This window comes from Streptomyces sp. NPDC030165 (assembly GCF_055573595.1).
The window spans coordinates 218,370-274,008 of record NZ_JBVIBD010000002.1 but is presented as its reverse complement, the minus strand read 5'-3'; the positions used below and the strand labels follow the sequence as shown (position 1 = coordinate 274,008).

General features: G+C 72.4%; 53 protein-coding genes and 1 tRNA gene (2 of these 54 only partly in view). 28 read left to right on the top strand and 26 right to left on the bottom strand.

Translation table 11 applies throughout. From position 1 onward, the window contains the following. A protein-coding gene (locus ACZ4Z1_RS04430; RefSeq protein WP_468485075.1) for a MerR family transcriptional regulator crosses the window boundary here: on the bottom strand, nt 1-848 show its 5' portion. 7 nt of this gene lie to the left of the window's left edge; the window shows 848 of its 855 coding nt (coding positions 1-848); it begins with the start codon at nt 846-848; its stop codon lies off the left edge, out of view. A 62-nt stretch (nt 849-910) separates the two neighbouring features. Beyond that, entirely contained in the window at nt 911-1,486 is a 576-nt protein-coding gene (locus tag ACZ4Z1_RS04425) for a TetR/AcrR family transcriptional regulator (protein WP_468485074.1), read from the bottom strand. 70 nt (nt 1,487-1,556) lie between these two features. Between ACZ4Z1_RS04425 and ACZ4Z1_RS04420 the strand changes: the two genes are divergently transcribed. The 3 genes from ACZ4Z1_RS04420 (at nt 1,557) to ACZ4Z1_RS04410 (ending at nt 2,988) form a co-directional block, all read left to right on the top strand. Then, nucleotides 1,557-2,150 carry a dihydrofolate reductase family protein gene (locus ACZ4Z1_RS04420; RefSeq protein WP_468485073.1) on the top strand — a complete coding sequence of 198 codons (594 nt, stop codon included), beginning with the start codon at nt 1,557-1,559 and terminating at the stop codon, nt 2,148-2,150. A gap of 221 nt (nt 2,151-2,371) precedes the next feature. Beyond that, complete coding sequence (locus ACZ4Z1_RS04415; RefSeq protein WP_468485072.1) at nt 2,372-2,686, top strand: PP2C family protein-serine/threonine phosphatase; 315 nt, start codon at nt 2,372-2,374, stop codon at nt 2,684-2,686. A 95-nt stretch (nt 2,687-2,781) separates the two neighbouring features. Next, nucleotides 2,782-2,988, top strand: a complete 207-nt coding sequence (locus tag ACZ4Z1_RS04410; RefSeq protein WP_468485071.1) for a hypothetical protein — start codon at nt 2,782-2,784, stop codon at nt 2,986-2,988. On the opposite strand, the gene ACZ4Z1_RS04405 is transcribed toward ACZ4Z1_RS04410, so the two are convergent. The 3 genes from ACZ4Z1_RS04405 to ACZ4Z1_RS04395 form a co-directional block, all read right to left on the bottom strand. Further along, nucleotides 2,972-4,177, bottom strand: coding sequence for an NAD(P)/FAD-dependent oxidoreductase (locus ACZ4Z1_RS04405; protein ID WP_468485070.1), 1,206 nt, complete (start codon nt 4,175-4,177; stop codon nt 2,972-2,974). The genes ACZ4Z1_RS04410 and ACZ4Z1_RS04405 overlap by 17 nt on opposite strands. Before the next feature lie 65 nt (nt 4,178-4,242). After that, a complete protein-coding gene (locus tag ACZ4Z1_RS04400; protein WP_468485069.1) occupies nt 4,243-5,076 on the bottom strand; it encodes a sulfite exporter TauE/SafE family protein in 834 nt (277 codons plus the stop codon). A gap of 58 nt (nt 5,077-5,134) precedes the next feature. Next, nucleotides 5,135-5,920, bottom strand: coding sequence for a GntR family transcriptional regulator (locus tag ACZ4Z1_RS04395; RefSeq protein WP_468485068.1), 786 nt, complete (start codon nt 5,918-5,920; stop codon nt 5,135-5,137). Nucleotides 5,921-6,216: 296 nt separating this feature from the next. Between ACZ4Z1_RS04395 and ACZ4Z1_RS04390 the strand changes: the two genes are divergently transcribed. Further along, nucleotides 6,217-7,632, top strand: coding sequence for a rhodanese-like domain-containing protein (locus ACZ4Z1_RS04390; RefSeq protein WP_468485067.1), 1,416 nt, complete (start codon nt 6,217-6,219; stop codon nt 7,630-7,632). On the opposite strand, the gene ACZ4Z1_RS04385 is transcribed toward ACZ4Z1_RS04390, so the two are convergent. Further along, nucleotides 7,592-9,094 (bottom strand): MFS transporter, encoded by a 1,503-nt coding sequence (locus ACZ4Z1_RS04385; RefSeq protein ID WP_468485066.1) that lies wholly within the window; start codon nt 9,092-9,094, stop codon nt 7,592-7,594. The genes ACZ4Z1_RS04390 and ACZ4Z1_RS04385 overlap by 41 nt on opposite strands. A 287-nt stretch (nt 9,095-9,381) precedes the next feature. Between ACZ4Z1_RS04385 and ACZ4Z1_RS04380 the strand changes: the two genes are divergently transcribed. After that, complete coding sequence (locus ACZ4Z1_RS04380; RefSeq protein ID WP_468485065.1) at nt 9,382-9,897, top strand: AMP-binding protein; 516 nt, start codon at nt 9,382-9,384, stop codon at nt 9,895-9,897. Nucleotides 9,898-9,903: 6 nt separating this feature from the next. Here the strand turns inward: ACZ4Z1_RS04380 and ACZ4Z1_RS04375 are convergent, their stop codons facing one another. Next, the gene (locus ACZ4Z1_RS04375) at nt 9,904-10,311 is read right to left on the bottom strand and encodes a recombinase family protein (protein WP_468485064.1); all 408 of its coding nucleotides are present in this window, start codon (nt 10,309-10,311) and stop codon (nt 9,904-9,906) included. Nucleotides 10,312-10,494: 183 nt separating this feature from the next. Further along, on the bottom strand, nt 10,495-11,712 hold the full coding sequence (locus ACZ4Z1_RS04370) for a helix-turn-helix domain-containing protein (protein ID WP_468485063.1): 1,218 nt from the start codon (nt 11,710-11,712) through the stop codon (nt 10,495-10,497). A gap of 130 nt (nt 11,713-11,842) precedes the next feature. Here ACZ4Z1_RS04370 and ACZ4Z1_RS04365 point away from each other — a divergent pair, with 130 nt between their 5' ends. Beyond that, on the top strand, nt 11,843-12,103 hold the full coding sequence (locus tag ACZ4Z1_RS04365) for a hypothetical protein (RefSeq protein ID WP_468485062.1): 261 nt from the start codon (nt 11,843-11,845) through the stop codon (nt 12,101-12,103). Nucleotides 12,104-12,149: 46 nt separating this feature from the next. On the opposite strand, the gene mscL is transcribed toward ACZ4Z1_RS04365, so the two are convergent. The 5 genes from mscL to ACZ4Z1_RS04340 all read right to left on the bottom strand — a co-directional run bounded on the left by mscL (nt 12,150) and on the right by ACZ4Z1_RS04340 (nt 18,155). Further along, entirely contained in the window at nt 12,150-12,668 is a 519-nt protein-coding gene (mscL, locus tag ACZ4Z1_RS04360) for a large conductance mechanosensitive channel protein MscL (RefSeq protein ID WP_468485061.1), read from the bottom strand. 878 nt (nt 12,669-13,546) lie between these two features. Beyond that, the gene (locus ACZ4Z1_RS04355) at nt 13,547-14,380 is read right to left on the bottom strand and encodes an S-methyl-5'-thioadenosine phosphorylase (protein ID WP_468485060.1); all 834 of its coding nucleotides are present in this window, start codon (nt 14,378-14,380) and stop codon (nt 13,547-13,549) included. 188 nt (nt 14,381-14,568) lie between these two features. After that, on the bottom strand, nt 14,569-14,910 hold the full coding sequence (locus ACZ4Z1_RS04350; RefSeq protein ID WP_468485059.1) for an FmdB family zinc ribbon protein: 342 nt from the start codon (nt 14,908-14,910) through the stop codon (nt 14,569-14,571). Nucleotides 14,911-14,979: 69 nt separating this feature from the next. Next, nucleotides 14,980-16,200 carry an MFS transporter gene (locus ACZ4Z1_RS04345; protein WP_468485406.1) on the bottom strand — a complete coding sequence of 407 codons (1,221 nt, stop codon included), beginning with the start codon at nt 16,198-16,200 and terminating at the stop codon, nt 14,980-14,982. Between the two features lie 404 nt (nt 16,201-16,604). Beyond that, nucleotides 16,605-18,155, bottom strand: coding sequence for a potassium/proton antiporter (locus ACZ4Z1_RS04340; RefSeq protein ID WP_468485058.1), 1,551 nt, complete (start codon nt 18,153-18,155; stop codon nt 16,605-16,607). A 273-nt stretch (nt 18,156-18,428) separates the two neighbouring features. Between ACZ4Z1_RS04340 and ACZ4Z1_RS04335 the strand changes: the two genes are divergently transcribed. After that, on the top strand, nt 18,429-21,302 hold the full coding sequence (locus tag ACZ4Z1_RS04335) for a penicillin acylase family protein (protein ID WP_468485057.1): 2,874 nt from the start codon (nt 18,429-18,431) through the stop codon (nt 21,300-21,302). A gap of 198 nt (nt 21,303-21,500) precedes the next feature. Here the strand turns inward: ACZ4Z1_RS04335 and ACZ4Z1_RS04330 are convergent, their stop codons facing one another. Beyond that, the gene (locus ACZ4Z1_RS04330; protein WP_468485056.1) at nt 21,501-22,094 is read right to left on the bottom strand and encodes a 5-formyltetrahydrofolate cyclo-ligase; all 594 of its coding nucleotides are present in this window, start codon (nt 22,092-22,094) and stop codon (nt 21,501-21,503) included. 80 nt (nt 22,095-22,174) lie between these two features. On the opposite strand from ACZ4Z1_RS04330, the gene galU reads away from it, so the two are divergent. From galU to ACZ4Z1_RS04295, 7 genes are all read left to right on the top strand, one after another. After that, nucleotides 22,175-23,077, top strand: coding sequence for a UTP--glucose-1-phosphate uridylyltransferase GalU (galU, locus tag ACZ4Z1_RS04325; protein ID WP_468485055.1), 903 nt, complete (start codon nt 22,175-22,177; stop codon nt 23,075-23,077). A gap of 4 nt (nt 23,078-23,081) precedes the next feature. Further along, nucleotides 23,082-24,398: a molybdotransferase-like divisome protein Glp gene (gene glp / locus ACZ4Z1_RS04320; RefSeq protein WP_468485054.1), complete on the top strand. Its 1,317-nt coding sequence runs from the start codon at nt 23,082-23,084 to the stop codon at nt 24,396-24,398. A gap of 270 nt (nt 24,399-24,668) precedes the next feature. Next, nucleotides 24,669-25,151 carry a cyclic pyranopterin monophosphate synthase MoaC gene (gene moaC / locus ACZ4Z1_RS04315; protein WP_468485053.1) on the top strand — a complete coding sequence of 161 codons (483 nt, stop codon included), beginning with the start codon at nt 24,669-24,671 and terminating at the stop codon, nt 25,149-25,151. A gap of 323 nt (nt 25,152-25,474) precedes the next feature. Next, entirely contained in the window at nt 25,475-26,002 is a 528-nt protein-coding gene (locus tag ACZ4Z1_RS04310) for a MogA/MoaB family molybdenum cofactor biosynthesis protein (protein ID WP_468485405.1), read from the top strand. Beyond that, nucleotides 25,999-26,622, top strand: coding sequence for a GNAT family N-acetyltransferase (locus ACZ4Z1_RS04305; RefSeq protein WP_468485404.1), 624 nt, complete (start codon nt 25,999-26,001; stop codon nt 26,620-26,622). The genes ACZ4Z1_RS04310 and ACZ4Z1_RS04305 overlap by 4 nt, the downstream gene beginning before the upstream one ends. A 151-nt stretch (nt 26,623-26,773) precedes the next feature. Beyond that, nucleotides 26,774-27,919 (top strand): divisome protein SepX/GlpR, encoded by a 1,146-nt coding sequence (gene sepX, locus ACZ4Z1_RS04300; protein WP_468485052.1) that lies wholly within the window; start codon nt 26,774-26,776, stop codon nt 27,917-27,919. A gap of 75 nt (nt 27,920-27,994) precedes the next feature. Continuing rightward, nucleotides 27,995-28,067 (top strand) — tRNA-Ala (locus tag ACZ4Z1_RS04295). 46 nt (nt 28,068-28,113) lie between these two features. On the opposite strand, the gene ACZ4Z1_RS04290 is transcribed toward ACZ4Z1_RS04295, so the two are convergent. Genes ACZ4Z1_RS04290 through ACZ4Z1_RS04275 form a run of 4 tightly spaced genes read right to left on the bottom strand, consistent with a single transcriptional unit; the run spans nt 28,114 to nt 30,428 of the window. Beyond that, nucleotides 28,114-28,818 (bottom strand): SUKH-4 family immunity protein, encoded by a 705-nt coding sequence (locus tag ACZ4Z1_RS04290; protein ID WP_468485051.1) that lies wholly within the window; start codon nt 28,816-28,818, stop codon nt 28,114-28,116. A gap of 52 nt (nt 28,819-28,870) precedes the next feature. Then, entirely contained in the window at nt 28,871-29,320 is a 450-nt protein-coding gene (locus tag ACZ4Z1_RS04285; RefSeq protein WP_468485050.1) for a hypothetical protein, read from the bottom strand. Beyond that, nucleotides 29,317-29,925: a hypothetical protein gene (locus tag ACZ4Z1_RS04280; protein WP_468485049.1), complete on the bottom strand. Its 609-nt coding sequence runs from the start codon at nt 29,923-29,925 to the stop codon at nt 29,317-29,319. The genes ACZ4Z1_RS04285 and ACZ4Z1_RS04280 overlap by 4 nt, the downstream gene beginning before the upstream one ends. Continuing rightward, entirely contained in the window at nt 29,922-30,428 is a 507-nt protein-coding gene (locus tag ACZ4Z1_RS04275) for a hypothetical protein (RefSeq protein WP_468485048.1), read from the bottom strand. Before ACZ4Z1_RS04275 ends, ACZ4Z1_RS04280 begins: the two co-directional genes overlap by 4 nt. Nucleotides 30,429-30,674: 246 nt before the next feature. Here ACZ4Z1_RS04275 and ACZ4Z1_RS04270 point away from each other — a divergent pair, with 246 nt between their 5' ends. Next, on the top strand, nt 30,675-31,502 hold the full coding sequence (locus tag ACZ4Z1_RS04270) for a hypothetical protein (RefSeq protein WP_468485047.1): 828 nt from the start codon (nt 30,675-30,677) through the stop codon (nt 31,500-31,502). A 20-nt stretch (nt 31,503-31,522) separates the two neighbouring features. Here ACZ4Z1_RS04270 and ACZ4Z1_RS04265 read toward each other — a convergent pair whose 3' ends face one another. After that, nucleotides 31,523-32,056, bottom strand: coding sequence for a M23 family metallopeptidase (locus tag ACZ4Z1_RS04265; protein ID WP_468485046.1), 534 nt, complete (start codon nt 32,054-32,056; stop codon nt 31,523-31,525). Nucleotides 32,057-32,198: 142 nt separating this feature from the next. Beyond that, complete coding sequence (locus tag ACZ4Z1_RS04260) at nt 32,199-33,410, bottom strand: LacI family DNA-binding transcriptional regulator (protein ID WP_468485045.1); 1,212 nt, start codon at nt 33,408-33,410, stop codon at nt 32,199-32,201. A 537-nt stretch (nt 33,411-33,947) separates the two neighbouring features. Between ACZ4Z1_RS04260 and ACZ4Z1_RS04255 the strand changes: the two genes are divergently transcribed. The 6 genes from ACZ4Z1_RS04255 (at nt 33,948) to ACZ4Z1_RS04230 (ending at nt 44,179) form a co-directional block, all read left to right on the top strand. Beyond that, nucleotides 33,948-35,414 carry an ABC transporter substrate-binding protein gene (locus ACZ4Z1_RS04255; RefSeq protein WP_468485044.1) on the top strand — a complete coding sequence of 489 codons (1,467 nt, stop codon included), beginning with the start codon at nt 33,948-33,950 and terminating at the stop codon, nt 35,412-35,414. Between the two features lie 240 nt (nt 35,415-35,654). Next, nucleotides 35,655-36,530: a carbohydrate ABC transporter permease gene (locus ACZ4Z1_RS04250; RefSeq protein WP_468485403.1), complete on the top strand. Its 876-nt coding sequence runs from the start codon at nt 35,655-35,657 to the stop codon at nt 36,528-36,530. Then, nucleotides 36,527-37,435 (top strand): carbohydrate ABC transporter permease, encoded by a 909-nt coding sequence (locus tag ACZ4Z1_RS04245; RefSeq protein WP_468485043.1) that lies wholly within the window; start codon nt 36,527-36,529, stop codon nt 37,433-37,435. The genes ACZ4Z1_RS04250 and ACZ4Z1_RS04245 overlap by 4 nt, the downstream gene beginning before the upstream one ends. Before the next feature lie 62 nt (nt 37,436-37,497). After that, complete coding sequence (locus ACZ4Z1_RS04240) at nt 37,498-38,730, top strand: glycoside hydrolase 5 family protein (RefSeq protein WP_468485402.1); 1,233 nt, start codon at nt 37,498-37,500, stop codon at nt 38,728-38,730. 80 nt (nt 38,731-38,810) lie between these two features. Then, nucleotides 38,811-40,955 (top strand): endo-beta-N-acetylglucosaminidase, encoded by a 2,145-nt coding sequence (locus tag ACZ4Z1_RS04235; RefSeq protein WP_468485042.1) that lies wholly within the window; start codon nt 38,811-38,813, stop codon nt 40,953-40,955. 161 nt (nt 40,956-41,116) lie between these two features. After that, the gene (locus tag ACZ4Z1_RS04230; RefSeq protein WP_468485041.1) at nt 41,117-44,179 is read left to right on the top strand and encodes an alpha-mannosidase; all 3,063 of its coding nucleotides are present in this window, start codon (nt 41,117-41,119) and stop codon (nt 44,177-44,179) included. Nucleotides 44,180-44,228: 49 nt separating this feature from the next. Here ACZ4Z1_RS04230 and ACZ4Z1_RS04225 read toward each other — a convergent pair whose 3' ends face one another. Together ACZ4Z1_RS04225 and ACZ4Z1_RS04220 are read right to left on the bottom strand one after the other, a co-directional pair. Then, complete coding sequence (locus ACZ4Z1_RS04225) at nt 44,229-45,503, bottom strand: glycosyltransferase (protein ID WP_468485040.1); 1,275 nt, start codon at nt 45,501-45,503, stop codon at nt 44,229-44,231. Next, entirely contained in the window at nt 45,500-46,345 is an 846-nt protein-coding gene (locus ACZ4Z1_RS04220) for a MerR family transcriptional regulator (protein WP_468485039.1), read from the bottom strand. The genes ACZ4Z1_RS04225 and ACZ4Z1_RS04220 overlap by 4 nt, the downstream gene beginning before the upstream one ends. A 287-nt stretch (nt 46,346-46,632) precedes the next feature. Between ACZ4Z1_RS04220 and ACZ4Z1_RS04215 the strand changes: the two genes are divergently transcribed. The 3 genes from ACZ4Z1_RS04215 to ACZ4Z1_RS04205 all read left to right on the top strand — a co-directional run bounded on the left by ACZ4Z1_RS04215 (nt 46,633) and on the right by ACZ4Z1_RS04205 (nt 49,012). After that, nucleotides 46,633-47,106 carry a hypothetical protein gene (locus tag ACZ4Z1_RS04215; RefSeq protein WP_468485038.1) on the top strand — a complete coding sequence of 158 codons (474 nt, stop codon included), beginning with the start codon at nt 46,633-46,635 and terminating at the stop codon, nt 47,104-47,106. A gap of 6 nt (nt 47,107-47,112) precedes the next feature. After that, nucleotides 47,113-48,405 (top strand): ATP-binding protein, encoded by a 1,293-nt coding sequence (locus ACZ4Z1_RS04210; protein ID WP_468485037.1) that lies wholly within the window; start codon nt 47,113-47,115, stop codon nt 48,403-48,405. Between the two features lie 103 nt (nt 48,406-48,508). Next, a complete protein-coding gene (locus tag ACZ4Z1_RS04205) occupies nt 48,509-49,012 on the top strand; it encodes a DUF1269 domain-containing protein (protein WP_468485036.1) in 504 nt (167 codons plus the stop codon). A gap of 82 nt (nt 49,013-49,094) precedes the next feature. Here ACZ4Z1_RS04205 and ACZ4Z1_RS04200 read toward each other — a convergent pair whose 3' ends face one another. The 4 genes from ACZ4Z1_RS04200 to ACZ4Z1_RS04185 form a co-directional block, all read right to left on the bottom strand. Further along, nucleotides 49,095-49,493 carry a GntR family transcriptional regulator gene (locus ACZ4Z1_RS04200; RefSeq protein ID WP_468485035.1) on the bottom strand — a complete coding sequence of 133 codons (399 nt, stop codon included), beginning with the start codon at nt 49,491-49,493 and terminating at the stop codon, nt 49,095-49,097. Between the two features lie 127 nt (nt 49,494-49,620). After that, nucleotides 49,621-50,628 carry an ABC transporter permease subunit gene (locus tag ACZ4Z1_RS04195; protein ID WP_468485034.1) on the bottom strand — a complete coding sequence of 336 codons (1,008 nt, stop codon included), beginning with the start codon at nt 50,626-50,628 and terminating at the stop codon, nt 49,621-49,623. After that, on the bottom strand, nt 50,625-51,611 hold the full coding sequence (locus ACZ4Z1_RS04190) for an ABC transporter ATP-binding protein (protein ID WP_468485033.1): 987 nt from the start codon (nt 51,609-51,611) through the stop codon (nt 50,625-50,627). Before ACZ4Z1_RS04190 ends, ACZ4Z1_RS04195 begins: the two co-directional genes overlap by 4 nt. 89 nt (nt 51,612-51,700) lie before the next feature. After that, complete coding sequence (locus tag ACZ4Z1_RS04185) at nt 51,701-52,225, bottom strand: GNAT family N-acetyltransferase (protein ID WP_468485032.1); 525 nt, start codon at nt 52,223-52,225, stop codon at nt 51,701-51,703. Nucleotides 52,226-52,443: 218 nt separating this feature from the next. On the opposite strand from ACZ4Z1_RS04185, the gene ACZ4Z1_RS04180 reads away from it, so the two are divergent. The 4 genes from ACZ4Z1_RS04180 to ACZ4Z1_RS04165 all read left to right on the top strand — a co-directional run. After that, on the top strand, nt 52,444-52,764 hold the full coding sequence (locus ACZ4Z1_RS04180; RefSeq protein ID WP_468485031.1) for a hypothetical protein: 321 nt from the start codon (nt 52,444-52,446) through the stop codon (nt 52,762-52,764). 138 nt (nt 52,765-52,902) lie between these two features. Next, nucleotides 52,903-53,709 (top strand): exodeoxyribonuclease III, encoded by an 807-nt coding sequence (locus ACZ4Z1_RS04175; protein ID WP_468485030.1) that lies wholly within the window; start codon nt 52,903-52,905, stop codon nt 53,707-53,709. Between the two features lie 217 nt (nt 53,710-53,926). Continuing rightward, nucleotides 53,927-54,601, top strand: a complete 675-nt coding sequence (locus tag ACZ4Z1_RS04170; protein WP_468485029.1) for a class I SAM-dependent methyltransferase — start codon at nt 53,927-53,929, stop codon at nt 54,599-54,601. Nucleotides 54,602-54,657: 56 nt separating this feature from the next. After that, a protein-coding gene (locus tag ACZ4Z1_RS04165; protein WP_468485028.1) for a cytochrome P450 crosses the window boundary here: on the top strand, nt 54,658-55,639 show its 5' portion. It continues 197 nt past the right edge of the window; only the first 982 of its 1,179 coding nucleotides appear in the window; it begins with the start codon at nt 54,658-54,660; the stop codon falls past the right edge of the window.

Genomic DNA, 55,639 nt, shown 5'->3' with positions numbered 1-55,639 from the left:
CGGTCTCCTGCGGCCTGAGCACCGCTGGCGCTCGCCGCGCGTGCCGCGTCGAGGTAATCCGCCAGCTCCGCCCAGGCGTTCGTCCCGCCGTCCGGGGCCGCGTCCGTACCCGAGTCCGTGCCCGTACCCGGGTCCGTGCCCGTCGTCTCCGTCTCGCCCGCCATCGCCTCCGGATCCGTACGCCAGGCCTGCCGGACCCCGGCGGACACCCCCGTGTCCCCGCCGCTGAACAGCACGCCCAGCTCGTCCATCCGGGCCGCCAGGCGCCGTACCCGCCGATCGGTGGCCGGCACCCCCGCCTCGCGCAGCCGCTCCGCCCGGCGGTACAGCTCCGGCCACTCCACCTCCAGCAGGTAGTGCGCCGCCGGGCCGAGCGCCGCGCCACGGGCCGCGAGCACCTGGAGCTGGTCCGCGTCCAGGTGGCGGCGCAGGGCCTGGTCCGCCGCAGGGCCGGTGCGGCCGGCCGCCTCCAGCGCCGCCAGCAGATCGGGCGTGCCCGGCGCCGTACCCGCCGACAGCGACTCCTCCAGCCGCCGCAGCCGCCCGCGCAGCGCCTCCAGCGCGGTCAGGGACTCCTCGACCTCCGCCAGGTGGTCCCGTACGAGGCGCAGCGGGTCGACGCCCGAGTCCAGGCAGACCGCGATGGTTTCCAGGCTCAGGCCGAGACGGCGCAGGGCCAGTACCTGGTAGAGGCGCGCGGCGTCGTCCTCCGTGTATGCGCGATGGCCGCCCGGGGTGCGGCGGGACGGGCTGAGCAGCCCGATGGTGTCCCAGTGGTGCAGGGTCCGGACGGTCAGCCCGCTCGCCTCGGCGAGCCGGCCGACCTTCCACGTGGTCGCGTCGGTCATGCCTTTACGGTGCGGCATCACGCGGCGTCAGGTTCAAGCCGGGTGAGCCGCGCGGCGGTGGATCAGGGCGCCACGATGCGGTCCACCGCCGCGTCGACCAGCTTGTCCCGTTCGGCCTCCGAGAACACGCCGGGCAGGGTGAGCTGCTCGACGATGAGCCAGTTGAACGCCAGGTACAGCAGCCGGACGGCGGTCGCGTCGCCGGGCAGGCCGGATTCCTCGTGGTAGGCCACGTTGGCGTCGATGTCGGCGCGGACGCGCTCGGTCAGCACCGCGCGCAGTTCGGGGCGGCGGGTGGCTTCGAGGCGCAGTTCGAGCAGTGCCAGGTAGCCGGTACGGAACGAGCTGACCCGGCCGACCAGCTCGCGCATCAGCATCGCGTAGGTCTCCCGGCCCGGTGCGCTCGACCGCTGCCGCGCGATGGTCGCCTCGTCGGGCCGGAGCCGTTCGTAGACCCGGGCGCCCGCCTGGGTGAGGAGATCGTCGCGGTTGGCGAAGTAGTTGGAGGCGGTGCCGGCGGGGACGGCGGCCTCGGTGTCCACCGCGCGGAAGGTCAGCCCCCGTGCGCCCTCCCTGGCCAGGACCTCGATCGCGGCGTCGACGAGAGCGGCCCTCCGCTCGTCGTTCCTGCGGACCATTGACACCACTCCATTCGTAGTACTACGTTCTCACCACTTCACTTAGAGCACTATGGATGGAGTCATCTGTATGCGCAAGCTGGTCTACTACGTGGCAGTCTCCCTGGACGGCCGCATCGCGGGTCCCGGCGGAGAGTTCGACTTCTATCCCGCGGGCGACGAGGAGCAGGCCGCCGCCTACGGGGAGTGGGTCAACGCGCGCCACCCCGACTTCGTCCCCACCGCGATGCGCGCCGCCCACGGCCTCGCCGACACGCCCGCCCAGCGCTTCGACACCGTACTGATGGGACTCGGCAGCTACCGCCCGGCGCTGGACGCGGGCATCACCAGCCCGTACGCGCACCTGCGCCAGTACGTGGTCTCGAGCACGCTCGCGCCCGATGTCGACCCCGCCGTCACCGTGGTCCGCGCGGACCCGACCGCCCTGGTCCGTGAGCTGAAGGGGGAGGAGAAGCAGGAGCAGGACATCTGGCTGTGCGGCGGTGGCCGGCTCGCGGGCGCGCTGCTGCCCGAGATCGACGAGCTGATCATCAAGAGCTACCCGGTGGTCGCGGGGGCGGGGATCCCCGTGTTCGACGGGGAGTTCGATCCGACCGTCTTCGACGTGACCGACCGTGCTTCGTTCGACAACGAAGTGACGGTCACGTACTTCGCGCGGCGGTGAGCGGCGAGCGGTGAGCACGGGCAGGCGGCGGTGGCGGTAGAGCCCGCCGCGCCTCGTCCTTGGCCTTCTGGCCGCCGGCCCGGCCGCCGAGGCGGTCTCGGCGTACTGGGCGCAGGCCGAGGCCGGCACCGCCGCCCGCCGCGAACTGGCGGCCTTCCTCGTCGCCACCTGAAGAGGAAGGGCACGGACATGACGGAGACTTCCTGGTCGAGGTGGGCCGGTTGACCCCGGAGGAAGCCGAGCCGCACCCGCAACGCGCCCTGCTCCGGACGCTGGACGGCAGCGACGGCTTCGAACCGGAGACAGGACTGCGGGAGGCGCGCCCCGGCGACCGCTACCTGCTGTGCTCCGACGGCCTGTCCGCGGTGCTGCCCTCCGACGCCGTACGGGAGGTCCTCGGCGCGGCCCCCGACCCCGGCCGGGCGGTACGGGACCTGGTGGCCCTGGCGTATGACGCGGGGGCGCCGGACAACGTGAGCTGCGTGGTGGCGGACCTGTCCACGGACGCGTCCACGGACGTGTCGGCCACCGCGTAGGCCGGAGGGCCGCCGGTACCGTCCGTCCAGCGACACCCCCGATCGCGTACCTGCCGCCGGAGCCCTCGTGAACGAGCCCCGCGCGCACGAGCCGGATGGGCACGAGCCGGATGGGCCCGGACCGGACCCGCAAGATCCGGACCCGCAAGATCCGGCCACCGACGATCGCCGGGCCGAGGACGGCCTCCGGCGGCGAGCAGGCCCTGCCGGCCGACGAGCCGCCCGCCGCCGAGGAGTCCGAGGCGATGCTGTGGGAACTGCTGCCGGACCCGGGACAGGCGCCCGTCAGGCCAAGCCCTTGAGCATCCCCTTGAAGTACAGCTGCGGCAGCCCGTACCGCTTCAGGAACCACATGTCCGTCCGCTCCTTCGTCGTGTCGATGAACGGGATGGAGGGCGCCGGCTCCAGGTCGTAGTCGAACTCGGCGAGCAGCATCTTGTGGCGGGCGGTGACCAGGGGGCAGGAGGTGTAACCGTCGTAGCGGGCGGCGGCGGGCCGGCCGCGCAGCCCGGCGCGCAGGTTGGCGACGACGACCGGTGCCTGCTTGCGGATCGCGGCGCCCGTCTTGGACGTCGGCAGGTTCGCCACGTCGCCGATCGCGAACACCTCGGGGAAGTCGGGGTGCTGCAGCGTCGCCCGGTCGGCCTTGGCGTAGCCGAAGGGGGAGGCCGGGTCGGCGAGCGGGCTGTCGGCCACCCACTGCGGCGCGCGCTGCGGCGGCACGGCGTGCAGCAGGTCGTAGCGGATGGTCTCCTTCTCGCCCGTCGCGTTGTCGATGATCTCCGCCTCCCGCGCGGCGCCGTCCACCTGCGTCAGCTCCGACTGGAGCCGCACCTCGATGCCGTACCGCCGCGCCGTCTCCTCCAGCGCCCGGTTGAAGACCGGCACCTTGAACATGGTGGACTCGGGCAGCACCAGGATCGTACGGATACGGCCCAGCACCCCGCGCTTGCGCCAGTGGTCGGCGGCCAGGTAGGCGATCTTCTGCGGGGCGCCGCCGCACTTCACCGGCCCGGACGGCATGGTGAACAGCGCCGTACCGCGCTTGGTGCGCCGGATGAAGTCCCAGGTGAGCGGTGCGAGATCGGGGCGGTAGTTGCTGGAGACGCCGCCGTGGCCGAGGGCCTGCGCCAGGCCCGGTATGCCGTTCCAGTCCAGGCTCAGCCCGGGGGCGAGCACCAGCCGGTCGTACGAGACCGTCCGCCCCGAGGCGGTGCCCACCGTACGGGCGGCCGGGTCGACCGAGACGGCGGACTCGCGCAGCCACCGCACACCGGGCGGCATGACCTCCGCCTCCGTGCGCAGCGAGGCCCGCAGCGGCGCCTGGCCGCCGCCGACCAGCGTCCAGAGCGGCTGGTACCAGTGCGTCTCGGAGGGCTCCAGCACCGCGATGTCGCGCAGTCCGGCGCGGCGCAGCCGGGCGGCCACGGTGATGCCGGCGGTGCCGCCGCCGATGATGACGACCTGGTGGTGCGTCGAGGCGGAAGTCATGGTTCTTTCCTCCTGGGGTCGAGGATCGGGGGTCGGGGCAGGGCTCGGAGCCCTGCCCTGAACGGTCATGTGCGGGGGATGCCGGCCACCACCATCGACACGGCGAGCACGGTGACCAGCGAAGCGAACGCCGTGGACAGGGCCTGCGGCCGCAGCCGGGCGGCGAGCCGGTTGCCCAGCCAGCTGCCGAGCGCGGCGCAGGCCGCGAAGGAGGCCAGCAGTGGCCAGTCCAGACCGCCCGCGCCGGCCCGGGTGGCGAACGCCGTACCGGAGTTGACGAGGATGACGAGGAGCGACGTACCGACGGCGACAGGCATCTCCAGACCGAGGACGAGGGTCAGCGCCGGTACGACGACGAAGCCCCCGCCGACACCGAAGAAGCCGGTCAGCAGGCCGACGGCGGTGGCAGTGGCGCTGATGCGCAGGGCGGAGGTGAGGCGGGAGGTGGTTGTGGGGTTCCCGGTGGCTGTGGGGTGCGGGGCGCTGTGCGAGGTGAGTGGGCGGGCGGAGTCCGTGCGCGTCTTCTTCCGTTCGCGCCACGTCCGTACGAGCATCGCCGCCGCCACCGCCAGCATCAGCCCCGCGAACGCCGTCATCAGAACGGCCGGGTCCAGCGACGCGCTCCAGCGCGAGCCCACGAACGTACCCGCGGTGCCCAGCCCGCCGAAGGCCGCGCCCGCCGCCCAGCGGACCCGGCCCGCGCGGGCGTGGCAGGCCAGGCCGGAGGCCGCGCCGATGCCGACGACGACCAGCGCGCCCGCCGTGGCCTCGTGCGGGGACTGGTGCAGCAGGTAGACCAGCGCCGGTACGGCGAGGATCGAACCGCCGCCGCCGAGCGCGCCCAGCAGCAGCCCGATGACCAGCCCGCAGGGGAGTGCCGCGAAGGCTAGGAGCGGCATGGCCGGCGGTGTGTCGTCGCTGGTAGCGGCCGCGTCGCGTACGGGCCTTGAGCCGCCGTCATGACGGACACGAGGCGCGTGGCGCGAGTTCGACCGCACGGCTGTCGCTCGACCACTCGGCGACGAAGGCGAAGCGGTCGCCGCGTACGACCGTCTCGCGCCACTCCACCGGCCGTTCCCCGGAACGCCCCAGCCGCTCGATGGCGAAAGCGGGTTCCCGGTCGGCCAGCCCCAGCAGCCACGCCTGCCGGATGTCGGGCAGGAAAGGGTGGATGCGTTCCCGGCCGCCGGTGACCTTCACGCCGCAGCGCCGCTGCAGCTCGCCGTAGAGCGAAGTGTGCCGGAAGTCCGCGTCGAGCAGCGGCTCGGCCACCTCGGCGGGCAGGTACGTGGTGTCGTGGGCGAGCGGCTCGCCGTCCGCCAGGCGCAGCCGCTCCAGCACGACCAGCGGCGCGTCCGGGACGAGACCGAGCTGGTCGGCGACCGGGCCGTCCGCCGTCCGCTCCAGTCGCAGCACCTCGCTGCGCTGCTCCACACCCTGGCCCTCCAGCTCACGGAAGAGGCTGTAGAGCGAGCCGAGCGGCTGCTGTATGCGCCGGGTGTTCAGCCGGCTGGCGCGGCCGCGTTCGGCGATCACCAGGCCGTCCGCGCGCAGCTTGCGCAGCGCCTCGCGGACGGTGTGCCGGCTGACCTCGTACTCCCCGGTGAGGCGGTGTTCGGCCGGGAACTCGTCGGTGAACTCGTCCGCCTCCATCCGGCGCCGCAGGTCTTCGGAGAGCTGGGCCCACAGGGGCAGCGGCGAGCTCCGGTCCAGGGGACGCGGGCCCGGGGGGAGTTCGGTCATGAAGGCGCCTCCGAGCGGGTACGGGTGGTGCGGGCGGCCGGGTGCCGGTGCCTCCGGGGACCGGTGCCTCCGAAGTCCCGTGCCTCCGGGGGCTGCGTGTCCGGGTGCCGGATGCCGGTACGGGGGTACGGGCGCGCCGCCGTCTTCGGGTGGTCGTCCTCGGCGCCCGCCGCCGAACGGGTCCGAACTTGTCGGCGCCGACGCCGCATGCCTAATGTACGTACATCCGTGCATCCGCACAACACACCCCTCGCGGAGCCCGTGACTGCGGGCCCGCAGGACCACGGAGGTCGACCGTGCACTTCGCGCAGTACTACCTCGACTGCCTCTCCCAGGCGTCGTACCTGATCGGCGACGAGACCACCGGACGCGCCGTCCTCGTCGACCCACGCCGCGACATCGACGACTACCTGCGCGACGCGGAAGCGGCCGGACTGCGCATCGAACTGATCATCGAGACGCACTTCCACGCCGACTTCCTCTCCGGACACCTCGAACTGGCCCGCGCCACCGGCGCCACCATCGCCTTCGGCGAGGCCGCCGAGACCGGCTACCCGATACGGCGGCTGAGGGACGGCGAACGGATATGCCTGGGCGGCGATCAGGGAGAGCGGGCGGGGACGGAAGCGGAACCCGGCGGCGTGACCCTCACCGTCCTCGCCACTCCCGGTCACACCCCGGAGTCCATCTGTCTCGTCGTCCACGAACAGCCGGATGACGAGGCGCCGTACGGTGTCCTGACCGGCGACACCCTCTTCGTCGGCGACGTGGGACGCCCCGACCTGCTCGCCGCGGCCGGGCTGACGCCGCAGGACATGGCGGGCCGCCTCTACCGCTCCCTGCACGGCAAACTGCTCACCCTCCCGGACGCCACCCGCGTCTTCCCGGCCCACGGCGCCGGCTCGGCCTGCGGCCGCAACCTCTCCACCGAGACCACCTCCACCATCGGCGACCAGCGCCGACACAACTACGCGCTCCAGCCCATGCCGGAAGCCGACTTCGTCCGCCTGGTCACGGCCGGGCAGCCCGCCACCCCCGGCTACTTCGCCCACGACGCCGCCCTCAACCGCGACGGCCACCCGCTCCTGGACACCGCGCCGCCCGCCGCCCTCACCCTCGACGAGGCGCTGGCCGCCTGCCGGGACGCCGGCGCGGTCCTCCTGGACAGCCGCCCCCTCGCCGCGTACACCGAGGCGCACTTCACCGGGTCGCTGCACATCAGCCTGGACACCCGGTTCGCGGAGTACGCGGGCAGCGTGGTGGCGCCCGGCACGCCGATCGTCCTCGTCAGCGACCCGGGCACGGAGCGCGAGGCCCGCCTCCGCCTGGCCCGCATCGGCTACGACCACGTCCTCGGGCACGTACCGGACCCGGCCGCCGAACTCGCCCGCCACCCCGAGCTGGTCTCCCGCACCCGCCGCCTGGCGCCCGGCGACCTCCCGGCCGGGAGGTCGCCGGCCGGGGACGTCCAGCTGATCGACGTCCGTAACCCCGCCGAGTACGAGACGGGCGCCCTGCCCGGCGCCCGCAATCTGCCCCTCGCGAACCTCCCCGCCGGCTGCGCGTCCCTGGACCCGGACCGCCCGGTCGTCCTCTACTGCCGTAGCGGCAGCCGCTCCGTGATCGCCGCCGCGCTGCTGGAGGCCCGCGGCTTCCGGGACGTACGGGACGTCATCGGCGGGTACGAGGCGGCCGCGACCGCCTGCGGCTGAGGCGTGTACGGGTGCGGGTGCGGTCGAGGCGTGCGGCCCGCCGGTTCCGGAGGAGAGCGGCACCCCGGTTCCGCAGCAGCAGGGCCAGGCCGGCGGCCGCGCACCCGGCGGCGGCCAGGCGCAGTGCGCCGCCCGGGTCCGTACCGGCCGGCGCGAGGCCCAGCCCGGCCGTCACCGTGATCACGCACTTGGTCAGCCCGGACGCCTGACCCGCACGGTCCGGGCGCACCACGGCCTGAGTGCCTGTCAGGGTCAGGGCACCCGCCACACCCAGCGAGGCAGTGGCGACGGTGACCACCGACAGCAGCACGGCCGTCGCGCCATCGCCATCCGGCACCGCACCGGCCTGCGTCGTTGTTGCTGTTGCTGTCGCTGCCAACGCGGCAGCGGCGAGGCCGAGGCAGGCGGCCATCGCGGGCTCGGCGGCGCCGGCCGGTACGCGTCCGGCCAGCGGTCCGGCCGCCGCCATCGCCACCGCCGGTACGAGAAAGGCGGTCCCCGCACCCAGTACGGACATCCCCGTCACGTCCTGAAGCACGAGCGGGACCACGAAGAGCAGCACCACGGTCGCCGCGTTGGCCACCGCACCGGCCGAAGTGAGCGCGACATACGGCCCGTCACGGAAGAGGGCGAGGTCGAACAGCGGCGCGCGCGACCGGCGCTCGGCCCGAACGAACAACGCACCGAGCACCACTGCGCCCGCCGCCCACCCGCACGCCTGCCACCACACCTGCACGCTCTCGAAGGCCATCGCCAGACAACCAGGCACCCCGGTCCCGACAACCAGCGAACCCCAACGGCCCCCACGCCCGCCCCGGCCTCGGCACTCCGCGCCCCGCGCCCGACGGTCCGTCCCGTCCCGGGCCTCCGGCGCGCGCCGCGCACACAGCATCGCCACCGCGCACAGCGGCACGTTGACCCAGAACACGGCCCGCCACGACAGCGCCTGGGCCAGCGCTCCGCCCACGAACGGGCCGCACGCCGTGGCGAGACCCGCCAGCCCCAGTGCGTACCCCGTCGCGACCCGCGCCCGCCCCGGCGGGAAAGAACGCGTCAGCAGAGCCAGCCCCACCGGCATGACCAGCGCCCCACCCGCCCCTTGCAGCACGCGCAGCACCACGAGCACCGGCAACGAGGGAGCCAGCGCGCACCCCGCCGACGCCCCTCCGAACAGCACGAGCCCGAGGAGCAGCAGCCGCCGCCTCCCGTACAGGTCGCCCAGCCGCCCGGCCGCCGGCATCAAGGACCCGGCCGCCAGCAGATAGCCACTGATCACCCACGGGCCGGCCGCCGCGGACGCGTGCAGGTCCCGGCGGATCACCGGCAGCGCCAGGTTCAGCGCGAAGGCGTCCAACTGCACACAGAACCCGCCGACCGCCACGGCCACCACAGCCCACAACCGGCTCCACACCACCGTTCCGGCATCGCCTGCACGACGCCGCTCGTCACTGCACTCAGGCATCCGACACACCGGTCCACCTCTCGCGCCGCGCGGGTCGGCCCGGCGCACTACGTACGGATGAGGAAGGGGAAAGGCGGGTGGATTGCGTGTGCCGGAGGCGGGGCAGAGACGTGGGGGTGCCGTACGGGCACCTACGGTTTCGTACGAGCACGTCGCTCAGGGGCACGGAAGCGACGCCTCCAGGGGCGCCGCGAACGCGGCAGCTACGGGGCACGGGCCCTGCCGTACAGCGGACGTTCAGCAGTTGTTGATCGCTGATCTTCAGGCTGGTCCGCATGTTGCGCCGTGTGATCTTTGAGCATGAGGAAACGACCCGGGAAGCGCAAGAGCCCCCGGCGTCCCCGCCCCCGATAGCCCTCACCTGGCACGGCGAGCCGGGACGTCACGAGGAGCTGACCCACACCATGCTCATGGGCCAGGCCAAGCGGGCCGCCGCCGTGCTGGCCCGGCTCGGGGTACGGGCCGGCGACCCGGTGGCGGTGCACCTGCCGCTGGTGCCGGAGTCGGTGATCGCCACGCTCGCCTGCGGCCGGCTCGACGCCGTCCGTACGACGCTGCCGGTCTACCTGACCGTTCCGGAACTCGCCGAAGCGGCACGGGACTCCGGCGCCAAGGTGATCATCACGGCGGACGCCGCGTTCTGGGACGGCGCGGTACGCCCGGTCAAGCCCGTACTGGACCGGGCCCTGCGGCGCGGCTGCCCGCAGGTACGGTCCGTCCTCGTCGTGAACCGCACCAGCCGCCCGGTCTCCTGGACAGCGGGCCGCGACCACTGGTGGCACGAAGCCCTCGCCACCCGCTGACCGCCGCTACGTACGGGGCTGCTGCCCCACCCGCGCGGCCGGCACCCGCGCGTACCCGGCCCGCTCGTCGCTCTCGCCGAACGCCGTGGCCGAGTACCCGCCCACCCGCGCGACACGCCGTTGCAGCGCGAGCCGCCCCTCGACGTCATGCGCGAACCGGTTCCAGTGGTGCACGAGACAGAACGCGCGCCGCCCCACCACCACCCGCCCCAACACGCCGACCAGCGCCCCCAACTCAGGCCGCTCACCACCCAACGCCTCATCCCCGAAATCCACCCACCACCCGGCAATCTCCCACCCCTGCCGCTCGGCATAGGTGCGACAACCAGCGATCCGCATCTCCAACACGGCGTGCGACCGCGTCGCACAACGGTCGTAGATGAAGGCGAGCGGGGGTGTGGTGTCACCGGTCATACCTGGCTCCTGGTGGTTCACGGAGCGGTGCCGTCTCCGTCCCCGGCCGGGAACGTACGGGCGCCACGTCATGCGGAGCACGCTAGACAGCGCCGTCACCCCGGCCCAGGGACGCCTTGGCCCACTTGGTGTCAGCGGTAGGGCGGGCAGGGCCGACGCGCTGGAAGGGTGGGACAGGGTGTCCTAGCCCTCGACCCCCAGCCTGCCGGCAAGTCTCAGCACCGGCGCGTCCCTGCGCCCGGCGCTTCCGCACAGCTCCGCGACGAGACGGCGGGACGTCGAGTGGTAGCGCATCCACTCGGGGGCGTCCTGCTCGGCGTGGAACAGTGCGCGTATCGCCGACGCCTCCTCTTCGAGGTCGTGGTGGGCCAAGGCCCGGTCGACGTGGAAGCGGGCCCGCCAGGTGGGCGGGAGGGAGGCGAGGGCGGGGACCCGGCGAGCCTCGCGAACGGCGCGCTCGCTCTGCTCCATCTCCACCAGGAAATTGACCTTGGCGACGCCGGCGTTGGTCGGGCCGAAGGGGATGGCGTAGACGATCCGGTCCTCCCCGACCCGCTCGGCCGCCGCCGAGGCCAGCCGCAGGAGGTCGGTGACCGTGGCATGGCGCTTCTGGCGAACAGCGGCAGTGGCGGCGCGCAGCAGCAGGATGCCCCAGAGCGCTATGTCCTGAGGCGGCGAGCGGAAGCCCGGTTCGATCGCGTCCGCGCGAGCCATCGCCACGCGCTCGGCATCGCCGAGGCGGCCCTGTTTGATGAGCACCCAGCTCAGGGTGGATGCCGAGAGCGTCTCCAGGCGGGGGTCGTCAGAGAGGCGGACGGCCGCCATGGAACGTTCCATGGCGGTGAACGCCGCATCCTCCTTGCCCAGGGCGGCCAGCGTCGTGGCCGCGACCTGATAGGCGACGGCCAGCACGGAGTTGGCGGCGGCCGCCTCCGCGCCCGTGAAGGCGTGGGCGGCCGTCCGCGCGTCACGGATCAGGCTGGGCAGCAGGACACCGATCTCGCCCATCCGCCCCTCGCGCCTGATGCCCTCCGTGGAACGGAGCGCCGCGCGCAACTGGCCGAGGCTGGGCGGGTCCTCATAATCCTCGTCGTCGAGGAGGTCCGAGACCGGTGACACGGCGCGACGCAGGGCCAGGACCGACGGCGCTTCCTCCTGGGCGGGCCGCTGGACCTCGAAGGTCCCGGGCTGGCCGACGAGGTAGGACGGTTCGGTGTCCAAGGCGGCTGCCAGCGCGTTGATGCTGGACAGCCGTGCCGTTCTGCGGCGTCCTTGCTCCAGCTTGCGGACGACGTCCACCGAGAGACGGGCCGCCTCGGCGAGCTGCTCCTGCGTCAGTCCCCGGCGCAGCCGGAGCCGAGCCAGCCGGTCGCCCATCCCTGCTTCGTACGCGGCACTCATGAAGACCCCCGCCAGAAGGTGTTCCAGCAACGGTACGCCCGGGAACCCGGCGCGCCGCAACGTGCGGAGGGTGGGACGGCGCCCGACCCGACCGCCCCGGGCATGTCTTGAGCAGCCGTACCCTGGAGGAGTGAGTACGACCCCTGACCCCCGGCCCGAGGCCGACGCGGAGCCGCAGCAGAGCCCGCAGCGGCCGGAGAGCGCGGCCCGGCCGGAGAGCGCGGAGCGCCCCCGGCAGCCCAAGGCGCACTCGGCGCTGATCTTCGACGATCCGCTCGGCCGGCCGTCGTCGGACGACACCGACCGCGGCTGGGGCGAACGCCCGACCAGTGGCGACAGCGCCGCCGATCTCGCGCGCTTCCTCGACGAGAAGCCGCCCCACCACCTCTGACCGAGGCGCCGGGGCGGCTTCGCCGTACCGGGGTGAGCGAAGTCCCTTACCGCGTCTTCTGCGTGATCACCGAGCCGGCGCCGCCACCGGCGGACGAGCCCGTCGGCGAGCCGGACAGCGAGCCGTTGCGCTGCGCCACGAGCGCGTCGCGGATCTCCTTCAGCAGCTCGACCTCGGTCGGGGCCGCCGGGGCGTTGTCCACCGGCTTCTTGGCCTCCTGGCGGGCCTTCCACTTGTTCATCGGCAGGATCATGAGGAAGTACACGACCGCGGCGGTGATCAGGAACGTCAGGACCGCGCTGAGCACCGACCCCCACAGGATGTAGATCCCGTCGGTGTAGTCGCCCGTCTTCGCGTCCGTGCGGCAGGTGGTGAGGCAGGCCTTGTAGTGGTCGAGGTTCTGCGAGCCCAGGGCACCGACGATCGGGTTGATCACGCCCTTGACCACGGCGTTCACGATGTTGGTGAACGCGGCTCCGACCACGACGGCCACCGCGAGCTCGATCACGTTGCCGCGCATCAGGAATTCCTTGAATCCCGCGAGTACGCCCGTCTTCCCGCTCACCTGAAAGCCTCTTTCCACACTCACTACGAACCGTGCATCGAACAGCACCGCAACCTACGGCAGGGCAGGGCGAGGCTGTCCAATCCCATGACCTGAATCGGTGAGCGGACAGAGCGTCCGTACGGATCGGCGCCGCGTCCCGGCCGGCCGGGGGAGGAACTCCCCCACGGCACGACGGACGCACCCCGCCACGTCGGCCAGTGTCGCGCGCATATCGGGCAAAGGCCACTCGATCTTCGCCCGGCGCGGTCGGCGCCGTCATGACCGCCCCCACCCGGGGTGACCCCCGGGAGCCGGTGCCGCGCAGGCACCCGAGGGGCCCGAAGCGCGCCCCTCGCCGCTCTGATGGGCCGTCGCGGTCAGCGCCGCGGCCGTCATCGCCAGCCCCGCCGTCACGGTCCGCCGCCGGCGCCGTACCGCCCGGCGCAGCCGGTGCCGCCCGCCCCGCGCCCGTACCGGAGCGAAGTGCGCAACGTCACATGGTGGAGGAAGGGGGAGGGGCGAGGCGAGGTCGTCCGGCGACGGGGGAGAGGGAGGAGCAGGTGGAGAGGAGGTGGGTGGAGAGGAGGGAGAGGGAGGGAGGTAGGAGGAGAGCTGGGGCACGGTGACCACCGCCTGCGGTGCCGGAATCGGTGCGGACGAAGACCACCGTGCCGGACTTCGCCGAAGCCCGCTCGGCCCTGTGGACAACGGGCGGCGCCGCTCGCTGGCCGAGGGACGCTACCCGCAGGTTGTGGAAAAACCGGTCACCCTCTCGCGCCGCCCCGGCCCCCTCGGCCACGCACGGCAATCGGGTTTCGGCCCCGCACGGCAACAAGTTCTTCGCAGCCCCTCCAGCCGCAGCCCCTCCAGCCGCAGCCCCTCCCGCCCCCGGCCCCTCACGGCAGCTGGATCCCCAGGTCCCAGCCCGCATGCGCGTCCGCGCACCGGCAGGCCCGCTCCGCCGTCGCCGGCAGCGCCCCCACCGCGTCGAACAGCACCTCGCGCAACCGCCCCACGTTCCGGCCGAAGACCTCCAGCACCTCCTCGTGCGAGACGCCCTGGCCCGTCTCCGTCCCCGCGTCCAGGTCCGTGACCAGCGTCAACGACGTGTAGCAGAGGCCCAGCTCGCGGGCGAGCACGGCTTCGGGGTGGCCGGTCATGCCGACCACCGACCAGCCCTGCGCGGCGTGCCACCGCGACTCCGCGCGGGTCGAGAAGCGCGGTCCCTCGACGACCACGAGCGTGCCGCCGTCCACCGGCTCCCACCCGCGCACCCGGGCCGCCGTCACCGCCGCCTCCCGGCCGACCGCGCAGTACGGGTCGGCGAACGGCACGTGCACCACGTTCGGCACGCTGCCGTCCGGCAGCGGGAGCCCGTCGAAGTACGTCTGCGCCCTGGCCTTCGTACGGTCCACGAGCTGGTCCGGTACGAGCAGCGTCCCCGGCCCGTACTCCGGGCGCAGTCCGCCCACCGCGCACGGGCCGAGCACCTGCCGCACGCCGACCGACCGCAGCGCCCACAGGTTGGCGCGGTAGTTGATGCGGTGCGGCGGCAGGTGGTGCCCGCGGCCGTGCCGGGGCAGGAAGGCGACGGTGCGTCCGGCCACCTCGCCGAGGAAGAGGGAGTCGCTGGGGGCGCCGTAGGGGGTGTCGGCCGTGATCTCTGTCACGTCGTCCAGGAACGAGTAGAAGCCGGACCCGCCGATGACCCCGATTTCCGCGTCAGCCATGCGGTCACATTAGACGCGGAGAGGGGGGTTCGGGGAGGGCGCCTGGAGCGTGGGCGGGCCGTTGGGGAGGGGGCCCGGAAACGCCCGTAGCCCCGCCGTCCGGGACGGTGGGGCTACGGCGAAGAGATGCCGGCCGCGCGGGTGGCCGGGGTGCTGCTGGAGTGCTGCCGGGCGGGCCGCGGCGCCGCTCAGGCGGCCGAGGTCTTCGGCGTCGAGCCGGTGCCCGCACCCGAAGAGCTCGACGAACCGGCGGACGACTTGGACTCGCTGCCCGAGGAGGACCCGGAGTCCGAGGACGACGAGGAACCCGACGACGAGGACGAGCTCGACGCGGGGGTGCTGCTGGACGACGAGCCGCGGCTGTCGTTCCGGTAGAACCCGGAGCCCTTGAACACGATGCCGACCGCGGAGAACACCTTCTTGAGGCGTCCGTCGCAGGCGGGGCACTCGGTGAGCGCGTCGTCGGTGAACTTCTGCACCGCCTCAAGGCCCTCGCCGCACGCGGTGCACTGATACTGGTAGGTCGGCACTGTGACTTCCTCCTGGCACTCTCACTCAATGAGTGCTAACGACGCTCCATAGTGCAGTATTCCGGCCCGTCAGTCCACTGTTGCCGGTGTGCGGTGACCGACCCCACGTCCGACGACCCGTGTTCCGGAGCGCGGCACCAGGTGTCCCCGGAACACCGCCAGCACCACCAGCGCCAGCCCCGTACCGCACAGCGGCACCAGGAATCCGGAGTGCGGACCGAAGTGGTCCGCCAGCAGACCGGCGACCGTCGACGCCGCCGCCTGACCGAGACCGACCGCGCCGGTCAGCCACGTGAACGCCTCCGTACGGGCGGCAGCCGGTACCAGCGAGTCGACCAGCGTGTAGCCGGTGATCAGCGCCGGGGCGATGCACAGGCCCACCAGAAGGCCCGCCGCGCCCATCAGCGGCGCCACGCCGACCGCCCACAGCGGGGTGGTCATCAGCGTCAGCAGCCCGTACCCGACCAGCAGGCGGCGCCGGGGGCCGACCTTCCAGGCGATCGTGCCGCACACGATGCCGGCCAGCATGTTGCCCGCCGCGAAGACCCCGTACAGCAGGCCGTTGATGCCGGGCTGCCCGATGTCCTCGGCGAAGGCCGTCAGGGAGACCTGCATCCCGCCGAAGACGGTGCCGATGCCGAACAGGCCCGCGATCAGGACCCGCAAGCCCGGCACCGACAGCGCGGAGACGTGCTTGACGGAGCTGTCCGCCGACCGGTGCACCGGCGGCTGGCTGCGCCGCTGCGCCGCGAACAGCAGGCCGCCGCCCAGCGTCAGGGCGCCCTCGGCGACCAGGCCGGCCGCCGGGTGGATGCCGGTGCACAGCGCGGTCGCCAGCACCGAGCCGATGACGAAGGTGAACTCGTCGGTCACCGACTCGAAGGCGGTGGACGTCGGCATCAGGGGCGTACCGGTCAGCTTGGCGGCCCACCGGGAGCGCACCATGGGGCCGATCTGCGGCGTCGAGGCGCCGGTCGGTACGGCGATGACCAGCAGCGCCCACAGCGGCGCGTGCGACAGCGCCAGTGTGATCATCGCGGCGACCGCCGCCGCGTGCACCAGTACGCCGGGTACGAGCACCGCACGCTGCCCGAAGCGGTCCGCCAGCTTGCCGCTCTGCGGCGCGAACAGCGCCATCGAGACGCCGGTGACCGCCGAGACGATACCGGCGGTGCCGTACGAGCCGGTGGTGTGCTGGACGAGCAGCAGGATGCTGAACGTCAGCATCGCGAAGGGCTGCCGCGCCAGGAAGCCCGGCAGCAGGAACGCCCAGGCGCCGGGGGTACGCAGCAGCTGCCCGTAACCGGGACGGGCTTCCTTGACCGGAGTCTGCCGGGTGGGGGCGGTCCCGTCCTGGGCTGCCTCGCCCTGGACGCCCTTGCCCGCGTTGTCCTTGACCGCGGATGCCACGGCCGAGCCTTTCTACCGCCTGGTAGCGCGCTGCCCGCGAGATTGTCACGGGGTGTGCGCGCCGAGAGCTGTCCTCTCGCGCAGGACCGAGTGATACCGCGTGGTCCGCACCGGGGAGGTGGCTGCGTATGGCAGGGGACCGCGGCCGCCGAGCGGTCGCGCCAGCTCTGCGTCAGGCAGAGTTGGTTCCTTTGATTGCGATTTCATAGTACAGGCCGATACGGGTGCGGCCCTGGTATCCGGCCAGGGCCGCCCGCGGGATCTTTCGCCGGCCGGGCGCCTTCTCACCGCGCCGGCGTATGCGGTGGCCGCCCTCCGGCTCTTCCTTCCGGCCGCTCGCCGGGGCGTTCCCCGGAGACGTCGCCCGGCCGTACCCCCACCTTCTTGACCGGCTGCCGCCCGCCCGGTGTGCCCGGTGCCAGCCAGCCGGCCAGCTTGCCGTGCTGGGAGACGGCCTGGAGCCGGTTCTCGACCGCGTCCCGTACCGGATCCGTGGCCACGACCAGCAGGTCGTCCCCGCGGCGCAGTACGGTCGTCGGCGACGGTACGAAGCTGGTGCCGTCCCGTACGACGAGGGTGACCGCGGCCCCCGGAGGCAGCCGCAGTTCGCTGATCTCCACGCCGTGCATGCGCGACTTGGCGCCGATCGTGGTGGACAGCAGGTGGCCGCGCAGCCGTTCCAGCGGCGCCGACTCGATCCCCAGGTCGGCGGCCTCCTCGTCGTCCCCCAGGCGCAGCTTCCTGGCCAGCCAGGGCAGCGTCGGGCCCTGGATCAGGGTGTAGACGACGACCAGGATGAAGACGATGTTGAAGACCCGGTCGCTGCCGGGCACGCCGCCCACCATGGGGATGGTGGCCAGCACGATCGGTACGGCGCCGCGCAGCCCGGCCCACGACAGCAGCGCCTTCTCGCGCCAGGGCACCTTGAAGGGCAGCAGTCCGAGGTACACCGACAGCGGCCGGGCCACGATCGTCAGGATCAGGCCGATGATCAGCGCCGGGACCGCGTCGTCGAAGAGCGTGTGCGGGGTGACCAGCAGACCGAGCAGGACGAACATGCCGATCTGGCCGATCCAGCCGAGGCCCTCGGCGAAGCCGCGGGTGGCGGCCGAGTGCGGCAGTTTGGCGTTGCCGAGGATCAGCGCGGCGAGGTAGACCGCGAGGAAGCCGGAGCCGTGCGCCAGCGCGCCGGCCGCGTAGGCGGAGACCGCGATGGCCATCACCGCGATCGGGTACAGGCCGGACGCGGGCAGCGCCACGTGCCGCATCCCGTAGGCGCCCAGCCAGCCGACGGCCAGGCCTATGGCCGCGCCGATCGCCAGCTCCAGGGCGATCTCGCCGATGAGGGTGTACCAGTGCTCCACCGGTCCCGCGGTGGAGAACGCGACGACGAGGATGACCACGGGGGCGTCGTTGAAGCCGGACTCGGCCTCCAGGACGCCGGTCAGCCGGGCGGGCAGCGGAACGTTGCGCAGTACGGAGAAGACCGCCGCGGCGTCCGTCGAGGAGACCACCGCGCCGATGAGGAGCGCCTGCCGCCAGTCCAGGCCGACGAGGTAGTGCGCTCCGGCCGCGGTGACCCCCACGCTCACCGCGACACCGAACGTCGAGAGCACCGCGGCCCTGGGCAGCGCCGGTCTGATCTCTTTCCACTTCGTGCCGAGGCCGCCCTCGGCCAGGATCACGACCAGCGCGGTGTAGCCCAGTATCTGGGTCAGCTCGGCGTTGTCGAAGATGACACCGCCGAATCCGTCCTGCCCTATGGCGATGCCTATTCCCAGGTAGATGAGCAGGCTGGGCAACCCGCTGCGGGAGGAGACGCGTACCGCCGCCACCGCGACGAGCAGGACGAGGGCGCAGATCAGCAGAAGTTCGTTGAGGCGGTCGACAGTCAGGGCTGGTCCTTCCTCGTGGCGGGCCGGTCAGGCACGGGAGCGGGCACAGGGCTTGGAGCGGGCGGGCTTTCCTTACCGTATCTAGTTACTGAGGCTAACAATTTACCATTGCTTGAATCTTGGAGGTGCCGGCGGCTACACCGCGTAGGGCTCGGCGGACCCGTGCGCCTATGGTTGCTCCAGCACTCCCACCCTGCCCCTCGAAGGACAGAGATGCCCGCCAACAAGTCCGCCCCCGCCCCTGACAAGGCTGCAAAGAAGCCGAAGAAGAAGGGGCGGCGCGGCCGCCTCGTCGCGATCACGGTCGTGCTTCTGCTCGTGGCGGGCATCGGCTACGGCGCGTACTGGGGCGTCAGCACCGTCCGCGCCTCGTACCCGCAGACCACCGGCTCCCTGAAGCTGGCCGGCCTGACCGCGCCCGTCGACGTCTCGCGCGACGGCAACGGCATTCCGCAGATCTACGCCGACACCGACGAGGACCTCTTCCGCGCCCAGGGCTTCGTCCAGGCCCAGGACCGCTTCTGGGAGATGGACGTACGCCGCCACATGACGGCCGGCCGCCTCTCGGAGATGTTCGGCCGGAGCCAGGTCGACACCGACGCCTTCCTGCGCACGCTCGGCTGGCACGACGTCGCGCAGCGGGAGTACGACACCAAGCTCTCCCCGCAGACGAAGAAATACCTCCAGGCGTACTCCGACGGCGTCAACGCCTACCTGAAGGACCACGAGGGATCCGCGCTCTCCCTGGAGTACGCGGCGCTCGGCTTCCAGAACGACTACAAGCCCCAGAAGTGGACCCCGGTCGACTCGGTGGCCTGGCTCAAGGCCATGGCCTGGGACCTGCGCGGCAACATGCAGGACGAGATCGACCGCGCCCTGCTGACCAGCCGCTTCAGCCCGACGCAGATCGACCAGCTCTACCCGAAGTACCCGGCTGAGCGGAACAAGCCGATCGTCGAGGGCGGCGCGGTCGACCCGGCCACCAAGGACTTCGACGCCAAGGCCACCCCGAGCGGCGGCCTGCAGAACAACTCGGGCTCGGGCACCGGTACGGGCACGGGGAGCGGTACGGGTACGGGGAGCGGTGCCGGTACGCGTACGGGCTCGGGAACCGGCAGCGGGACCGGCACGGGCGCGGGAACCGGCTCCGGAAACGGAACCAACTCCGCCTCCTCCGCCACCAAGGGCGTCAAGACCCAGCTCTCCTCGGTCTCCAAGTCCCTGGAGAAGATCCCGGCCCTGCTCGGCCCCAACGGCAACGGCATCGGCTCCAACTCCTGGGTCGTCTCCGGCGCCCACACCACCACCGGCAAGCCGCTGCTCGCCAACGACCCGCACCTGGCCCCCCAGATGCCGTCGCTCTGGTACCAGATGGGCCTGCACTGCCGCACCACCAGCGCCAAGTGCAACTACGACGTCTCCGGTTACACCTTCTCCGGGATGCCCGGCGTGGTCATCGGCCACAACCAGGACATCTCCTGGGGCATGACCAACCTCGGCGCCGACGTCACCGACCTGTACCTGGAGAAGATCAACGCCAACGGCTACCTGTCGGGCGACAAGCTCCAGCCATACAAGACCCGCAAGGAGACCATCAAGGTCGCCGGCGGCGCCGACCGCGAGATCACGGTCCGTTCGACCGACAACGGCCCGCTGATCTCCGACCGCGACGACGAGATGGCCAAGGTCGGCAAGCACGCCCCGGTCGGCAACGCCGCACCGGACCGCGGCGACGGTTACGGCATCTCGCTGCGCTGGACCGCCCTGGACCCGGGCCGTTCGATGGACGCGGTCTTCGAGCTGAACCGGGCCAAGAACTGGACGGACTTCCGCAAGGCCGCCGCGCACTTCGAGGTGCCCTCGCAGAACCTGATCTACGCCGACACCAAGGGCAACATCGGCTACCAGGCACCCGGCCGGATCCCGGTCCGCGGCAAGGGCTACGACGGCACCCTGCCCGCCCCCGGGTGGGACCCCAAGGCCCGCTGGGACGGGTACGTGCCCCAGAAGGCCCTGCCCAACGAGTACAACCCGGCGCGCGGCTACATCGTCACCGCCAACCAGGCCGTCGTCGACCCGGACAAGTACCCGTACCTGCTGACCAAGGACTGGGGCTACGGCGCCCGCAGCCAGCGGATCAACGACCTCATCCAGTCGAAGATCAAGGACGGCGGCAAGGTCTCGACGGACGACATGCAGACCATGCAGATGGACAACAGCAGCGAGATCGCCAAGCTGCTGACGCCCTACCTGCTGAAGATCGACGTGGACAACGCGTACGTCCGCGAGGCGCAGAAGCTGCTGGAGGGCTGGGACTACACCCAGGAGCCCGACTCGGCCGCCGCCGCGTACTTCAACGCGGTCTGGCGCAACACCCTCAAACTGGCCTTCGGCAACAAGATGCCCAAGGAGCTGCGGGTCGAGGGCCAGTGCCTCAACGTCCGCCCGGCCGACGACACCGGCCCGGCCGACGACCAGGACAAGCTGGTGCGCGAGTGCGGCGAGCGCGCCCCCGACCAGGCGCAGCCCGACGGCGGCGACCGCTGGTACGAGGTCGTCCGGTCCATCCTGGAGGACCCGAAGAACGACTGGTGGAAGACCGAGTCCCGGCCCGGCCGTGTCCTCGACGCCAACCGCGACCAGCTCCTCGCGCACGCCATGCGGGACGCGCGCTACGAGCTGACCAGCAAGCTGGGCAAGAACGTCGACAACTGGAGCTGGGGCCGCCTGCACCAGATGTTCCTGAAGAACCAGACCCTGGGCACCAGCGGCCCGGGCCTCCTCCAGGGCCTGTTCAACCGCGGCCCCTGGAACCTGGGCGGCGGCGAGGCGGCCGTCAACGCCACCGGCTGGAACGCGGCCGGCGGCTACGGGGTCACCTGGGTGCCGTCGATGCGGATGGTGGTCAACCTGGCCGACTTGGACAAGTCGCGCTGGATCAACCTGACGGGCGCCTCCGGGCACGCGTACAGCGCGCACTACTACGACCAGACGGACAAGTGGGCCAAGGGCGAACTGCTCCCGTGGGCCTTCTCCCAGAAGGCCGTCAAGGCCGCGGCGAAGGACACGCTGACGCTGTCGCCGTGAAAGTCGCCGCGGCGGGCGCCGTGACGGCTGGTGCCGTGACGGCTGGTGCCGTGACGGGGCGCTGACCTCTTAGGCCGGGCGGGTCCGAAGTTCTCGGACCCGCCCGGTGGCGTTTGCGGGGGCGCCAGGTGCGTACGTACCCGTAGCGCTCGTACGCCCCTGTACGCACCCGTGTTGCCCGTACCGCCCGTACCGCACCTAAGGTGCGAACCGCCACACACCCCCCGGCGTCACCGCCACATCCACCGGCCGGTCGTGCTCCTCGGCCGGCACCTCCGCCAGCACCTCCGCGTCGTACAGCAGCACCACCTTGGCCGGCCGCACGCCCGCCTTCTCCAGCCGCTCCAGCACCCGGTCGTACGACCCGCCGCCGCGCCCGAGCCGCATCCCGCGCCGGTCCACCGCCAGCCCCGGCAGCAGCACCGCGTCCGTCTCGGTGACGGCCTGCGGGCCCAGCCGGGGCCCGGCGGGCTCCCGCAGGCCCCGTCCGGCGCGTACGAGGCCCCCGGCGCCGTCGTACGGGGCCCAGTCCAGGTCGTTGTCCGGCAGCAGTACGGGCAGCAGCACCCGCACCCCGGCCGCGCGCAGCTGGTCCAACAGCGCGTGCGTGGACGGCTCGCGCCCCACCGACACGTACGCGGCGACCGTGCCCGCCCCCGCCAGCTCCGGCAGGGCCAGCGCACGGCGCGCCAGCACCGCCCCCGCCGCCCGGATTTCACCGGCCGGCAACTGGGCCCTCACGTCCAGGAGATCGCGCCGCAACCCGCGCTTCCCATCGTCGTAACCGCTCATGATGCGCCGTCGCTCCCGCTCCTGTGACCCGTTCTCAGGACCCCATCTTCCGGCGCAAAGTGCCGGTTATCGTGATCCGCATGACTCCATCGCGTACTCGGATCACCAAGGCTGTCATTCCGGCAGCCGGTCTCGGGACCCGCTTCCTCCCGGCGACCAAGGCCACGCCCAAGGAGATGCTGCCGGTCGTCGACAAACCCGCCATCCAGTACGTCGTGGAGGAGGCCGCAACCGCCGGACTCAGCGATGTCCTGATGGTCACCGGACGCAACAAACGCCCCCTCGAAGACCATTTCGACCGCAATTACGAGCTCGAAGAAGCCCTCGACCGCAAGGGTGACGAATCGCGCCTCGCCCGCGTCCAGGAGTCCAGCGACCTGGCCACCATGCACTACGTCCGCCAGGGTGACCCCAAGGGTCTCGGTCACGCCGTCCTGTGCGCCGCCCCGCACGTAGGCGACCAACCCTTCGCGGTCATGCTCGGTGACGACCTGATCGACCCGCGCGACCCGCTGCTCCAGCGCATGATCGAGGTGCGGGAGCAGCACGGCGGCTCCGTCATCGCCCTCATGGAGGTCGATCCGGCGCAGATCCACATGTACGGATGCGCCGCCGCGGTACCCGACGGCGACAACGACGTCGTGCTCGTCTCCGACCTGGTCGAGAAGCCCGACCCGGCCGACGCGCCCAGCAACCTCGCCATCATCGGCCGGTACGTCCTGGACCCGGCCGTCTTCGAGGTGCTGCGCACCACCAAGCCCGGGCGCGGCGGCGAGATCCAGCTCACCGACGCCCTCCAGGCGCTCGCCGCCGACCCGGGCCTCGGCGGCCCCGTGCACGGCGTGGTCTTCAAGGGGCGCCGCTATGACACCGGCGACCGTGGCGACTACCTCCGCGCCATTGTCAGACTGGCGTGCGAACGTGAGGACCTGGGCCCGGAGTTCCGGACCTGGCTGCGCAGCTTCGTCAGCGAGGAGATGTGACACCGTGAGCGCCACCACCGGCCGGACCACCCACCAGGAACGCGTCTGGTCGGTGGCCGACCACCTCGACGACGTCCTGTCCAAGATCCACCCGCTGGAGCCGATCGACCTCCACCTCCTCGACGCGCAGGGGTGCGTCCTGGTGGAGGACGTCACCGTCCCCGCCGCCCTGCCGCCCTTCGACAACAGCTCCATGGACGGGTACGCGGTCCGCGTCGCCGACGTGGCGGGTGCCACCGAGGAATTCCCCGCCGCCCTGACGGTGGTCGGCGACGTCGCCGCGGGCAGCGCCGAGCCGCCCGCCGTCGGTCCCGGCGAGGCCGCCCGCATCATGACCGGCGCGCCGCTGCCGCCCGGCGCGGAGGCCGTCGTGCCCGTGGAGTGGACCGATGGAGGTACGGGCCGCGGGCCCGCCGAGGCGATGCGCGCGCACAGCGCGGCGCCCGAGGCCGCGGGCGGCGAGGTCCGGGTGTACCGCCCGGTCGACGAGCGGCAGCACGTACGCGCCCGTGGCAGCGACGTCCCGGCGGGCGAACTGGCCCTGAAGGCCGGCACCGTCCTCGGCCCCGCCCAGACCGGCCTGCTCGCCGCCATCGGGCGCGCCACGGTCCGGGTCCGGCCGCGCCCCCGGGTCGTCGTCCTGTCCACCGGCAGCGAACTGGTCCAGCCCGGCGAAGAGTTGGCCCCCGGCCAGATCCACGACTCCAACAGCTTCCAGCTCACCGCCGCCGCCCGCGCGGCCGGCGCCATCGCCTACCGGGTCGGCGCGGTCGCCGACGACGCCGAGACGCTGCGCGCCACCCTGGAGGACCAGCTCATCCGGGCCGACATCCTCGTGACCAGTGGCGGTGTCAGCGTCGGCGCGTACGACGTGGTCAAGGAGACGCTCGCGGACCTCTCCGCCGAGGAGGGCACCGTCGAGTTCCGCAAGCTGGCCATGCAGCCCGGCAAGCCGCAGGGCTTCGGCCTCATCGGCCCGGACCGCATCCCGCTGCTGGCCCTGCCCGGCAATCCGGTCAGTTCGTACGTCTCCTTCGAACTGTTCGTACGCCCCGCCATCCGTACGCTCATGGGCCTGCCCGACGTGCACCGTCACACCTCCCGGGCCACCTGCGGCGCGCCCGTCACCTCCTCGCCCGAGGGCAAGCGGCAGTTCCTGCGCGGCTGGTACGACGCCGACACCACCACCGTCACGCCCGTGGGCGGCGCCGGATCCCACCTGATCAAAGCACTGGCCCAGGCCAACGCCCTGATCGTGGTCCCGGAGGAGACGACGGAGGTCGCGGAGGGGGCGGAGGTGGAGGTGGTGTTGCTGGGGTGAGGGGGAGGAGTGGGGCGGGCGCTGCCCTCACCGGCCGGTGGGCGCTGTTCCCGGCAGGCCGTGCGTGCTGTGCGTGCCGGGTGGGCGGTGCTGTCCGTGCCGGGGCGGGCATGCTGTCCGTGTCGGGTCGGTCGGTGCCGTCCGTATCGGGCCGGGAGCGCTGTCCGTATGGGGGCGTGCGTTGCCGTCCCCACCGGGTAGCCGGGTGACGGCCGACGCCTGCGGGTACGGTGTCGTCGCACAGGCGGCACGGTCCGGACCGGGAGAACGATGAGCAGCGGCCAGCAAGACCTCACCCACCTCGACGCGTCGGGCGCGGCCCGCATGGTCGACGTGTCCGAGAAGGACGTCACCGCGCGCACCGCCCGCGCCAGCGGCCGCGTCCTGGTCGCGCCGCGCGTCGTCGAGCTGCTGCGCGGCGAGGGCGTCCCGAAGGGCGACGCGCTCGCCACCGCCCGGATCGCGGGCATCATGGGCGCCAAGCGCACCCCTGACCTGATCCCGCTGTGCCACCCCCTGGCGGTGTCCGGGGTCGAGGTGGACCTGCGGGTGGCCGACGACGCCGTCGAGATCCTGGCCACGGTCCGCACCACCGACCGCACGGGCGTCGAGATGGAGGCTCTGACAGCCGTCTCGGTCGCCGCCCTGACCGTCGTGGACATGGTCAAGGCGGTCGACAAGGGCGCGGTCGTCACCGACGTACGGGTCGAGGAGAAAACCGGCGGCAAGTCGGGCCACTGGAGCCGGTCATGACCGCTGACCAGGGCCCTGACCAGGGCGTACGTGGCGCGCCTGCCGATCCGGGACCGGCCTCGGGGCCCGACGGCGAGCGCGGAACGACCGCGAACCCGGGCCCGGACACGGCCACCGGCCGCCTCACCACCGGGGCGCCCAACCCCGGCCCGGGCACCGCCACCGGCACACCGGGGGCGGCCACCCCCACCAACCCGGGCCCGAAAGCGACCCAGCACGCGCACCAGCACCAGCAGTCTTCTCCTTCCCCCTCCTCCTCCCCTTCTCCCCCTTCTCCGCCCCGGGCCCTCGTCGTCACCGCGTCCAACCGCGCGGCGGCCGGTGTGTACGCGGACAAGGGCGGGCCGCTGCTCGCCGAGGGCCTGGCCGCGCTGGGCTTCGTGGTCGACGGGCCGCAGGTGGTCCCGGACGGCGACCCCGTCGAGGCCGCCCTGCGCGCCGCCGCCACCGCCGGGTACGACGTCGTCCTGACCACCGGCGGTACGGGCATCTCGCCCACCGACCGCACCCCCGAGGCCACCCGCCGCGTCATCGCCTACGAGGTCCCCGGCATCCCGGAGGCGATCCGCGCCGCGGGCCGCGCGAAGGTGCCCACCGCCGCGCTCTCCCGCGGCCTGGCCGGGGTCGCGGACCGCACGCTGATCATCAACCTGCCCGGCTCCACCGGCGGCGTACGCGACGGCCTGGCCGTCCTCGCCGACCTCCTCCCGCACGCGGTGGACCAGCTGAGGGGCGGCGACCACGCGCCGGCCCACACGGGCGCCACCCCGGCCCCGCCCCCGGACCGGGAGGACTCCGCCCCCGGCCCGCCCCAGGGCCCGGACTCCACCTCCACCGGGAGCGCACACTGAACGCCCCCTGGCCCGTCGTACTGGCGGACGGCGACACCGCCCTCCGCCCCATAAAGGTGCGCGACCAACGGGCCTGGCGCGAGGTCAACCGCCGTAACCGCGACTGGCTGCGCCCCTGGGAGGCGACCATCCCGCCGCCTCCGCCGGGCATCCCCGCGCCACACCGGCCCACGTACCGTCAGATGGTCCGCCACCTGCGGGCCGAGGCGCACGCGGGCCGGATGCTGCCGTTCGTCGTCGAGCACCGCGGCCGGCTGGCCGGGCAGCTGACGGTGGCCGGGATCACCTGGGGCTCGATGTGCTCGGGGCACGTCGGCTACTGGGTCGACGAGGCGGTGGCCGGCCGCGGCGTCATACCGACGGCGGTGGCGCTCGCCGTCGACCACTGCTTCCGCTCGGTGGGCCTGCACCGCATCGAGGTCTGCATTCGGCCGGAGAACCTGCCCAGCCGCCGGGTCGTGGAGAAACTCGGCTTTCGCGAGGAGGGGCTGCGGCCGCGCTATCTGCACATCGACGGGGCCTGGCGCGACCACCTGGTTTTCGCGTTGACCGCGGAGGAGGTGCCGGAGGGGCTGCTGAACCGCTGGCACCGGGAGAAGCCCAGCACACCCCACAAATAAAATAAGTGTTCGAACCGTTTCACCAATTGGCCACAAGCGCATGCGGCTGATCTCAACAATCACAAAAAAAGTTCGAGATATCAGCCAGATCGTGCGACACACCGGCTCAATTGGCGGATGGCCCCCTGCAAACCCCTCTACCGTGTGAGACGTGAGCAGCAGCGGCCTCATCTACGCAGTCATCGTCGGGGCCTGGGCCGCCTACTTGGTGCCGATGTGGCTCCGCAGGCAGGACGAGCTCAATGAAGCCCGGCCGACGGAGCGCTTCAGTACCGCCATCCGGCTCCTGTCCGGACGGGCGGCCATGGAGCGCCGTTACGCCAAGGGGCTGGAAGGGCAGGGCGACCGGCCCACCGACGATGCGGGCGAAGCGCGTGAGCCGGACGCCGCGGCCGAGGAGGCCGACGTCCGGGACTTCGACGCGCCCGCCGACGACGCCCCGCCCGCCGCTCCACGCCACCAGCCGGCGGCCGCGGCCGGCAGCGCGACGCCCGGCGGCCGGCCCGCCTCCGCAGGCGCCGCCGTGTCCGGGGCGGCGCCCCGGCCCGGGAAGAAGCCCGCCTTCGGACGGATCTCCACCGCCGACCGCATGAAGCGCGCCAAGGTGCTGGCCCGCCGTCGGCGCACCACCACCGTCCTCTTCCTCGCCTTCACCGTCGGCACGGTCGTCGCGGCCGTCGGCGGCCTCGCCTTCCTCTGGGCGCCGGCCATCCCCGCCATACTCCTCAGCGCGTACATCGTCTACCTCCGCGCCCAGGAACGGCGCCGCTTCACCTTCACCATGGACCAGCGCCAGGCGGAGGCGGCAGCGCAACGGCTGCGGGAGGGCAGGCCACGCCCTCACCAGGCGTCCCAGCAGCCCCCCGCCGACGAAGCTCCCGCTGAGGACGCCGCCGCCACGCCCCCCGCCCCGGCGCACCCCGCCGCGCCCGCCGCCCGCCCCGAGCCGGCGTCGACGGCCGGCCGCCGCGCCCTGGTGGAGGAGACCGACCACGCGGAGTGGGTGGACCAGCAGCGCGAACGCGAGCGCACCGAGCCCGGCGGCTGGGACCCCGTCCCGGTCCCGCTCCCGACGTACGTCACGGCCCCGGTCGCCCCGCGCGCCACCAGCCACGTCGACCTCGACGCCGACGACGCCTGGAGCTCCGCCCGCTCCGGCCCGGCCACCGAGACCCCCCAGCCGTCCCCGTCCACCGCCTCCCAGCGCCGCCCCGCCCCCGGCCGCCGCACCCGAGGCCGCACCCCCCTCTTCGACCAGTACGCCGACCCCGACCGCCCCCGCGCGGCGAACGAGTGACCCTGCACAGCTGACCAGCAGGGGAAGCGATTTTTGAGCACCCGGACAGGGATGCTAGAGTTTCACTCGTCGCAAGGGCCTGTGGCGCAGCTGGTAGCGCACCTCGTTCGCAACGAGGGGGTCAGGGGTTCGAATCCCCTCAGGTCCACCGACGGGCTTCGCGGTCACACCGTGAACGGCCCATGAGATCCCGGTCAGACGGTCACCGTCCGGCCGGGATCTTTGCGTTGCGGTGGGCTCTGCAGGCGGCCCGAGGCAGGAAGGGGCGGGTCCGGCGGGCTGTCCGCCGATGCGTCGTTTCGCCCGTGCCGGCTGCCCGCCCTGCGGCGCCGCCTGGTGAGGAAGCGTCCAGCCGGTTCTCGGAACTCCTTACCCGGCAGGCGATCGAAAATCATGCTCCACCAGTTGTCTTCCTCGGCGAACGCCTGCGGGTCGCGCGCTTCAAGGTATAGCCGCAGCTGCCTGGTGTACTCGTCGGCCTGCTGATCGTCGGCACTTGCGATGTGCTTCAGCCGCAGGCCGTACCGGTACAGGAACTCGACGAACGTTTCCACGGTGGTGTTGATGATCTCCGCTGCCGCCTGTTGGCCGAGGGTCAGGAGGATGACGTACCCGTCCTCCATGTCGAGGCAGTACCGCATTTCGACATTCCCGGACGGGCCGCCGAGGCACAGGACGGTGGTGATTTCCTCACCCGTGTCCACCGGCACGAGTGAGAATGCAGATGGATCCCCGGGAATGTCGAGGCTGAAGATCACTGGGAGTTCCGCAGGAGGCCCCACGTCGCACAGAACCTGGGCGTCAACATCGGAGATGCCGGCGGCAGCCGCTTCACTGCGGGGCAGGTAGATCACCCCCTCGGCTCCGAAAATATCGGTCAGTTCGGCGCGTGTGGCCACGATGCTTCTCACAAAAGCCTGGCGGGGCGGGCGAGCGGGGGTCGCGTTCGCGTCAGGACGCCAGGCCGCTCAGCTTGAGCAGACGGTACCAATCATTGTCCGCTGCATCGTCCGGAGTCAGCCCGGCGAGATCCGGAAAACGATCCGTGATGACCCAGGTGGTGAAAAAGCGCTCAACGCTGTCGGCGACCCGCTTCAAGCGGCAGTCGGTGTACCAGACGACGCCGTCGTCGGGAACTCGCCACACGCCGCCGTCCCGCTCGTCCACCAGCAGCGGATTGCTCGCCGCCTCGCCGAAGCAGAAGGACGTGGACGCATCGTCGAGGTGGCTGCCGTCCGGGAGCTGGGCGCTGGCCAGGGTGTCCCCCACTTGACGCCCCGGCAGCTCATCACTCCCGAAGAGCTGGGTGGAGTGTTCGAGGTACATGCCGTCGACGACGGCCAGCAACTCGCCGACGCCGGCGGGCACGCCTGCGAGCAGGGGAATGTCGGCGGCGGTCATTTCCGCTTCACCTTGACTTTTATTGGTGTCCCATCGGGCAAGTCTCTGATTTTTGGCCATATCTGATGATTGCCGATGTCGGTATTGGTGCCGCCGTGCAGCACTCTGATGTTCTCCCAGTGATCACGGCCGCCGGATTGAAGTTCCTGGACGTGATCGGGATGCATGGCTCTCGCTGGCCGGCGAGCTTCCTCGGCGAGATCAGGATTGTCTTTATGGTTATTGCTGATGATGCGCATCAAGGCGCCCTTGTAGTCATCTGTGATCTTCTTGTCACGTGACACTGGGTTTGTCGCCTTGTAAAGCTCCCCGCGACGGCCCAGGGAGTGGAGTTGCTGCGCCTTACGAGCGAACTGGGTCTTTGGCATACCGGGCTTCCAGCGTCCCGGAACGGTAACTGGCTTGAGGCTGTTGTTCGGCCCCTTGGCTCGGTCGGTCCAACCCTTGCGGGCATTGTCCTGCGCCTCTGAACGGGTGTGGATTCGGCTGATCATGTCTGCCAGGGCCTTGTCATTTTCCGCGTGGTTGCGGGACATCTGATTGAGGCCCTTTTGGACATCGCGCAAGTGCTGCCGCAGCTGGCGTTCTGCCTGCTTGATGATCACTTGCCCCCAGGTATGGCAGCACCGAGCTGCGAGTCCTTGGCGCCGTGCATACCGGAGTCGGCCACCGCGCCCCAGTCGTACCCCTTCTGGGTCCCGAGAGCGTTACCGGCTGCCTGGATGGCGAGGTCGCCTGCCATGTCCGACAGCGCGTTGATGATCGGGGCCTGGGCAATCGCCGGCAGCTCGGAGACGATCTGCTGCTCGGCTTCCTTGAGCGGTCTTCTCACGATCAGCCGTGTCGCCTGTGTGGCTCCCAGGGCGCCGAGTTCGGACAGCCCGAAGGTGAGCGGCGCCGCGGCCTGTGCTGCGATCACCTCAGCCGCCATGACGGCCAGTTGTGCAATGGCCGCGACCTTGGCACCGGCAATCACCACGGCAGCGAGCGAACCCACTGGCCGGATCGGACGGCCGGCTGCGCGATCCGGCCCGGCGCGATTCTGTCGAATTCCGCTGATCGGGCCGGTGACAACGCCGCGCAGAACCGTACCAGCGTGCTCCACCATGCGGCTCGTCCCACAAGGGGCGAGCCCGGCCACCGTCGAACACGCTCGGTCGGCGCCTTCGCTGCGCCACGATCCGGCAGTGTGCCCACCGTGCCGATCCGGGTGCCCGACGAAGGCGGGACAGCGGTTATCCACAGGCCAGTTGCATGTCGGTGCCTGGCTCTAAAGTTGTTGCCTGCGGGGCCGGTGGGGCTTCGTCGTGGGTACTTGACCCGGTATCCGATGGCGGTGGCAACGGGAGGGCGCATGGCCAAGGAACGGGCGTTCGGGCCGCATCAGCTGGCCGAGTGGCTGGGGATCGAGCCGCGGCATGTACGGCGTGCCGAGACCAGGGGGCTGATTCCGCCGCCCGACGTGGGGGACGAGCGGTGGTCGGAGGGGGTGGCCAAGACGCTGCCGGACCGGGTCGAGGAGATCCTGGCCGTGGTGGGGGACGAGAACTACGTGATGGCGCAGGACGCCGGGAAGTCCGGGCGCCGCAAGCCGGTCAAGGGGGAGTCGTTCGGGCCGCACCAGTTGGCGGGTGAGCTGGAGCTCCAGCGGTGGCAGGTCGGCCGGGCCGAGCAGCGCGGGATGATTCCGCCGCCGGACGTGGACGGCAAGCGCTGGTCGCGGGAGGTCGTGGAGAGCCTGCGGGGGCGGGTGGAGGAGATCCGGGAAGAGCTCGGTGACCATCCCGGGCTGGGGTCGATCGACGCGGCGAAGCACTTGGCCGAGCGTATGGAGCTGGAGGTCGAGCGGGAGGACGTGCGGGTCCTGGCGGGGTTGGGGCACCTTCGGCCGGTGGGGGAGTTCCGGGGCTATCCGATGTTCAGCCTGGAGAGCCTTGACGGGCTGGACGGGGAACTGGTCGCGGGCGTGGTGGACGACCGGCAGCAGTGGCTGGAGCGGAGCGTGACGGCCAAGGAGGCCGCGGCGCTGCTGGGGTGGTCGGCCGGAAAGTTCGAGGTGGCGGCGGAGCGGAACGGTCTGGTGCCGGGGCGCCTCGGCCGGTACGACCGGGCGGAGGTCGAGGGGCTGCCGGAGCGGGAGGGGAAGGAGAAGGAGAAGGGGGAGGGGGAGGGGGAGCAGTAGGGGGAGGGAGGGGGGCTGGGCTAGTGGGGGAGGGAGCGATGGTTCAGGCGGATGCCGCGGCGGGCCAGGTAGGTGAGGGGGTTGATGTCGGAGCCGTAGTGGCGGGTTCTGCGGACCTCGAAGTGGAGGTGGGGGCCGGTGGTGCGGCCGGTGGCGCCGCTGTAGCCGATGCGGGTGCCGGCCCGTACGCGCTGGCCGACACGGGCCGTGATGCGGGAGAGGTGGCCGAAGAGGGTGTAGTAGCCGTCGGTCATGCGGATGGTGACGGCGAGGCCGTAGTCGCCCGAGCGCTTGGCCAGGACGACGGTGCCGGAGCCGACCGAGGAGACCGGCGTGCCGGTGCGGACGGCGAAGTCGACGCCGGTGTGGTGGCCGGCGGCCCAGTTTCCCTTGACGCCGTAGGGCGAGCTGATGCGGGCATTGACGGCGATCGGACGGGTCCACGGGCCCGCCGGTACGGCCGGGACCGCCTCGGTCACGGTCAGGCCGAGGACGGTGCCGAGGGCCGCCGGGACCACGCCGTGCAGCAGGAGTCGTCTGCGGAGCCAGTTCATAGTTGCGAGGACACGCCCTGTGACGGGTGAACGCATCCGGAAACACGCGGGGGGCGCCCGAACGGCGCAGAGGTTCCCCGTACCGGGTGGTAACAGGGGTGAGCCGGGGAGGAAGGGGAATCAGGGCGGGCGATCGGGGGAATCAGGGCGCGCGGGTGGTGCTCTCGCGCGCTTCGAGGTGGGGAAGTTCGGCCTGGAGGCGGCGGGTGGGGGCGCCGTCGAGGAGGGAGAGGAGTTCCTGGGCGGCCAGGCGGCCGAACCCGGCGGTGTCGCGTACGAGCGAGGTCAGGCGCGGATGGGTCACACGGCACAGGGGTGAGTCGTCCCAGGCGACGATGGACAGGGCGCCGGGTACGGGAACGCCGCTCCCAGCGGCCACGGCGGCGCCGGCCACGGCCATCACGTCGTTGTCGTAGACGATCGCGGTGGGCGGGCGGGGAGTGGCCAGCAGGCGGCGGGTGGCTTCGGCGCCCTGTTCGTCGGAGTAGTCCGTGGAGACGGAGCGGACGTCGGCGGCGTCCAGGCCGAGGCGGGCGGCCTCGGCGCGCAGGGCCGCGACGCGGCGTGCGGTGTGGGCGAGGCCGGGCAGACCGGCGATGTGCACGATACGGCGGTGGCCGAGCGCGTACAGGTGGTCGATGATCGACCGCATCGCGGCGGCGTCGTCGGCCCAGATGGTGGAGAGGGGGGCGGTGGGGGGTGACGGTGGTGATGGGGGTGGTGGTGTTGTTGGTGGGGGCGACGGTGGAGGTGCGGGTGGATGCGGGGTTTCGGGGGCGGGGGCCGGGCCCGGCTCTGTGTCCGGCCTCGTCCCGGACCCCGCCCCCGCCTCCGTATCGCCGATGACGACCGTCGGCAGTGCCAGGGACGTGAGGAGGGCCGGGCGGGGGTCTTCGGTGCGGGGATCCACGACCAGGACGCCGTCGACGCGGCGTTCGGCCCACCAGCGGCGGTAGGTCGCGCACTCGGCTTCCAGGTTCTCGACGACCTGGAAGAGGAGCGCCACGCGCCGGGCGGCGAGGGCTTCCTGGATGCCGGAGACCAGCTGGAGGAAGAAGGATTCGACGCCGAGGGTGTGGGCGGGGCGGGCGAGGACGAGTCCGACGCAGCCGGAGCGTTCGCCGGACAGGGCGCGGGCGGCGCTGTTGGGCTGCCAGCCCAGTTCCTCGGCTACCTCACGGATCCGGGCGCGGGTGCCGGGGGAGACGCCGTCGCGGTCGTTGAGGGCGAAGGAGACGGCCGAGGGGGAGACGCCGGCGCGTTCGGCGATGTCCTTCATGGTCGGGCGGCGGCGCGGGGCAGCCGTGGGGAAGCGGGGGCCGTCGGCGTTCGCGGCCGGGGGGCCGGTGGTCATGTCGTACGCAGCTCCTCCGGTCGGTCCGGCGGGTGGGGCGGGGCCGGCGGATGCGGTCTCAAGGGTGAGGCTGGGGGTGGGGTGAGCTGTCGCGCTAAACCGCATTAGTGGGGCAGGGTAAAGCGCTTTAGGTGCTTCAGGATCACGGCGTGGGGGTGGGAAGTCAATCGCTGTGCGGGGAGGGGGCGGGGCGTGAACTCGTGGGCTGCGTTATGGAATTGAGACGGCCGAGGCGGGGAGCGTTGGCTTTAGCGCATTAGTGCAGGCGGGGAGGGGTGGCGTGGAGGGGGTGCGGAGGGGTTCGGGCGGGAGAGGGGACGGGGTGGAGTGGGGGCTGTGGGCGGAAAGTCGGGGCGGGTGCATTGACGGGAGGGGGAGTGGACGACAACGTTGGCACCGCCATCCGGCGGCGCGGCCGGTCGTGTTCCGGTCCGTGCGTGGCTCTTCGCATTTTCCTCGCGGTTCCCCGACGCGGGAGCGCTCCCTCACGGGGACGTGCCTCCCGGGCAGAAGCGTTTCCCTGACGCAGGAGTGACCATGACGCGCAGGCACTTGGCTCCCGTAGGCAACGACCGGCACGGCCGCCACGAAGGACAGGAACGGCACGGACGGCACGATCGCCGGCACCGTCGTGCCCGTCACCACCGGCGCGTCCGTCACGACCGTTCCCGGATCGTGCTCGCCACCGCTCTCGCGGCCGCCCTGATGTCGGCCACGGCCGCCTGCGGCGTCGGCGGCGCCGAGGGTTCCCCGGCCGCCGAGGGGCAGCCGAAGCGGACCGGCAAGGTCTCCGGTGAGATCACCTTCCGTACGTTGCAGCTCAAGCCGGACTTCACCGCGTACGTGCAGGGCGTCATCGACGCGTTCGAGAAGAAGTACCCGGACGTGAAGGTGACTTGGGAGGACGTGCCCGGTGACGGCTACAACGAGAAGCTCGTCGCCGACGCGCAGGCCGGCGGGCTGCCGGACGTGGTCAACCTGAACACCGACTCCTTCCAGCTGCTCGGCGACCGGGGCATGCTCGCGGACGTCGCGCAGCTCGACCCGAAGGTCGCGAAGGAGTACGTGCCGGGCGCCTGGGAGCAGTACAAGCTGCCGGGCAAGGGGGACGGCGTCTACGCATACCCGTGGTACGTGACGCCCGAGATCCTCACGTACAACGAGGAGCTGTTCGCCGAGGCCGGGCTCGACGTGAACGAGCCGCCCACCACCGTCGAGCAGTTCTTCGGCTACGCGGAGCGGATCGCGAAGGCGTCGGGCGGCCGGTACAGCGCGTTCATGGCGGACCCGAAGGGGCGGCTGCCCGGTGACTGGCAGAAGATGGGCGTGCCGGTCCTGAACAAGGAGAAGAACGCGTTCGCCTTCGACACGCCCAAGGCCGTCGAGTGGGTGCAGCGGATGAAGAAGCTGTACGCGATGGGGGCGATGCCGAAGGAGTCGCTGACCAAGGCCGACGACCTCGCGCAGCTCTACGGGGCGGGGAAGCTGGTGTTCGGGCCCGGGTCACCGGGCGTCCTGAAGGACGTCAAGCGCAACTCTCCCTCCGCGTACGCGAAGACGCGGGTGGCCCCGGCCGTCACGGGGACGCTCCAGCACATCGGCATCTACACGCAGTCGCTGGGCGTGCGCAAGGACACCAGACATCCTGACGCGGCGGCCGAGTTCGCGAAGTGGGTGACCAACGGGCCGAACCAGGTGGCGTTCGCGAAGCAGGTGACGATCTACCCGTCGAACGCGAAGGGTCTCGCCGATCCGTACTTCGCCGACCGGGGCGACGGCAAGGACCCCGAGACGCTGGCGCGGAACATCGGCGCCGAGGAGCTGAAGGCGGCCCGGCTGGACGCCAACACGCCGGTGGAGTGGACCACTCAGGTCGGTGACGCGGTGGTGCGGGAGATGCAGAAGGGGATCAAGGGGGAAGAGGACTCCGCGGCGGCGGTCAAGAACGCGCAGGAAGCGGCCAACAAGATCCTCGCGCAGCAGCAGAAGCAGAAGCGGCAGTGATCGGTGATGGCACCCACCGAGCGTGTGGATGAGGCAGCGGGGCGGCCGGGGAAGGCGGCCGTGCCGCCCGGCCCGGCGGCACCCGAGGTGCCGGCCGCTCCCGCCGCCGAGCGCCGCGCCGCCCGAAACGCCGCCCGCCGCGCCTCCCGAAGCATCACCCGACTCGCCCCCCGAAGCGCAATCCATCGCACCCCCCGAAGCGTCACTCGCCGAGTCAAAGCCCAGGGCAACGAGCAGGGCCTGGTCCACCGCCGCTGGTGGACGCCGTACCTCTTCCTGCTGCCGGGCCTGGTCATGGTGGTGCTCTTCAGCCTCTGGCCGTTCGTCAACACGGTCATCCTGTCGCTCACCGACGCGCAGATCCTGCGCGGCGGCCGGTTCGTCGGCCTGGAGAACTACGGGCGGGCGCTCGACGACCCCGACTTCTGGACGGCGACGGTCAACAGTGTCGTCTACCTGGCCGTCGTCGTGCCCTGTCTGGTGCTGCTGCCGCTGGCGCTGGCCGTCCTCGTACAGCGGAAGGTGCCCGGGATCGGCTTCTTCCGTTCCGCCTTCTACACGCCCGTGATCGCGTCGGCGGTCGTCGTCGGGCTGATCTGGCAGTGGGTGCTGCGCAGTGACGGCCTGGTCAACACCGTCTTCCAGAAGCTGCATCTGATCTCCGGGCCGGTTCCGTTCCTGACCGATTCCACGATGCTGCTGGTGTCCGCCATGATCGTCACGGTCTGGAAGGGCCTGGGCTACTACATGGTCTTCTACCTCGCGGCGCTGGGGAACGTACCGGCGTCGCTGTACGAGGCCGCGGCGCTCGACGGTGCGGGGGCCCTGCGCCGCTTCTTCAGCATCACCATCCCCAGTGTGAAGCCGATGATGCTGCTGGTCGGCACGTTGTCGGCGATCTCCGCGCTGCGCGTGTTCACCGAGATCTACATCCTCGGCGGGGAGAGCGGCGGCCCCGGCGGCGGGGCCCGGACGCTGCCGTTCCTGATCCGGCAGGTCGGGCTGGGCTTCGCGGGCGAGACCGGTTACGCGGCGGCGATCTCGATCCTGCTGTTCCTGCTGACGCTGGTGTTCAGCCTGCTGGGGCACCGGCTGTCGAAGGGAGACGAGAGGTGACCGCTGTCGAAGGGAGGCGAGGGGAGACCGCTCTGCCCTCGCCGGATGTACGGCGGGCCCGGCGCGCCCCTGCCGCGGGCCGCGGCCGTAAGGCGGCGATCGGGCTGACCGGCCGCTACCTGACGTTGTGCCTGATGCTGGTGGTGACGCTGGGGCCCATCGTCTGGCAGTTCCTGACGTCGCTGAAGGGGCGCGGGGAGAATGTGTACGGGGGTGTGCTGCCCAGTCAGCCGACCCTGGACAACTACGTACGGGTCGCCGAGTCCTTCCCCCTGCTGCACTACGTCGGCAACACGCTGATCGTCGCGGCGCTGGCCGTCACCTCGAACTGCGTGTTCGCCGCGATGGGCGGTTACGCGCTGTCCCGGGCCGGGTGGCGCGGGCGGCGGATCGTCTTCACGGTGCTGGTCGCGACGCTGATGTTCCCTTTCGAGTCCGTGATGATCTCGATGTTCCTCACGGTCCGTTCGATGGGGCTGGTGGACACGCTCGTCGGCGTGTGGCTGCCGGGCGCGGTCTCCGTGCTCAACCTGATGATCATGCGGGCCGCCTTCCTCGCCGTACCGCAGGAGGTGGAGGAGGCCGCGGTGCTGGACGGGGCCGACGAGTGGCAGCGCTTCACGAAGGTCTTCGTGCCGGCCGCGAAGGGCGCGCTGGCGGTGGTCTGCCTGACCAGCTTCATGGGTGCCTGGGACGACTTCCTGTGGCCGCTGATCGTGCTGACCGACAGCGATCACTACACCCTCCAGCTCGGGCTGAAATCGCTGGCCGGGGCCACCACCGTCAACGACCAGCGGCTCATCGCGGCGGGCGCGATGGCCGCGCTGCTCCCGATGACGGCGCTCTTCTTCGCGCTGCAGAGGTTCTTCTTCCGGGGCGTGGGCGAGGGGGCGCTGAAGACGTGAGAAGGAGCGCTGAAGACGTGAAGGGAAGCGATGTGAGGTCGTCCGCCGGTCCCGCGCTCCGTATGGGCGCCAATTACACCCCGAGCAGCGGCTGGTTCCACCACTGGCTGGACTTCGACCTCGACGCCGTACGCCGTGATCTGGAGGCGCTCGCGGCTCTCGGCCTGGATCACGTCCGGGTGTTCGCCCTCTGGCCCGTCTTCCAGCCGAATCGCTCCCTCATCCGCCCGCGCGCCGTCGAACAGCTCGGGCACCTGGTGGACGCGGCCGCGCAGTGCGGCCTGGACGTCGCCGTGGACGCCCTCCAGGGCCACCTGTCCAGCTTCGACTTCGTCCCCTCCTGGCTGCGCACCTGGCACCGGCGCAACATGTTCACCGACCCGGAGGCGGTCGACGGCGCGGCCCGCTACCTGGAGACGCTCGCGTCGTCACTTGCCGGGCGTCCCAACTTCCTGGGCATGACGCTGGGGAACGAGGTCAACCAGTTCTCCGGACCGCCGCACCCGGACCCCGATCCGTGTACGTACGAGGAGGCCGGACAGTGGCTGGCGCGGCTGCTGGAGGTGTGCGAGCGGGCCGCGCCCGGGCGGCTGCACACCCACGCCGAGTACGACGCGGTGTGGTTCCAGGACGGCCACCCCTTCACGCCCGCCCAGGCCGCGCGCCTCGGCCGGGCCACCACCATCCACTCCTGGGTCTTCAACGGTACGGCCCAGCGGCACGGCCACGACGGGACCGCCACGGTACGGCTGGCCGAGTACCTGATCGAACTGGCCGCCGCCTGGGCGGACGACCCGGCCCGGCCGGTCTGGCTCCAGGAGGTCGGCGCACCCGCCCCGCTCGTACCGCCCGAGCACGCCGCCGCGTTCGCCACCGCCACCATCGAGAACGCCCTGACCTGCGAACACCTCTCCGGCATCACCTGGTGGTGCTCGCACGACGTGTCGCGGGAGCTGGCGGACTTCCCCGAGCTGGAGTACGGCCTCGGGCTGTTCACCTCGGACGGTGAGGTCAAGCCGGCGGGGCGGGCGGTGGCCGGGATGACGGCCCGGCTGCGGGCCGAGCCGCCCCGGCCGGTGCGGCGTACGACCGCGCTCGTCCTGGACGCGGGGGACGCGAGTACCGCACCGCGCCGGTCGGTGTGCGCGCCGGGCGGCCCCTTCTTCGAGGCGTGGGTACGGCTGGCCGACCAGGGCGTACGGGCGGGAGCCGTGCCGGCGGACCGGGCGCGGGACGCCGCGTACCTGGCGGGGCGGGGGATCACGGAGGTGGTGTGGCCGTCGGACGTGAAGTGAGGCGGGGTTCGGGAGTCAGGCCGGGCGGCGGACGGGCCGGGGAGGCCGGAGTGGACGCGCAGACGATCGGAAGGACGAGCATGGGCACGGGTAGGAGAACGGGTACGGCCACGGGCACGGCCGGGGTGTCGCGGCGCGGGCTGGTGGCCGGGGCCGCGGCGGCCGGTGCCGGGCTGGCGCTTCCGGTGGGCGCCGGGAGCGCGGTGGCGGCCCGGGGAGGGGGGAAGGCGGTACCGGCCGGGGCGGCCGGCGCCCTCCAGCCGTACGCCTCCTACTGGTTCCCCGACAGCTTTCCCGAAGGCCGCGAGCCCGACCCCGGCGCGGTGTGGCGCAGCCTGAGGAGCTGGCGCCCGCAGGATGACGCGGACCTGCCGTACAACATCGCGACCGTGCCGCTGGCCAGGCGTTTCACGCCGGTGCCCGCCAACCCCACGGCCCGCGCCGGGCAGGCCCGTATCTCGGCGCTCGTCTCCTTCGCGGGTACGGCCGGCAACCCCTCCCAGGGCGGCCCCAAGGCCGATTTCTACGCCCTGACCCACTGGGCCTACCTGGACGAACTGGTCTTCTGGGGCGGCTCCTCGGGCGAAGGCATCATCCTCGCCCCCAACGCCCCCGTCATCGACGCCGCGCACCGCAACGGCGTGCCCGTCCTGGGCAACGTCTTCCTCCCGCCGGCCGCGTACGGCGGCGAGCTGGCGTGGACGCGCGAACTGGTCCAGCAGGACTCCCTGGGCCGTTTCCCGCTCGCGGACAAGCTGATCCAGGTGGCCCGTACGTACGGCTTCGACGGCTGGTTCCTCAACGGCGAGACCGACGGCGGTGACCCCGCGCTGGCCCGGCAGGTGGCCGGCTTCGTGCAGGCCTTGCGCAAGGGAGCGCCCGAACTGCGCATCACCTGGTACGACGCGTTCAACGCTGACGGCCGGGTGGGCTGGCAGGGCGCGCTCAACGACAAGAACGCGATGTTCTTCCAGCGCGGGGCCGAGAAGCTGTCCGACACGATGTTCGTGGACTTCCGGTGGAGCGCGGCCCGGCTGGTGTCCTCGGCCGCGTACGCCCGGCGGCTGGGACGCTCCCCGTACGAGCTGTGGGCGGGCGTCGACGTCGAGGCCAACGGCTGGGACTCGCGTGTGAACTGGGACGCCTTCGTGCCGGAGGGCCGCGATCATGTGGTGTCGTACGGGCTCTACCGGCCGGAGTGGACGCGGCGGGCCGGCGAGGCGCCCGGGCCGTTCCACGCGCGCGACGACCAGTTCTGGGGCGGGCGGAACACCGACCCGTCGGCACCCGCCGGGCCGGGTTCCTGGCGCCCGGCGGCCCGCACGGTCGCCGACCGGTCCACCGTCACGTCCGTACCGTTCGCGACCGCCTTCAACACCGGGCACGGGACGGCCTGGTACGAGGGCGGGGTGCGGACCGGAGAGGCCGAGTGGAACCACCTCGGCCTCCAGGACCGGCTGCCGGGGCGGCGGTGGGCGCTGTGGGCGGACGGCGGTGGAACCTTTCAGCGCCCCACGGTCGGCTTCGACTTCGGTGCGGCCTGGCGCGGCGGGAGCAGTCTGCTGGCCGAGGGCACGCTCGACAGGGCGGTGACGTGGGAGCTGTACCGGACACGACTGCCCCTGCGCACCGGCACCGTCCTGGAGATCACCCACCGCGCCGACGAGGGCTCGGCGGCGGTCACCGTGGAGGCTGCCGTGGCGTACGCGGAGCCCGCGAAGGCGGGCGGGCGGCCGGAGTTCCGCCGGTTCCCCGCCGACCGGACCGTACGGGCCGCGGACGGCTGGGTCACCTCCACCGTACGGATCGGCGGCGGGCCAGGCCGGACCGCGTACGCGCTGGGCGTGCGGCTGGGCGCGCCCGGCGCAGGGCCGGTCCGCTGGCGGCTCGGCGCCCTCGCGGTACGCGACGGCGAACCGGCCGCGCACACTCCCGCGCCGCCGAGCGCCCTGAAAGCCGCCGCATCGCGCGTCACGGGCGACGGCGTGGCCGAAGTCCGGCTGACCTGGCGGGCGTCGGCCAAGGGCGTGCCCGTACGGCATTACGAGCTGCACCAGGTCCTCCCGGACGGGAAGCGGCGTTTCCTCGGCGGGACCTGCGGCACCGCCTTCTACCTGCCCGCGCTGCGGCGTACGCCCGGCGAACCGGGGACGCGGCTGGAAGTGCGGGCGGTCGGGGAGCTGTACACGCCGTCGGCCGCGGCCGCGGCCGTATTCACCTGGTAGGCCACCGGCTCAAGGGGCAGAAAACCCGCAGGACGCGCACCACGGGGGATGCCCGTCCCGCACGCCCGGACCACACGGAAAGCCCGTCCGGCACGCCCGCACCGCAGGAAAGCCCGACCCGCACCCACCCGTACCCGCCCAGCACCCACCGGAGCGCCCTCATGCACGACGACCGCAGCATCGTGGAACACCGTCTACGCCGTGTCCTGACCGACCGCATCGTGCCCGCCGTCCGCAGCCGGTCCGTGCCGCTGAGGGTCGAGCGCTGGGAGGCGCCGGGCGAACCGGTACCGCCCGCCGAGGGCCTGGCCGCCGAGTACGAGCCGACGAAGACCGGGGAGGGGTGGGGGCCCGCCTGGGGCACCACCTGGTTCCGGGTCACCGGGCAGGTCCCGGCGGAGTGGGCCGGACGCACCGTCGAAGCCGTACTGGACCTCGGCTTCGACGCGAACATGCCCGGCTTCCAGTGCGAGGGCCTGGTCTACCGGGCGGACGGTGAGGCGGTGAAGGGCCTCAACCCGCGCAACGACTGGGTGCGGGTGGCGGCACCGGCGGCGGGTGGTGAGGAGGTCGAGCTGTACGTGGAGGCGGCCTCCAACCCGGTGCTGGCGGACCACCGGCCCACCTACGAGGGCGACCGGCTCACCGCGAGCCACGCGCCGCTGTACCGGCTGCGGCGGATGGACCTCGTCGTCTTCGAGACCGAGGTCTGGGAGCTGGTCCAGGACCTGGAGGTGCTGGGCGGCCTGATGCGGGAGCTGGACGTGGCCGACGCGCGCCGGCACGGCATCCTGCGCGCCGTCGAACGCGCCCTGGACGCGGTGGACCTGAAGGACATCGCCGGCACGGCGGGGCGGGCGCGCGAGCAGCTCGCGGACGTCCTCGCCTCCCCGGCGCACGCCTCGGCCCACCGCATCAGCGCGGTCGGCCACGCGCACATCGACTCCGCCTGGCTGTGGCCGCTGCGCGAGACCGTCCGCAAGGTGGCCCGTACGTCGTCCAACATGGTCGGCCTGATGGATGACCACCCCGAGTTCGTCTTCGCCATGTCGCAGGCGCAGCAGCTCGCCTGGATCAAGGAGCACCGGCCCGAGGTGTTCGCGAAGGTGCGGGCGAAGGTCGAGGCGGGACAGTTCGTGCCGGTCGGCGGCATGTGGGTGGAGTCGGACACCAACATGGTCGGCGGCGAGGCGATGGCCCGGCAGTTCCTGTACGGGAAGAAGTTCTTCCTGGACGAGTTCGGGATCGAGACGAAGGAGGTGTGGCTGCCGGACTCCTTCGGCTACACCGCGGCCATGCCGCAGCTGGTGAAGCTGTCGGGCTCGACGTGGTTCCTGACGCAGAAGATCTCCTGGAGCCAGGTCAACCGGTTCCCGCACCACACCTTCTGGTGGGAGGGCATCGACGGCACCCGCGTCTTCACGCACTTCCCGCCCGTCGACACCTACAACTCCGACCTCGGCGGCAAGGAAATGGCGCACGCCGCCCGCAACTACCGGGAGAAGGGCCGCGGTTCACGGTCGCTGGCGCCCTTCGGGTGGGGTGACGGCGGGGGCGGCGCCACCCGCGAGATGCTGGCCCGCGCCGCCCGGCTGCGCGACCTGGAGGGCTCGCCACGGGTGGAGATCGAGCGGCCCGCCGCGTTCTTCGAGAAGGCGCACGCGGAGTACCCGGACGCTCCGGTGTGGGCGGGCGAGCTGTACCTGGAGCTGCACCGCGGCACGTACACCTCCCAGGCCAAGACCAAGCAGGGCAACCGGCACAGCGAGTCCCTGCTGCGCGAGGCCGAGCTGTGGGCCGCCACCGCCGCCGTACGGGTGCCGGGCTACGCCTACCCGTACGAGGACCTGGAGCGGATCTGGAAGACGGTGCTGCTGCACCAGTTCCACGACATCCTGCCCGGCTCGTCGATCGCCTGGGTGCACCGGGAGGCCCGCGACACGTACGCGCGGGTCCGCGAGGAGCTGACCGCGATGGTGCTCGCCGCGCAGACCGCGCTGGCCGGGCCGGGTGACCGGGAGATCGTCTTCAACGCGGCACCGCACGCGCGCGGCGGCGTCCCGGCGGGCGGTGCGCAGCCGGCCTCCGGGCAGAGCGGTGAGCCCGTCTCCGTACGCCCGGTGACGGTCGAGCCGCTGACCGTGGACGGCCGGGCCACCGGCGGCCACCGGCTCGACAACGGCCGGCTGCGCGTCGAGATCGACGCGCGCGGCCTGGTCGTGTCCGCATACGACATGGAGGCCGGCCGGGAGGCCGTCGCGCCGGGCGCCGCGGCCAACCTCCTCCAGATCCATCCCGACTTCCCCAACATGTGGGACGCCTGGGACGTGGACGAGTTCTACCGGCACAACGTCACCGACCTGGTGGCCGTGGACGAGCTGACGGTCGACGCGTCCGGGCCGGACGCGGTACGCATCAAGGTCGCCCGGTCCTTCGGGCACGGCTCCACCGTCGTACAGACCCTGACGCTGCGGGCCGGCGCCAAGGTGCTGGACATCGACACCGAGGTGGACTGGCGGGAGACCGAGACGTTCCTGAAGGCCGCGTTCCCGCTGGATGTGAAGGCCGACCGGTCCGCCTCCGAGACCCAGTTCGGGCACGTCTTCCGCGCCACCCACACCAACACGTCCTGGGAGGCCGCCAAGTTCGAGATCTGCGCGCACCGCTGGATCCAGGTCGAGGAGCCGGGCTGGGGTGCGGCCCTCGTCAACGACTCCACCTACGGGCACGACGTCACCCGCGACATCCGCCCCGACGGCGGCCAGACCACGACCGTACGGCTGTCCCTGCTGCGCGCACCCCGCTACCCGGACCCGGAGACCGACCAGGGCCGCCACCGGCTGCGGTACGCGCTCGCACCCGGCGCGGCGGTCGGTGACGCGGTGCGGGAGGGGCACTGGATCAACCTGCCCGAGCGCGCGGTGCGGGGCGGCGGGCCGGTCGAGCCGCTGGTCGGGGTGGACGACGACGCGGTGGTCGTGGAGGCGGTGAAGCTGGCCGAGGACCGCGGCGGGGACGTCGTGGTCCGGCTGTACGAGTCGCACGGGGGGCGGGCGTCGGCCACGCTCACGGCGGGGTTCCCGGTGGCGGGGGCTGTCGAGACGGACCTGCTGGAGCGGGAGGCGGCGGGTTCGGCCGTGGGTGAGGTGCGGGACGGGCGGGTGGCGTTGACGCTGCGGCCGTTCCAGATCGTGACCGTACGGCTGACACGCGCGGAGGGCTGACGTGAGGGCGGGGCGGCCGATGCCTTGCGGACCCGGCCGCCCCGCCCCCTCACCCTTCGTTCTCCACCGCCTTGAGCACCTCGCCCGCGCCGTCCTCCGCGGCCATGCGCCGTGCGATCCCGGTGGCGGCGACGCGGTAGGAGGGTTCCCGTACGGCGCGTCCGATGGCCTCGGCCAAGCGGCCCGCGGCGCCTTCCTCCTCCGACAGCGCGCGGAACGGCACCGGACCGGTACCGGCGCCCGCCGAGGCCAGCCGGGCGGCCCAGAAGGGCTGGTCGGCGGTGACCGGGACCGGTACGGCCGGGACCCCGGCCCGCAGTCCGGCGGCCGTCGTGCCCGCGCCCGCGTGGTGCACGACGGCCGCCGTACGCGGGAAGAGCAGGGCGTGCGGGACCTCGCCGACGGTCAGGATGCCGTCGGCGGCTTCGGGCCCGGTACCGCCTTCCGGCCCGGTCAGGCCCGCCCGGCCGGACTGGATCACGCCACGGACTCCGGCGCGGCGCAGGGCGGCGACGACGTTCGCCGTCAGCCGCGCGGCCGTGCCGTCGTCCGTACCCGCCGCCATGCTGCCGAAGCCGACGAAGACGGGCGGCGGGCCCGCGGCGAGGAAGTCCTCCAGCGCGGGCGGGAGGACGGCGTCCGGTGCGACGTACGGCCACCAGGTGCCGACGACCTCCAGGCCGGGGCGCCAGTCGGCGGGGCGGGGGACGAGTGCGGGGCTGACGCCGTGCAGCACCGGGCGCCCGTCCTCGATCCGGCGCCGGCGTACGGCGCGCGCCGACGCGGGCGGCAGGCCGAGCCGGGCACGCAGGTCCCGTACCCCGTCCGCGTACAGGCGGTCGACGATCCGCAGGGAGAGCCGCCCGGCGGCACGGTTGCCCCAGCGGCCGAGCGAGCGGGTGCCCGTGACCACGGGAGGGAACTCCCCGGTGGGGGCGTTCGGCTGGAGGGGCAGGTCCAGCGACGGGATGCCCAGCGCCTCGGCGACGTGCCGACCGAGCGGGGCCGTGGTCGCGGACAGAAGCAGCAGGTCGGTGCCCTGGGCCGCGGCATCGGTGATGCCCGGGCCCAGTTCCCGGACGAAGGCGGCGGCCCGCCGCATCAGCTCCCGCTTCCCGCCGACGGCCCCGCCACCGCCATCCGCCCGCCCTCGGGGATCAGCGGGCAGTGCCCGGAATTCCAGCCCGGCGGCCCGTACGAGCTGCGCGTACGAGGCGTCGGCGGCCAGCGCGACGGTGTGCCCGGCCTCCCGGAGGCGGGCGCCGAGGCCGGTGTACGGGGCGACGTCACCGTACGAACCGGCCGCCGTGATGAGGATCTTCATGACTGCTCCGGAAGGGAGGGCGGTACGGCTTCGGAGGGGGTGGTTTCACAAGGACCCGGTGCGTGAGGACCCGGTGCGTGGCGGACCGCGTTGGCGAACACCGCCGTCCGCAGGTACCCGGCCAGGCCGGGACGCTGCTGGGACGGCGGTACGACCAGGGCGAAGGCCCGCGCGTCGGCCGCGAAGTCGTCGGCGATGCGGCAGTGCATGCCGGTGGGGCACGGCGTGAACCAGCGGGTGATGTGGGTGCGGTGCTCCTCGGCCAGGTCCATGGCCCGGTCGCCGTCGGCGGCCTCCCCGGCGTCGAAGGCGGCGAGCAGCCGGTGCCGCCACGCGCCCGCCTCGGCCATGATCCGCGCCCAGTCCTCCTTGGTGTGCGCGGCGGCCCGCGCCATGGACTGCTGGTGGCCCGCGCTGTGCTGCCACTTCAGGTGCGCCTCGGTGGCGTAACTGAGGTCGAAGGTGACCTCGCCGAAGATCTCGAAGCGTTCCTCGGGCGTCAGTTCCACCCCCGTGCGCTGCACCTCCATCGCCCGCTCGGCGACCTCGACCAGCCGCCGCAGTCCGGTGATCTGCTCGGTGAGCAGGCGGTGCCGGGCGCGCAGCTGGTCCAGGGCGTTGGCCTGCGGGTCCTGGAGGATGGCGGCGATCTCGTCGAGGGTGAAGCCGAGCTGCCGGTAGAAGAGGATCTGCTGGAGGCGGGCCAGGTCGGCGTCGTCGTAGCGGCGGTATCCGGCGGGGCTGCGGGCGCTGGGGGAGAGCAGGCCGGTCTTGTCGTAGTGGTGCAGGGTGCGGACGGTGATGCCCGCGAAGCCGGAGACCTGCCCGACCGAGTACGCCATGGAACCGCCTTTCGCGCCACGGCCCGCGGGCCGCCGTACGGCCCGTGCCGTACGGGGAAAGGCTGCGGCCTGACGTGGGGGGAGGGTCAAGCGGGGTCCGGGGCGGGACCGGTCGCGGGCGGATGCTGCGGCCACCGATGGAACGCTGTTACACGGCCGTGGGGCCGCCGTGAAACAGGCTGCTTAGCGTGGGGGCATTCTGGGCGGACACGGCTACCTTTGTCGTAAAAGCCCACCCGTGGCGACCCGGCGGCACCCCGGAGCCGCCCCAGCCGACCGAGGGACACGTGCGCTCACTCACCGCGACCGCCTGCGCCGCCGCGATGTCCGCGGCCGCACTGCTGCTGTCCGGCTGCTCCGACCCGCGCGGCCTGCGGGTGGCGGGCCCGGCCGTGTCCCCCTCGCCGCCGTCCGGCCCGGCCGAGGTCACCGACCCCGTCTACGTCTCGGACGCGGCGCGCCGCCCGCTGCAGCGCCCCGCCTCCTTCGTCCTCACCGACTCGGTGAGCCTGACCGGCCTGCGCTGGACGTCCTGGGGCGAGGCGACCGCCGAGGCCACCGGAGGGCTCAGCGGCGCCTGGTGCCGGCCCGAGTGCGGACGGCAGCCGTACGCGGTCAAGGTCACGCTCAGCGGGCTGTTGAAGCAGGAGCGGCAGGACCGGCCGGCGTTCTACTCGCGCGCCACGCTCGTCTCCGACCGCCTGACGCCGCGGAAAGCCGCCGAACTGGGCGGCATCAGCCTGCACACCCCGGAGTTCTAGGACGTCATGGGGTTGCGCGCGAAGATCGGCATAGCGATCGCCGCCACGGCCGCCGTGGTCGCGGTCCTGATCGGGGTGCTCGTGCACAACCGGACCGTGGACGCGCAGTTCGACCTGGCGGCCGAATCGATCGACGGACGGCTGCAGAGCCTGGTGCAGGACCGGGCGGCCGGCATCGACACCGGCCGGGCGATCGTCGATCCGCCCGACCTCCCCGGCCTGCTGAAGGACGCCGTCGCGCACGGCAAGCGCGGCGTCTACCTCGAACCCGACGGCCCCAAGCCGCACCTGTGGGCCGCGACCGAGCTGGACGGCGAGGTCATCGCGCTCAAGCGCCCGTACGTACGGGAACGCGAGACGCTGCGCAGCCTGGACCGCGTCCTGTGGCTGTCGGGCATCGCGGGCACCGCGCTGGGCTGCGTCGTCGGCCTGCTGGTCGCCCGCCGGCTGGGACGGCGGCTGACCGCCTCGGCCGGCACCGCCCAGCGGATCGCCGAGGGTGATCTGACGGCGCGGCTGCCGCGCGGCGGCAAGGACGAGATAGCCCAGCTGACCACCGCGGTGAACACCATGGCCGACGCGCTGGCCGCCCGCCTCCAGGCCGAGCGCGACGTCACCGCGAACATCGCCCACGAACTGCGCACTCCCGTCGCCGGGCTGGTCGCGGCCGCCGGTCTGCTGCCGCCCTCGCGCCCCACCGAGCTGGTCCAGGACCGGGCCCAGCGGGTACGGGGTCTGATGGAGGACGTGCTGGAGGTGGCGCGGCTGGACGCGCGTACCGAAGAGGCCGACACGGAGCTGCGGCCGCTGGGCGAACTGGCGCGGCGGACGGTGGCGGCGATGGGCGGGGCCGCCCGGGCGGGCGTGGACGTACGGGTGATCTCGGACGGGCTGGTGGAGACCGACCCGCGGCGGGTCGAGCGGATCCTCGTCAACCTGGTCGGCAACGCGCTGCGGCACGGTGCGGCCCCGGTGAGCGTCGAGATCGAACGCGGCGTCCTGCGCGTCCGCGACAGCGGGCCGGGCTTCCCGGAGGCCCTGCTGGCACACGGGCCGCAGCGTTTCCGTACCGGCGGCGGATCGGACGGCCACGGGCTCGGCCTCGGACTGACCATCGCGTCCGGGCAGGCGCGGGTGCTGGGCGGGCGGCTGACGTTCGCCAATCCGGAGGGCGGCGGGGCGCAGGCGACGCTGGATCTGAGCGGTGCGCTGAGTACGGACACGGAGGGGGAGGGCGCGGCGGACGGGGAGGACCGCGACCGCCCCGCCTCCGGCCGCCCTCCCTCCGACGGTCCCTGACGTGCGTACGGGTCCGGTGGCGCCAAGAGTGGTGTGAGACGCCCGCGTCCGGAGCAGGCGTTCTGTACCCGATCGCCGACTGCCTACCACTGGAGCCACCGCGATGGACGAGAACGTGCTCTTCCTGGACCTCACCGACGCCGGTGCGGGTGCGGCGCGGCGCGCCCTGGACGCGCTGCGCCACGAGGACGCCGAACACCGGATCACGCTGCGCGCGGCCACCGTGATCGCCCGGGACACCGACGGCAACGTCACCTTCCCCGAGAACGAGGACCACACGGGCACCGCGCGCGGCTTCGCCGCCGGCGGGCTGCTCGGCGGGCTCGTCGGACTGCTGGGCGGGCCGCTCGGCGCCGTGATCGGCTTCGGTGCCGGCGGCCTGCTCGGGGGCGCGCACGACGCGCGCCGGGCCAGCGCGGACAACGCGGCCGTGGACATGCTGGCGGCGGAGGTGCCGCCGGGCAGCACCGTCCTGGTCGCGGAGGTCTCGGAACCGGCCAGGGGCCCGGTCGACGCGGCGCTGGCGGGCCTCGGCGAGGAGGTCGTGCGCTACCCGGCGGCCGAGGTCCGCAAGCACGTGGAAGAGCTGATCGCGCAGAGCCGCTGAGGCGGCGCGGGCCGGAGGCGGGCGGCTGCCCCGTAGGACCGCGGCCGCACGCGCCACGAACCCGGTGCCGCTCCCGCGCGTCTCACCCCGCCGGGTACCGCTCCTCCACCGCCGCGTTCAGCAGCGCCTGTACGTCCTCCCTGGTCAGCCCCTGTGTACGGGCCTTCTCCAGCCACGTACGGAGCTCCTCGCGCAGCAGCGCGTCGGAGTCGGCGGCGGACTCGGGGCGGGCCAGCGACCGGCTCACGAACGTGCCCAGGCCGGGCCGCGGCTCCACCAGGCCCTCGCGTTCCAGCTCCCGGTACGCCTTCAGCGTCGTGTTCGGATTGACCTTCGTCGCGGCTGCGACCTGCGCGGCCGTGGGCAGCCGGTCGCCCTCGACGAGGATGCCCAGCCGCAGGGCCTGCCGGACCTGCTGGACGATCTGGAGGTAGGTGGCGACGCCGCTGCGCCGGTCGATGCGGAACTCCACCGCGTTCACCGCCTCCCCGCTGCTCGCGCGGGCCGCTGCTCCCGCGCCGTTGCCGACGCCCGCGCCGACTTGTTCTCCGGCGTCCGTTTCGGCTTGATGATCGGTCCACTCGTACGGAGTGTCAAAGTGATGCCGCTCAGAGTGGCCGGCGCCGTGCCCGGCACACGATGAACACCGTCACCGCGGCGGCCAGCGCCACCAGGATGCCGGCGCCGGTCCACTGCATGGTCGCCATCTGGTCGTAGCCGTAGTAGTCGACGGCCCGCTGGACGATGCCGAACTTCCTGTGGCACGCCTCGCCGGGGTCGTTGTTGCAGGTCCCGAAACCGAAGAGCTTGCCGTCGGCGGTGGCAAGCCAGTCGTCGATCCGTACGGCGCCGCCCGGCAGCCGCGGGTCGTCCTGGTCGTACGGGTACAGCTTGCGGCGCAGGGGGGCCAGCAGCGGCCAGACCCGCTCCGACCACACCACGCCGGACACGAAGCCGAAGACGAAGAGCAGGGCCATCGAGGCGACGACGCGGCGCAGCAGCATGCCGACGGCGATACCGACGACCGTCAGGAAGAGGGAGCGCGCGACCGGGACCGGGCCGGTGGCCTCCAGCGGGCCGCCGTTGTACCAGTCGCCGAGCGCGGCCAGCTCGTGAGCCGGCTCCCACAGCCACGTGAACGCGGCCGACATCAGCGATGTGCACACGAACACCAGGGCCAGCGGCACGGTCAGCTTGGCGGCGATCCACCGGCCCCGGGAGACGGACTGGGTGGTGGCCAGCCGGATGGTGCCCTGCTCCTGCTCGGAGGCGATCAGCGGGACGCCGACGAACACGCCCAGCAGGACCGGGACCCACTTCAGGAAGGTCGCGCCCTCGTTGAAGAGCGAGTTGAAGGAGTCCTGGAAGCGCATCAGCAGCTCGCCGTCCTCGCTCGGCGAGGAGCCCGCCGTGCGCGGGTGCGCGTCGAGGAAGTCCATGACGTTCATGCGCTGGTAGGCGAAGACCGCGCAGGTCACGACGGTGACGGCGAAGCCGATGAGGAAGGTGCCGCGGTGGCGGCGCCAGACGAGCCAGGTCATGCCGTGGAGCAGGCCGCGGGGCACCGTGGTGTCCTTGCCGGCGCTGCCGGTGGTGGTACGGGTGAGGACGCTCATGCCGCGGCCCCCTGGTCGCCGCCCGTACCGGATCCCTTACCGGTCTCCGGTGTTCCCCGTGGCACCCGCGCCTCCTCGGCGATCAGCGTCGGGGCTCCGGGGGAGCGCAGGTAGGCCAGCAAGACTTCCTCCATGCTCGGTTCGTTCGTCTCCCAGGTGCCGGGGAGCGGGCCGCCGGGACGGATCAGGGCGGTGAACTGCCGTCCGGTGACGCGGGACTCGACGACGGTGTGGCGCTCGGCCAGCTCGGCGGGCACGCCACCGGGGCTCCCGGCCTCGGCGCCGGGCTCCGCCAGCCCCGTCACCAGCAGGTGGCCCGGTTCCAGCTCGTCGATCCGCCCGGCCATCCGCAGCTCCCCTTCCGAGAGCATCAGCAGGTAGTCGCACATGTCCGCCATCTCGGAGATCAGGTGCGAGGACATCACCACGGTCGTGCCGTGCTCGGCGGCCTCCGCCAGCAGCAGCCCGGACAGTTCGTGCCGGGCGAGCGGGTCCAGGTCCGCCATCGGCTCGTCCAGCAGGAGCAGCTTCGGGCGCTTGCCGAAGGCGAGCGCGAGCGCGACGCGGGTGCGCTGGCCGCCGGAGAGCGTGGCGACGCGGGCGTCGAGGGGGATCCGGCCGGCGCGGACGATCCGCTCGGCGGCCGCGGCGTCCCAGCGCGGGTTCAGTTCCCGCCCCAGCCGCAGGGTCTCGGCGACCGTGAAGCGCGCGTACAGCGGCTTGTCCTGGGCGAGGAAGGCGACGTGCTCCAGTACGGCCGGGTCGCTCACGGGCACCCCGAACAGCCGCAAGGTGCCGGTCGTGGGCCGAACCAGCCGGGTGGCGGTTCCCAGGAAGGTGCTCTTGCCCGCGCCGTTGGGGCCGACCAGTGCGCACACATGGCCCGCCGGGAGCCGGAACGAGCAGTCCCGCAGGGCCCAGCCGCGCCGGTACTTCTTCCCGAGGCCGTCCGCCTCGATCGCCCATGGGCTCGGGTCGCTCACCCGAAACCCCCCTTCCACTAGTTCATTAGTGGAATGAGTATGGGGAGCGGCTCCGGCCGATGTCAACGCGGTCCTGTGCGCGGGCCGGTTTACGGGGTGTGCGCCCGTGCGCGCTCTCCAGGCGCGGCCCCGGCGTCGCCCACCAGCGACTTCCCCATGCACCGGCTGTCCTCGTACGTCCGGTACAGGCCGAACTTCGCCACCGGCCGGTAGCCGCTCGACGCGTACAGCGCCAGCGCCTCGGGCTGCTTGACGCCCGTCTCCAGCACCATCCGGGTGCGGCCCGCGGCGCGCGCGTCCGCCTCCAGGGCCGCGAGGATGCGGCGGGCCAGCCCGCGGCCCCGGGCCTCCGCCACCACGAACATCCGCTTGATCTCGGCGTCCCCGTCCGCGTACCCCTCGGGGCCGGCGTCCTGGGACCGCCAGCCGCCGGTGGCCAGCGGGCGCCCGTTCTCGTACGCGAGCAGGTACAGGCCGTGCGGCGGCCGGAACATCGCCGGGTCGAGCGGGGGCATGTCGCCCTCGCTGTCGTACCGCTGCGCGTACTCCCGCTGCACCAGCCGGTCGAGGGTGACGGCGTCGGCGTGGTCATAGGGCACGGGACGGATCTCCATCCGCCGCATCGTACGGATGACCGGCCGCCGGGGCGAGAACGCCGGGTGAAAGATCGCAGTGCCCCTCTACCTGACCCCGCCCCCGCCCTCTCGCCGCATACGGCGGTTCGGCGGAGTCAAAGCACTCGATGGGGGTGTGTCGGTACGTAATGGGACAATCCGGGCCGGTGACGGGGAACGGCTGCTGCGCCACTGACGCTGAACCGAAGGAGAATGCCATGCGTCTGCGTCCCGTGCTGGCCACCGCCACCGCCGTCCTCTCCCTGTCCGTCACCGGTCTGACCGGAGCTGCCGTCGCAGCCGACCCCGCGCCGCCGGTCACCTTCGGCAACACCACGGGCAACGACGGCAGCAACAACGAGGTCCGCGGTGAGCAGGACTACCCCGGCACCCTCGGGTGGGGCCACAAGCCGTACCAGCTGCTCGGCGACCGCGACGGCAGGTACGTGATCACCGCGGTCAACAAGACCGACAGCGACCGGCTGCCGACCTGCTACCGCGACCTGTACGCGACTCCGGCCTCCTCGATCTGCCACTGACCGGGGCGGCTCACCGTGGTGCCCGGCGCCCACCGCGCCGGGCACCGGCCCGCTGACCGGCGCGGATAGCGCCGAATCGTTCCTGCTCTCCCTCATCGCGTAGGCTGCGCTGCCGCCAGCGCGATGAGGGAGCAAAGAGTGCTAACTGTGACAACCGTCAACGTCAACGGCCTGCGCGCCGCGGCCAAGAAGGGCTTCCTGCCGTGGCTGGCGGAGACGGACGCCGACGTGATCTGCCTCCAGGAGGTACGCGCCGAGCCGGGCCAGCTGCCCGCCGAGGCCCGCGAGCCCGACGGCTGGTACACGGTGCACGCCCCGGCGACGGCCAAGGGCCGGGCCGGCGTCTCCCTCTACACGCGCCGTGAGCCCGAGCGCGTACAGGTGGGCTTCGGGTCCGCCGAGTTCGACACCAGCGGCCGGTACGCCGAGATCGACCTGCCCGGCGTGACGGTCGCCAGCCTCTACCTCCCCTCCGGTGACGTCGGCACCGAGCGGCAGGACGAGAAGGAACGCTTCATGGCCGAGTTCCTCCCGTACCTCGCCGCCCTGCGCGAGCGGGCCGCCGCCGACGGCCGTGAGGTCCTGGTCTGCGGCGACTGGAACATCGCCCACCAGGAGGCCGACCTGAAGAACTGGAAGGCCAACCGGAAGAAGGCCGGCTTCCTCCCCGAGGAGCGCGCCTGGCTCACCCGCGTCCTGGACGCGCACGACGGCGGCTACACCGACGTCGTCCGCGCCCTCCACCCGGACACCGAGGGCCCGTACTCCTGGTGGTCCTACCGGGGCCGCGCCTTCGACAACGACGCCGGCTGGCGCATCGACTACCACGTCGCCACCCCCGGCCTCGCCGCCCGCGCGGTCAAGGGCTTCGTCGAACGCGCCGCCTCCTACGACACCCGCTGGTCGGACCACGCGCCGGTCACGGTGGTCTACGGTCACGGCTGACGCCTGAGGGATACGGGAGGGGCGGCCCGGGCGTGCGGCGGGTGTGCGGCGCGGTGGGCCCGGTGTGCGGCGCGATGCGCGGCGCGCGGCCTCGCCGACGGCTGCACGGCGTCACGCTTTCGAGGTAGTGGCGGTATCGGCACCACCACACACGGGCATACGCGACATATACCCGTACGGCGGCCGCACAAGGAGTGGCGATGGCCCTGGTGCTGCGGTGATCTCCCCGGAAGGCGCCCGTGTGGCGCGCGTCTTCGACAGCCTCGGCATGGAGTTCGAGCACGCCTTCGCCGGCCGGAAACAAGCCCAGACCGACGCCGTCGAAGACCTGTCGCGCCGCCTCGCTCCCGGCTCCCGCGTCCTGGACGTGGGGTGCGCGACGGGCCGCCCCACCACGGAGCAGCTGTGCGCGAAGGGCCTGGACGTCACGGGCACCGACGTCTCCGAGGTCATGCTGGCCCACGCACGGCGCCAGGTTCCCCAGGCGCGTTTCGTCCTGGCCGACCTCTTCGGCGACGTCCCCGCCGAGCTGGGGGTGTACGACGCGGTCGTCTGTCTTTTCTGCCTCGTCGACCTGCCCGAAGGGCCCTTCGTGGAAGGGCTGCGGCGGCTCGCGGCCCTCACCGTGCCGGGCGGCACCCTCCTGCTCGCGGTCCTGGAGCGCCGGGAGCCGGAGGACGCGCGGTTCCTCGGCCGGACGTATCCCGCCGTGCGCTGCCGACGCGAGGACGTGTACCGCTACGCGCGGCTGGCCGGTCTGGAGGCCGAGCGCGTGGAGGTCCGTACCGAAACCCCGCCGGGCGACCGGGCGGCACCCGAGAGAGGCCTGTACCTGTGGGCGAAGACTTCGGCGTGCCGGGGGCCGGCACGCGACAACCGGCCTGCCCGATGACCGGGCAGCCATCCGTCCCCCCGGAATCCCGACGGAACGCGCCGACGGAAGTGGACGTGGAATGGCCCCTGTCCCGGCGCGGCGATGTCGTTCCCGAAGTGTGTACGTGGCTCCGCGAGCACCGGCCCGTCGCCCGCGTCCGTACGTTCACCGGTGACCCGGCGTGGCTGGTCTCCACACACGAACTGGCCACACGCGTATTGCAGGACGCCACTTTCAGCATGTCGGCCCTGGCCGAACCGGGTTCACGCCTGCAATACGCGCCGCTCTTCCCGGCGTCGAACCGCAGCAGCGTGAAGGACATGGTGGGTGTCGGGCTGCGCGACACGGTGATGCAGGCCCTTTCCCCGCACGCGGTCAAGACCATGGCCGGCGACTTCCGGCGAAAGGCCGGCGAACTGCTCGACGAGCTGCTGGCCGAGGGCCCGCCGGCGGACGTCCGGGCGCGCTTCACCCAGCCGTACACGGCGTCGGTGATGTCCACCGTCCTGGGCCTGTCCGAGGACCACGGAGACCTGCTGATGAGCGGGTTCGACATCAGCATCATGACCGTGCCGCGCTCGTTCGAAGGGGCGCAGGTCAACCTGGCGAAGTGCCTGGCGCGCACGCGCGCCCGCCTGCAGGCGCCCGACGCCGTCGATGCGCCAGGTCTGCTCGGCGCGCTGGGCCGTCTGCGAGCCGAGAACGGGACGACGGCCGAACTCGACGAAGAAATCGTCCTGATGCTCAACAACCTCTTCGTCGCCGGAGGACTGAGCACCTCGGCGTTCCTGCTGCTGGCCCTGCTGTTGCTCATGGAACACCGCGACCAGATGGAATGGCTGCGCGCCCATCCCGAGGCCATGGAACCGGCGGTGGAGGAACTGCTGCGCTACAGCCTCGCCATCGGTGACGGACTTCCGCGCATCGCCACCAGGAACACCGAACTGGGCGGTCAGGCCATCGAGAAGGGCGACCTCGTCCTCGTCCTGGTCGAAGGTGCCAACCACGACCCCACCGAATTCCCCGACCCGGAAAGACTGGACCTGACACGCCACC

Bases quoted from the DNA above. Each gene is read 5' to 3' on its own strand.
- ACZ4Z1_RS04425 (WP_468485074.1), bottom strand. From the start codon at position 1,486: ATGGTCCGCAGGAACGACGAGCGGAGGGCCGCTCTCGTCGACGCCGCG.
- ACZ4Z1_RS04420 (WP_468485073.1), top strand. From the start codon at position 1,557: ATGCGCAAGCTGGTCTACTACGTGGCAGTCTCCCTGGACGGCCGCATC.
- ACZ4Z1_RS04410 (WP_468485071.1), top strand. From the start codon at position 2,782: ATGGGCACGAGCCGGATGGGCCCGGACCGGACCCGCAAGATCCGGACC.
- ACZ4Z1_RS04405 (WP_468485070.1), bottom strand. From the start codon at position 4,177: ATGACTTCCGCCTCGACGCACCACCAGGTCGTCATCATCGGCGGCGGC.
- ACZ4Z1_RS04400 (WP_468485069.1), bottom strand. From the start codon at position 5,076: ATGCCGCTCCTAGCCTTCGCGGCACTCCCCTGCGGGCTGGTCATCGGG.
- ACZ4Z1_RS04395 (WP_468485068.1), bottom strand. From the start codon at position 5,920: ATGACCGAACTCCCCCCGGGCCCGCGTCCCCTGGACCGGAGCTCGCCG.
- ACZ4Z1_RS04385 (WP_468485066.1), bottom strand. From the start codon at position 9,094: ATGCCTGAGTGCAGTGACGAGCGGCGTCGTGCAGGCGATGCCGGAACG.
- ACZ4Z1_RS04375 (WP_468485064.1), bottom strand. From the start codon at position 10,311: ATGACCGGTGACACCACACCCCCGCTCGCCTTCATCTACGACCGTTGT.
- ACZ4Z1_RS04370 (WP_468485063.1), bottom strand. From the start codon at position 11,712: ATGAGTGCCGCGTACGAAGCAGGGATGGGCGACCGGCTGGCTCGGCTC.
- ACZ4Z1_RS04355 (WP_468485060.1), bottom strand. From the start codon at position 14,380: ATGGCTGACGCGGAAATCGGGGTCATCGGCGGGTCCGGCTTCTACTCG.
- ACZ4Z1_RS04335 (WP_468485057.1), top strand. From the start codon at position 18,429: ATGCCCGCCAACAAGTCCGCCCCCGCCCCTGACAAGGCTGCAAAGAAG.
- ACZ4Z1_RS04330 (WP_468485056.1), bottom strand. From the start codon at position 22,094: ATGAGCGGTTACGACGATGGGAAGCGCGGGTTGCGGCGCGATCTCCTG.
- galU (WP_468485055.1), top strand. From the start codon at position 22,175: ATGACTCCATCGCGTACTCGGATCACCAAGGCTGTCATTCCGGCAGCC.
- moaC (WP_468485053.1), top strand. From the start codon at position 24,669: ATGAGCAGCGGCCAGCAAGACCTCACCCACCTCGACGCGTCGGGCGCG.
- ACZ4Z1_RS04285 (WP_468485050.1), bottom strand. From the start codon at position 29,320: ATGACCGCCGCCGACATTCCCCTGCTCGCAGGCGTGCCCGCCGGCGTC.
- ACZ4Z1_RS04275 (WP_468485048.1), bottom strand. From the start codon at position 30,428: ATGGTGGAGCACGCTGGTACGGTTCTGCGCGGCGTTGTCACCGGCCCG.
- ACZ4Z1_RS04270 (WP_468485047.1), top strand. From the start codon at position 30,675: ATGGCCAAGGAACGGGCGTTCGGGCCGCATCAGCTGGCCGAGTGGCTG.
- ACZ4Z1_RS04265 (WP_468485046.1), bottom strand. From the start codon at position 32,056: ATGAACTGGCTCCGCAGACGACTCCTGCTGCACGGCGTGGTCCCGGCG.
- ACZ4Z1_RS04260 (WP_468485045.1), bottom strand. From the start codon at position 33,410: ATGACCACCGGCCCCCCGGCCGCGAACGCCGACGGCCCCCGCTTCCCC.
- ACZ4Z1_RS04255 (WP_468485044.1), top strand. From the start codon at position 33,948: ATGACGCGCAGGCACTTGGCTCCCGTAGGCAACGACCGGCACGGCCGC.
- ACZ4Z1_RS04240 (WP_468485402.1), top strand. From the start codon at position 37,498: ATGGGCGCCAATTACACCCCGAGCAGCGGCTGGTTCCACCACTGGCTG.
- ACZ4Z1_RS04235 (WP_468485042.1), top strand. From the start codon at position 38,811: ATGGGCACGGGTAGGAGAACGGGTACGGCCACGGGCACGGCCGGGGTG.
- ACZ4Z1_RS04230 (WP_468485041.1), top strand. From the start codon at position 41,117: ATGCACGACGACCGCAGCATCGTGGAACACCGTCTACGCCGTGTCCTG.
- ACZ4Z1_RS04225 (WP_468485040.1), bottom strand. From the start codon at position 45,503: ATGAAGATCCTCATCACGGCGGCCGGTTCGTACGGTGACGTCGCCCCG.
- ACZ4Z1_RS04220 (WP_468485039.1), bottom strand. From the start codon at position 46,345: ATGGCGTACTCGGTCGGGCAGGTCTCCGGCTTCGCGGGCATCACCGTC.
- ACZ4Z1_RS04210 (WP_468485037.1), top strand. From the start codon at position 47,113: ATGGGGTTGCGCGCGAAGATCGGCATAGCGATCGCCGCCACGGCCGCC.
- ACZ4Z1_RS04205 (WP_468485036.1), top strand. From the start codon at position 48,509: ATGGACGAGAACGTGCTCTTCCTGGACCTCACCGACGCCGGTGCGGGT.
- ACZ4Z1_RS04195 (WP_468485034.1), bottom strand. From the start codon at position 50,628: ATGAGCGTCCTCACCCGTACCACCACCGGCAGCGCCGGCAAGGACACC.
- ACZ4Z1_RS04185 (WP_468485032.1), bottom strand. From the start codon at position 52,225: ATGGAGATCCGTCCCGTGCCCTATGACCACGCCGACGCCGTCACCCTC.
- ACZ4Z1_RS04180 (WP_468485031.1), top strand. From the start codon at position 52,444: ATGCGTCTGCGTCCCGTGCTGGCCACCGCCACCGCCGTCCTCTCCCTG.